The sequence below is a fragment of the Novosphingobium taihuense genome (assembly GCF_007830315.1).
In the GTDB taxonomy this organism is placed as follows: Bacteria; Pseudomonadota; Alphaproteobacteria; order Sphingomonadales; family Sphingomonadaceae; genus Novosphingobium; species Novosphingobium taihuense.
The window spans coordinates 109,879-167,549 of sequence record NZ_VLKJ01000007.1; the positions used below are offsets into that span (position 1 = coordinate 109,879).

The following is a 57,671-nucleotide window of genomic DNA, read 5'->3' on the forward strand; positions in this document are numbered from 1 at the left end:
ACGGCAACCACGTCGAAACGCTCGACGTCTGGTGGTTCATGAACCACTACGAGACGTACTGCCGCGAAAACGGCATCGCGATCAACCCCGCCCTCTATCTCTGACGGGGCGGGCGTGAGCGGGGAGAAGGCAGCGGTCCCGAAGCTCCCTGCGGAGCCACGGGGGAGCTATCTGCGCAATGCGTGGTATGTTGCCAGTTGGGCGGATCATCTTGGCAGTGAACCGCAACAGCGCACCTTTCTCGAAGAACCCGTCGCGCTGTTCCGCGATGCGGATGGTGTAGCTCAGGCCGTATCGGGGCGCTGCCCGCACCGCTTTGCACCACTGGGGCACGGGACTGTTGTGGAAGGAGCATTGATGTGCCCCTACCACGGCTTGCGCTTCGATGGCGCAGGACGCTGCGTCCACAACCCGCACCCCGGTGGACAGCTCCCTGACGCGCAATTGCGGGTCTACCCCCTCGTTGAACGGCACGCCTTGCTGTGGATTTGGATGGGCGATCCCGCAAAGGCCGATCCCGCGCTCATTCCGGATTTCTCCTGGCTGTCAGACCCGAAGTGGGAAGCCGTGCGGGGCAGCACCGTGGCAGAAGGGCACTACGAACTCTATAGCGACAACATCCTCGACCTCAGCCACGCCAACTTCGTCCACCCTGCGCTGGTTGCCGGAGCCTTTACGGAAGGCGAACGCAAGTTCTGGCAGGATGGCGAGAACGTTTTCGCCGAATACATCAGGCTCGATGATTACCTTTCGGTCGGCATTTCGGCCGTGATGGGTACCGAAGGGAGCAAGCAGGATTTCTACGGCCTCGTGCAATGGCACGCACCCGCAGTGCTCTATTTCGATTTCCGAGCCGGCAATCCCGGCACGCCGCGCGAGCAATGCACGCTGCTGCCCTCGCTTCACGCCTTCACACCCGAAACTTTGGATACAACCCATTACTTCTGGGCCACGGCGCGCGATTACAAGCTGGGCGATGCAGAGTTCACCGCAGCCATGCGCGGCGCGCTCGAGTTCGCATTCGAACAGGAAGACATGCCGATCATTCGCGACAGCCATCGGCTGATGCGCGGCGAGGACTTCTGGTCGCTTCGACCGCTCATTTTGGGCGGCGATGGCGGCGGCGTCCGCGCACGGCGCATGCTCAAGCGGCTGATCGATCGCGAACAACAAACAGAACAAGAGGATGCAGATGGGAACGCTCGACAGGTTTGACATCAAGGGACGCAGCGCACTCGTCACCGGGGCTGCCTCGGGCATCGGGCTGGCCTATGCCGAAACCATGGCCGAAGCCGGAGCCGCAGTCTCGCTGACCGATATTGATGCCGAAGGCGCAGAACGAGAAGCCTCTCGCTTGAGTGCATTGGGCTACGAAGTGCGTGCCGCCCGGCTCGACGTGTCAGACTGGGACGATGTCGTTGCTGCCTTCGATGCCCACGATGCGGCCTATGGTGGCCTTGACATCTGCTTTGCGAATGCCGGCATCGATACCGGAGCGGGCTTCTGGAACCCTGCCGGCCACCGCAACCCTGACGGTCAGGTCGATACCTACGACCACAAGCGTTGGGATCGCTCGATCCAGATCAACCTCAACGGCGTGTTTTACACCGTGAGCAATGCCGTGCGCATCATGAAGAAGGACGGTCGCGCCAATGGCCGCGCCGGCGGTTCAATCATCACCACCGCCTCGAATGCCGGTCTGGTCACCGAACCCATCGTCGGGTTGCCCTACATGCCTGCCAAGGCCGGAGTGCTCCACATGGTCCGCGCACTTGGCCTCGAACTCGCCGAATTCCGCATCCGCATAAACGCGATAGCGCCGGGGCCATTCGTAACCAACATCGGCGGTGGCTGGCTGAAGAAGGACCCGGTGGCTCGCGCGGCATGGGATGCCATCGTGCCACTCGGCTCGGTCGCCGAAACCGAACAACTCAAGCCACTTGCCCTTCTGCTCGCCTCCGACGCTTCGGACTACATGACCGGCAGCCACGTCGTGATCGATGGCGGCATGATGCTCGGCAAGTACAACTAGGGACGACTGCCATGCGCGCCGCCGTGATGCAGGGCCTGCACAAACCGCTGGCCGTCGAGACAATCCCGGACCCGACGCCGGGTGAGGGTGATGTCGTCGTCAAGGTCGGACGCTGCGGCATCTGCGGCTCGGACCTGCACATGACCGAAGATCCGGCTTACGGCCAAGGTGCAGGCTCGGTCCTCGGTCACGAGTTTGCGGGCGAGGTCGTCGCGCTCGGCAAGGGAGTCGATGGGCTACGGACCGGTGACCTCGTCTCTGTAATTCCCCTGCAAAGCTGCGGCCAGTGCCAATCATGCCGAACCGGCGAAGTGCAATGGTGCGAAAGGTTCGGGCTGCAGGGCGGCGGCTATGCCGAGTTCGCCCTGACCAAACCAAACCAGTGCGTCCGCCTGCCCAAGAGCGCAAGCCTTGCGGACGGCGCCATCGTGGAGCCGCTCGCAGTTGCCCTGCACGGCGTCGCGCTTAGCCGGATGAAGATCGGCGACAAGGTGCTGATTCTTGGCGCGGGTCCGATCGGCCTTGCGGTAGCGTTCTGGGCACGGCGCTTCGGAGCGGGCAGGGTGGTCGTGCAGGATCTTGCGGAATGGCAGTATGACCGCGCCCTTCAGATGGGCGCGCACGATTTCGTGGTAGAGCCTGCCGATCCCGTCGGCAGCTCCGAGCGCGCTCTAGGCGGCTCGGCGGACGTTGTGTTCGAATGTGTCGGCGTGCCCGGTCTTATCGCCCAAGCCGTCGATCAGGTCCGCAATGACGGTACGATCGTCTTGCTCGGCCTGTGTACTCGGCCCGATACCTTCAACAGCTTCGCCATGCTGTCAAAGCAGGTAAAGCTGGTCACGTCTGCGTTCTTCACGCGGCAAGAATACGAGGCCGCTCTCGACGCTCTCGATCGCGGCGCTGTTGAGCCTCGCATGCTCGTAACCGACACCATTTCGCTCGATGCGACACCCGATGTATTCGAAAGCCTGCGCAAGCGGACCCATCAGTGCAAGGTGCTGATAAGTCCGGGTGAATGAAGGCACCAGTTAGCGGGAGCGGCACGATGGCGATTGATTCCTTCGCAGGGCGCGTGACGAGCGGCGCGTCAGGCATCGGGTTGGGCATCGTCAGGGCCTTGGCGCGGCGAGATGCTTTTGTGGTCATGGCCGATATACGTGCCGATCCTATCTCCAGCGCGCTGAGGACGTTGGCGTCATGACCTCACGCTGAGCGCTTGGCAATTCGGTGACGATGCCGTCTGTCGTGGCAGAGGTCTTGGCCGTAGCAAAAGCTGTTGCGGTTGACGTCAATGATGCTGTTGTCGCGCTCGACCCGTTTGCATCACTTGAGCCACAGCCGAACAGTAGTGACTTCCATCTGCATATCCGATCAGGGGGGGCAACGTCCCGGCCTTGAACGGTCAAAAAAGTCGAAGATCAAGGGCGTGTCATGCGGCGTCGCGATGCGCCTCGGCCTAGCTGCCCGTTTACGAGTGTTTCCTGTTTCACTGCGGAGCGTCTCCGCCAATCAAGCAAGGATAATTGCGCCATCCTTCTGGATGCCTGTGCAACCTTCATGATCGTGTGACGAATGCACTGTCATCATTCGGATATTCCTCACCGTTCAATGCATCACTCTCCCATTGAATTCATGCGAAGGGGTGTGGATCGGTTCAGGCATCCTCATATGCAATCGATTGTTGTCATGGGGGTGAACCTATGGCATGAGCAGTCAAGGGCTCGCGAAGGCCCATGGGAGAGCCGCAAGTGGAAACAGCTACGAAGTTGAGGCCGCATCTGCCGTTGGCGCGGATACTGGAAATGAACCTTGGCTTCCTCGGGCTTCAGTTCAGCTTCGGTCTGCAGCAGGGAAACATGGGGCCGATCTACAGCTATCTCGGCGCGGATGAATCCCAGTTGCCGATGCTCCAGCTTGCCGGGCCCATTACCGGACTGCTCGTTCAGCCGATAATCGGCGCGATGAGCGATCGTACCGACAGCAAATGGGGCCGCCGGACGCCATACTTTCTGATCGGCGCGGTGCTTTGTGCGTTCGGTCTGTTCTTCATGCCCTTGTCCAGCTCGATCCTTATGGCCATGTCGCTGCTGTGGATCCTGGATGCCGGCAACAACATCACGATGGAGCCTTACCGCGCCTACGTTTCGGATCGCCTGAACCCGGACCAGCGGCAGGCAGGCTTCCTCTCGCAGAGCGCCTTCACCGGTCTCGCCCAGATGTTGGCGTTCCTCACACCTTCGCTTCTGGTCGGCCTTGGCATGAATCAGGATTGGGTGGACAGTCACGGCATTCCCTACACCGTGCGCATCGTCTTCATGGTCGGTGCCGTGCTTTCGCTCAGCACCATCCTCTGGTCCGTCCTTCGGGTTAGAGAACTTCCTCTGACCGACGAAGAGCGCGCCCATATCAAGGCGCAACCGAAGGGCGCATGGGCAACCTTGAGCGAAATCGGCAAGGCTATTGCCGATATGCCCGTAGCCATGCGCAAGCTTGGTTTGATGAGCCTGTTCCAGTGGGTCGGCATGTCGGGCTACTGGACTTATGCGGTCTACTCGATCAGCCGCACTGTCTATGGCACGGCAGACGTTCACAGCAGTGCCTTCCACTCAGCTGTCCTCACCAACGGCGAGGTTGCGGCTTTCTACAATGCCATCTCCTTCGTGACAGCTTTCGCCATGGTGCCGGTGGTCAAGCGTATCGGACCGGGGCCGCTCCATGCCTTGTGTCTGTTCGCAGGGGGCGTGGGCATGTTTGTCCTGCCGAACGTAACCGACAAGGCGCTGCTGTTCCTGCCGGCAATCGGCATCGGCCTCGCCTGGGGTAGCATCATGGGCAACCCCTATGCCATCCTCACCAATTCCATCCCGCCCCAGCGCACCGGCGTCTACATGGGCATCTTCAACATGATGATCGTCATACCGATGCTCATCTTCGCGGTGGTCATGAGCAGGCTCGATCTCGGCTTCGTGTCCTTGGGCTTCGATGCCTACAAGCTCGTCCTCGGCGGTGATCCGCGCAACATGCTGATGTTCTGCGGTGCCTCGCTCGTGCTCGCCGGTTTCTCGGTGCTGTGGGTGCGTGAGGGGCGAGTGAATGCGATGCCGCACGCGGTTCTGGCGGCTTGATGGGCTCGACGATTGCCTTGAATGCTGGCGCAGGCACGCTGGTCTGGGAGCTGCGCGACGCGGCTCTCCCAGTGTGGCGGCATTTCGGTGCTACTGTATCCACAGAGGGCCTGCCCGAGCTTGCCACCACGCGTGCGCCTGCCTCGTATTCGCTTGATGATGACGTACCGCTTTCTGTCGCCCCGGTCTCGGGTCTTGGATGGTTCGGCCCGGAGGTGCTCCGCCTTGGCCGCAATGGTTCCGCATTAACCATCGCCTTCCCTGGATCGGCTGTAACCGAGGCAGCAGCCAGTATAACCTTCCGTTCGACCGACCCGATTGCAGGGGTGGAACTCGAACAAGTGTTTGAAGCGGTTGGCGCGGCATACGTTTGCCGAAGCAGCGTACGCAACGTCGGCACGACCGCCTTTTCCGTGGACTGGCTGGCAAGCGCACTCCTGCCAATTACCGGGTTGGCACGGGAAGTCGTCTCCTGGCGCGGCCGCCACAACGCCGAACTCCTTGAATGTCGAGAATCTATGCCGCAACAGGCCTGGGTCCGCGAAGTGCGTCGCGGCATTTCCGGTCATGGCGGCCCAGGCGGCCTGTTAATCCTCGACGAGGGCGCAACCTTCCACGCGGGGCAAGTCCGCGCTCTGCAGCTTGCATGGACCGGCGACAACCGCATCTCGGTGGATCGCGACGACGAGGGCTTCTGGACGCTTTGCGCAGGTGCTGTGCTGCAACCGGGCGAAGTTGTTTTGCAACCCGGTGAAAGCTGGAATGCACCAAACGCGATCGTCGCGGTGTCGCATACGGGTCGCAATGGTGCTGCCGCTGCATTCCACGATGCCGTCCGCGCACGCCTGCGCTGGCCCGGCGGTGCGATGAGGCCGCGGCCCGTGCACCTGAACTCCTGGGAAGCCTGCTACTTCGATCACGATGAGGAGCGGATCGTTGCCCTTGCCGAGGCGGCAGCCTCGGTCGGCGTTGAACGCTTCATCCTCGACGATGGCTGGTTCCGCAATCGCGATGATGACACTGCGGGGCTTGGTGACTGGACGACTGATCCGCGCAAGTATCCCAAGGGCCTCAAGCCCTTGGCCGATCGCGTCAACGCTCTCGGCATGGAGTTTGGGCTCTGGGTTGAACCGGAAATGGTCAATCCAGACAGCGATCTCTACCGCACTCATCCCGATTGGGCGCTGTCCGTGCCGGGACAGGACCGCCCTACTGCACGCAATCAGCTCGTGCTCGATTTGCGCCGGGAAGACGTCCGAGAATATCTGTTCGGTTGCCTTGATGCGCTGCTGACCGAGCTTCCGATCACCTATCTCAAGTGGGACCACAATCGCGATCTTGCGCCTGCCGGAGGTGCCTCTCAGGTGCGGGGAGTCTACGATCTGCTCGCGAGAGTTCGCCGTTCGCACCCGAGAGTTGAGGTAGAGTCCTGTGCCGGCGGCGGCGGACGCAATGACGCTGGAATGGCTGAATTTTGCCACCGCTACTGGACCAGTGACAACATCGATGCGGCCAGTCGCATCGGCATACAACGCGGATTTCTCTCGTTTTTACCGCCTGAAGTGATGGGCTCACACATCGCTGCGAGCCCCGCGCACGCAACCGGCCGCCGGCATTCGCTCGCTTTTCGCGCCGCCATGGCAATGACCGGGCACCTGGGCGTCGAAATGGATCCGCGGACACTTACAGAAGATGAGCGCTCAGAGCTCGCAGACTGGATTGCCTTTTACAAACAATGGCGTGGACTGCTTCATGCAGGTAATGTCTGGCTGGGTGATGGTAGTGATGGCCTGCGCTGGCAGGCACAGGGTCGCGCGGACGAAATGCTCCTCTTCGTGATCCGCGCAGATCCGCCTGCCGATCGCCGCCCTCAGCCTCTACCGCTGCCTTTCTGCGGAAATACAGGCACCTGGCTTGTGAGCCTTCTGCGCATTGCTGGAGGCGAGGGCGGTCACGCCGCGCACAGCACGCAGCTATTCGAAGCTATGAAGTCAGTTTCTCAGCCATTTCCGGCCGATTGGCTTGCATCGTCAGGCCTGCCGCTACCACCCGACAAGGCCGAGACCGTCACCATTTTTCATCTGCGCAAGCGCACCTGACCATGAAATCCGGAAAGCCCCTGATGTCCGACATTTCTTCGCCGTTTCAATCGATTGCTTCATTCGGTGCGACCCGCTGGGAGCCGAGCGGTTACGGCGACAACCCGCGCATTCCTATTATCGGCAAGGATGACGTCGTACGCCTTTTCGATCACCTCGACCTCTGGGACTGCTGGCCATTGGCCCACGAGGATGGCCGCACGGTCGAGCATATGGGCCGCAACTGGTGGTTTTTCCTGTCTTCGCCCGTCTTTGCAGATCCGATCGAGCGGCACGGCCACGCACGCATCAGATTGATCTCGTATGGAGCCGACGGATGGTGCGATCATGGCAATGCCTTCGCAGATGGCTTCACGCCCGGGAGCCGGGAATGGGCTGGCTGCGCAGTGTTGATGGACGACGGCCTGACGGTGCAGCATTTCTTCACGGTCGCCGGGCGCAGGGGGGAGGATGCTCTGAGCTTCGAGCAGCGCATTTTCGTCAGTGAAGGACGCCTTGGTGACGCAGGCCCGGGCGAATGGCAAAGTCCGCGCGAGATCATCGTGGCTGACGGTATCCGCTATGTGCATGATCGTCAGGACACGGGTGCGCCAGGTCTGATCAAGGGGTTCCGCGATCCCGCATGGTTGCGTGATCCGGCAACGGGCAAGGCTCACCTGCTCTTCACTGGCAGTGCTGCCTGGTCGGACGATGCCTTCAACGGCAATATCGGCATTGCCACGCTGCATGACGGCGCATGGCGACTGGGCGATCCACTGGTTGAAGCGATCGGCGTCAACAACGAACTGGAGCGTCCGCATATCGTCGTTCGCGAAGGCTACTATTACCTGTTCTGGTCAACCCAGACGCATACATTTGCACCCGAAGCCGCTGCCGGTCCCAATGGTCTTTACGGCATGGTTGCAGACCTGATCGACGGGCCTTGGCGGCCACTTAACGGAAGCGGGTTGGTTGCCGCTAACCCAGATGCTGAACCCAAGCAATCTTACAGCTGGTGGGTGACGGGCGAGGCCGAAGTCTGGAGCTTTGTCGACTATTGGGGCATGAAGGGGCGCACTGCAGCCGATCATCCCGAATTGCTGCGCAGCAATTTCGGCGGAACGCCAGCGCCGCGCTTTCGGCTGAACTTCGATGGCGACCGGGTGACTGTCGCAATCTGATTTCATCAGAACCGGTCAGGCACTTTCGCGCTGAATCAGCTCGGGTTGCATGATCGTGGAGGCAGCATCCTCGCCAGCAATCCGGCGGCGCAGAGTGTCGACCATAGCGCGGGCGCCTGCAGCGATGTCCTGGCGTACGGTCGTCAACTGCGGCACCATCCTTGTGGCAAGCGGCAAGTCGTCAAACCCTGTAACGGCAACCTGTTCGGGCACGGCGATGCCGCGCTCGTGCAGCAGGCGGATAGTGGTCATTGCGATAATGTCCGATGCGCAGACGATGCCGTCGATCTGACCATCGAGGTCCTGAAGATGACTGGCGATCTGGTTGGCCATCTCGTCGCTGGCGAGATGAGTCGGAAAGGAACGCAGGGTGGCGTCAGGCGCGGCGGACAAGGCCTGCTGGGCGCCTAGCAAGCGTTCGGCGATTTCCGGACCGTTTGTATCGCCGAAGAAAGCGAGACGCTTCGCGCCGCGTGCAAGTAGGCGCCTAGCCGCGAGTGCTCCACCCGCAGCATTGTCGACGCCTACAGTGCACTGGATCTGACCTTCACGATGGCTACCCCAAACGACAAGGGGTCGGTAATGCTGCGCAACACGTTCGATCACATCGAACTGGTTGGATTGGCCGATGACGAGGGCGCCATCGAGCATTCCTGAATCGACGATGCGATCGAGCCACTCGTCATCGCCGGGAATCACGCGCGATAGCATGAGGTCGTGCCCGCTCTCGGTGAGTTCGTCTGCCAGATAGCCGAACAGCGTCATGAAGAATGGATCTGAAATATGCTGGCGTCGTTCGTGGCCCAGGGGAATCACCACGCCGATGACGCCGGTCTGTTGCGTGCGAAGGCGGCGCGCCATCTGGTTTGGCCTGAAGCCATGCTCGCGGGCGAGTGCCTGTATGCGCTCGCGCGTTTCCTTGTTGACGAGAGACTTGTCCGCCAGCGCGCGGGAAACTGTCCCGGCCGAGACGCCCGCGATACGGGCCAGTTCGGCGATATTCCTGATCTTGCCCGGTTTTTTTACGTCGTCCATGAAAACTGGATATCCTGCGCAAGCGCTCCTGTGCGCCGATATGCGCAACGCCCCTCTGTCTTTTGATGCGACTCTACCGATATGACTGTCAATCGTTTAGCTGCGCGTTTTGTAAGGGCAAAGGGGGAGGATGTTGCACGAACGACACTATCGGATGATTTGTTGCAATCGATTGCGATTGTCGTTGCAAACGATTGTTGTCGAGTCTATCGAGACAATGACTGATTCCTGCAGCCGCTGCAGGAGCTTCTTGGTGGGAGGAAATATGAAGGTTACACCCATTTTTTCGTGCGCGTCCGTTGTTGCGCTTTCCAGCGCATTGCTGGCGATGCCCGCGATCGCGCAGGATGCCGCTCAGGCTGAAGCCGCTCCGGAAGCGGTTGGCCTCGATTCCATCGTTGTGACCGCTTCGGGCCGTGACAAGACGCAGTTGAACAGCGCCGTCTCGGTCAGCTCGATCTCGTCTGAAACGATCCAGGCAATCCGCCCGACTTCGGAAGCCGAGGTTTTTCGCGCGATCCCCGGTATCCAGGTTGCTGGTACCGCAGGGCCTGGTGGTAACTCCAACATCGCCGTCCGCGGTCTTCCGGTCGCAACCGGTGGTTCGCCGTTCGTGCAGATCCAGGAAGATGGCCTGCCGACTGTCCTGTTTGGCGACATCCAGTTCGGCAACAACGACTACTGGACCCGCTTCGACGGTTCGGTCCAGAACATCGAAGGCGTTCGCGGCGGTTCCGCCGGCACCTTTGCCTCGCAGGCTCCGGGCGCCGTCATCAACTACATCAGTCACACCGGCAAGCAGGAAGGCGGCTTCGTCTCGATCAATCGCGGCCTCGGCTACGACGAGACCCGCGCCGACTTCCGCTATGGTGGCCCGATCAACGACACGATGTACTTCCACATCGGCGGTTACGTGAAGAACGGCCGTGGTCCGCTTCATGCCGACTACACGGTTTCAGACTCCTTCCAGATCAAGGGTAATCTGACCAAGGAGTTCAACGAAGGTCGCGGCTACTTCCGCCTGCTGTTCAAGGTGGCCGATACGCAGGAGCCGAATTATACCGGTGCGCCCGCGCTTGCCACGATCACCGGCAAGAAGGTTTCGAACATCCGTCCCTATCCTGGCTTTGACGGTCGAGATTCCTCGAACTACTCGATCTACAATCAGGACTTCCTGATCTACAACCGCGAGGGCAACCTCGAGCGCGTGAAGATGGACGGTATCACTACCAAGGCGCAGTCCTTCGGTGGCCAGTTCCACTACGAGTTCGACGGTGGCTTCACCGTCGACAACAACATGCGGTACACCAGCATGAGCGGTGCTTTCGCTTCGCCGTTCCTGAACACCGGTCTTACGTCTTCGGTCCTCGGCTCGACCGTTAACGGCAGCACAGTCGCTGCGATCCGCTACGCGAGTGGCCCCAAGGCCGGTCAACTTTTCACTGATCGCTACCTCGACAACAACGTCAATGTGCGCACCAACATCCGCGACATCGGCAGCTTTGCCAACGACCTGACGTTGGCCGGCAAGTTCGACGTTGCCTCGGGCAAGCTGACTACTCGCGCCGGTCTGTTCTACATGAACCAGAAGATCGCGATGGACTGGCACGTCAACAAGTCGCTGCGCGAACTGAACGGCGACAACCCCTCGCAGCTCGACCTGTTCGATAGCGCAGGTAACAAGCTGACGCAGGCAGGCACCTCGGGCTACAACAACAACTGGGGCAACTGCTGCGCTCGGGACTACGACCTGTCGTATGCCAACACCGCGCCGTATGTTGCACTTGATTTCGATCACGACCAGTTCGGACTCGACGGCTCGGTTCGCTTCGAGCGCATCAAATCGACCGGTTATGCAATCGGGGGTGGAAACGAGTTCCCGATCGACAGCAATGGGGTGACCATTCCGGCCATCACGTCGAACGGTACTCGCGAGAACCTCAACTACACCCGCAGCTACACGTCGTGGACCGTGGGCGGTCTGTTCAAGGTCACGCCGAACGTCACGATCTTCGCCCGCACTTCGCGCGGTGGCCGCTTCAACAGCGACCGTCAGACGTTGGGCGGCAAGATCCGCAACGACGGTGCCCTGTGCCGCGCCAGCGACATCGGAAGCAACGGATGCACGGCCGACGGTGTGACGCCTTCGGTGGACTTCGTTACCCAGCACGAACTCGGTATCAAGAGCCGCGGCGATCTGTTTGGTGGCCAGTTCACCATGGAAATGACGCTCCTCAAGGGCAAGTTCAAGCAGTCGACCTACGAGCTCTCGGCAACGCGTTGCCCAGGCGGTGCCGGCGGCTGCGTGATCGACGCCAAGTTCAAGTCGACCGGTGCGGAGTTCTTCGCGACCTATCGCAACGGCGGCTTCAGCTTCGTCGGCAACGCCACCTACTCGAAGGCCAAGCGTCAGTCGGCAGGGGCAACGAGCTACACCCGTTCGCCCAACCTGCCTGACCTGATCTACACCGCTTCGGCGAACTACGACTTCGGTGATCTCGTGACAGTCGGCCTTGCCATGACCGGCCAGACCAGCGCGATAGACGATGGCGGCTTTGAGTATCCGGGCAAAGCGATCTTCAACCCGTCGATCCGCGTCTATCCGATGAAGGACCTCGAAGTGGGTCTCCAGGTCTACAACGTGTTCGACACGTTCGACCTTCGTGGCAATGGCGGCATCGCGGATGCATCGGTCAATCCGACCGTCATCGGTGGCGCTCCGGCGCTGGGCCGCACGGTTTCGGCCTCGGTTCGCTACAACTTCTGATGCTGGCGGGAGGGGACCAGACGCCCCTCTCGACAAATCGGGTCGCATGAGGGAGGGGCGGGGCGCTGGTGCGTTCCGCCCTTCCGTTCCAATGTCGCCGCAAGAGCGATAGAAGAGAAGGGACGCCAACGAGAGGCACGACTGAATGAGCAACATCTCATGATTGATTCTGGCCTGATGATCCGCTCCGTCGCCGTGATTGGCGGAGGCACCGCAGGCTGGATGACAGCCGCGGCGCTGGCGCAAGCGTTACGCCACAATTGTAGCATCACGCTCGTCGAGTCGGACGAGATCGGAACTGTCGGCGTTGGCGAAGCTACGATCCCGCCGATCCGTACCTTCAACGAAACTCTGCAGATCGACGAACGCGAATTTGTCCGCAAGACCAAGGGCTCATTCAAGCTTGGTATCGAATTCGTCGACTGGGGAAGTCTCGGCAACAGCTACTTCCATCCGTTCGGCCCGCATGGCCGGGCCTTCGACATCGTCAACCTGCATCATTACTGGTTGCGCGCGCGAGAATCTGGGGAGACCGCGCCGCTCGACGAGCATTCAATGGCCTGGGCGCTGGCGAAAGAGAACCGCTTTGCGCCGCCCATGCCGGATCAGCGCAATGTGCTCTCGACCTACGATTACGCCTATCATTTCGACGCCGGGCTCTATGCCCGGTTCCTGCGCGAATACTCTGAGGCGAAGGGTGTCACGCGCGTGGAAGGCAAGGTTGCCAGCGTGGAACAGGATGCCGAGTCCGGTTTCGTTACGGGCGTTACGCTTGAGGATGGCCGCAAGGTAGAGGCGGAGCTTTTTGTCGATTGCTCGGGCTTCCGGGGGCTGCTGATCGAGGGTGCGCTCAAAGCGGGATACAAGGACTGGACCCATTGGTTGCCGTGCGACCGGGCGATGGCTGTCCCGTGCAAGAACGTGGGGCCGCTGACGCCCTACACACGATCTACTGCGCGCGAAGCCGGATGGCAGTGGCGCATTCCGCTGCAGCACCGCACTGGCAACGGATATGTGTTCTGCAGCCACTTCCTGTCGGAGGATCAGGCTGCGGAGAAGCTGCTTTCGCGCCTCGATGGCAAGGCTCTCGCCGATCCGCGTCCGCTGCGTTTCGTGACCGGGCGACGTAAGTCGTTCTGGGAGAAGAACGTCATTGCCATCGGGCTGTCCAGCGGATTTATGGAGCCGCTGGAGTCCACCTCGATCCACCTGATACAAGCCGGGATATCCAAGCTCCTTGCACTGTTCCCGGATCGCACTTTCGATCCGCTGGTGATCGAGGAATACAACCGCATCGCGATCAATGAGTACGAGCGCATCAGGGACTTCCTGATCCTCCACTACAAGCTGACCGAGCGCGATGATTCCGAGCTGTGGCGGTACTGTGCAGCCATGGACATTCCCGACACGCTCCACACCAAGATCGAGCACTTCCGGCGATACGGGCGTCTCGTGCAGCGTGATGCCGATCTTTTCGGTGCGCCTTCGTGGCTGGCCGTGCACATTGGCCAGGGCAACATCCCCGAGCGCACCGATCCACTCGCCGACTATCGCGGCATCGATGGGCGGGAATGGCTCGCCAAGTTGCGCGGGGCAATGCACCACGCGGCGCTTCAGCAACCGACACACGAGCAATTCATTGGGGCCAATTGCGCTGCATGAGCGACCCACAGGACCTGTTCCGGCGCGCTATTGCTGCACGAGAGGTTCAGGACCTGGGCGGTGCGCTGAATGCAATCCTGATGGCCGCAAAGGCCGCGCCGAACGACCCGAATGTAGCCCTTGGACTTGCGCAGATTTCGTTCGAAGCCGGGCTGGATGCTGCGGACCTCTATGGGCGTGCCGCGCAGCTTCAACCACAGCGGATCGACCTGCAGCGTAGCCGCGCCACAGCACTCGCTGCTGAAGGGCGGCAGAGCGAAGGCGAAGCCCTGCTCGAAGACGGGCTTTTCAAGAATCCGGGCTGGATCGACGGTCATCGTTGTCTTAGCGGAATGCGGGCGACGGGCGGAGACACAAACTTCGCACGCAGCTTTTCTGCAGCGGTTGCCCGCGATCCGGAGAACTTCAGCCTTCGCATGGCGTGGTTCCATGTCCTTGCCATGGCGAAGTTATGGGACGAGGCGAGGGCGGTTATTGCCGATGCGGAGCAGTGCCTCGGCGAACGACAGGCGTCTTTGCTTGGCAAGCTCTTCATTGCCAGCGAAAGCGGCGAGGCGGCGCATGATCCAGCGTTGTTCGATGCAGTCGAACATGTTTCGGATGTGGGGCTGGATATCGCGAGGGTCCGGCACTTCCTGCGCGGCGGGCAGATTGAACGCGCGCGCGATGTCTGCCTGCGGCACTTGGGCAAACCTGCGATGCGCGCATTCTGGTCCTATCTGTCGCTCGCCTGGCGTCTGCTTGGAGACAGGCAGGTCGAATGGCTCAATGCTGGAATGCGGGACGTTCGCAGCTTTGACCTCGACTTCACACCTTCGGAACTGCGGGAGCTGGCCACAACGTTGCGCCGGCTACATACCATGCAGCAGCCATGGCACGAACAGTCCGTGCGGGGCGGTACGCAGACTGAACGGCCGCTGTTGCTGCGGATCGATCCGGTGATCGCCGGAGCGCGGCAACGCATCGAGAATGCTGTGCAGCATTACATAGCCGGACTTCCGCAAAACGATCCGGCGCATCCCTTGCTGGCAGCACCGCGTGGGCGCTTTCTATTTGCGGGGAGTTGGTCTGTCAGGTTGCGACCGGGCGGTTTCCACGCGATGCACACGCATCCAATGGGTTGGATCAGTTCGGCACTCTACGTGACCGTCCCTGAAGGTGCGGATCTCGGACCAGAGCCTGCCGGGCACCTCCAGTTCGGCTCGCCCCCGCCGGAATTGAACCTGCAACTCAATCCCTACGGCGCGATCGAGCCCAAGCCGGGGCGACTTGCATTGTTCCCATCAACGATGTGGCACGGCACAGTACCATTCGCCGATGGCGAACGCATGACCATCGCCTTCGACGTAATACCTACCGCACCGCAATTCAGCTGAAAGCCTTAAATGCGCCCCTGCTATCACTATGCCCCCACAGCCAACTGGCTGAGCGATCCCAATGGCCTCGTCTGGCTGGATGGCGAATGGCACATGTTCTACCAGTACAATCCTTTTGGCGAGGAATGGGGGCACATGTCGTGGGGGCACGCTGTCTCTCCCGACCTCGCACATTGGCAGGAGCTTCCGGTTGCACTTGCGGAAGCTGACCAGACGATGATCTTCTCGGGTTCAGCAGTCATCGACCACAACGGCACCGCGGGGTTCGGCGTGAATGCGATGGTCGCGGTTTATACTGGTGCACGCACCGACCGACTGCACCAGTTTCAGTGCCTCGCATCAAGCACTGATCGCGGCCGCAACTTCGTGAAGTTTGCTGGCAATCCCGTGCTTGATCGGCAGATGGCCGACTTCCGTGATCCGAGCGTGTTCTGGCACGAGCCAAGTGGTCAGTGGATCATGGTCGTTGTCCTCTCGGACGAGAACCGCGCATTGCTCTACGGCTCGCCCGACCTCACGCACTGGACCGAACTTTCCGAGATTTCGCGGGACGGTGCGCCTGGCCATTTGTGGGAATGCCCGTTTCTTGTCGAACTCTCCATCGACGGCACAAGAGATACGCGTTGGCTGTTCAAAGTCGACGTGCTGTCCGGAGCCCCAGGATCTGGCGCGCTCTATCGCATCGGCCAATTTGACGGCATGGGCTTCAAACCTGAAAGCGGATGGCTCGTGGCTGATCACGGTGACGAGTTCTATGCGGCCATCGGGTGGCCCGAGCCGCGCGACGCGAAGGGCCGTCCGACCTGGATCGGGTGGATGGGCAATCACGCCGTCCAGAAGCACTTGCCCTTGCAAGGCTGGCGCGGAGCCATGAGCCTTCCTCGCCGACTTTCACTGAGAAAGGAGGCAGGCGAATTGCGTCTCGTGCAGGAGATCGAACCTTCCTGTGCGATACGGTTCACGCCGCCCGAGAGCCCGATTACGATGGGGGAGGGGTGCCGCCCGCTTCCTGCTGGCTCGCTGCTCGAGCTATCGGGAGCGGAACGCTGGCAGTTTACATTGACCGACGACTTTGGCCGCAACCTCGCAGGCACGCTCGAAAATGGCCGGTTGACCGTGACCCGCACCGATCCCGTCACGCCACAATTGAACCGCACGAGCGCTATGCGCGTCGCCATAGATGCACCGGTCCGGATATGGCTCGACACTGGCAGTATCGAGGTCATCGCTTCGAACGGAGCGGATAGCCTTACCTTGCAGCATCGCCTCGCCGGCGAGGCTTGGGCCTTGCGCGGCGAAGGCGTGTTGTCTGTCCGCTACTTCGACGCCAACGCCTGACGTCCGAGCTCGATGGCGCCGGTGATCCCGGCGTCGTCGCCAAGGCCTGGGGTTACGATGTAGCTTTCAAGTCCGGCGTCAAGGCGCGGGTGCTGAACGTAGCCATTGAGCTTGGCAGCGGTTGCCCGCCGCACGGCCTCGATCAGCCCGGGTGCCTTCATGACGCCGCCGCCGAATATCAGGCGGTCGGGCATGTGCAGCAAAACCAGGGTGCTGGCCAGATGCGCGATGTAGTCCGCAACTATGGCAACTTCGTCGGATCCAAGTTGGTCAAGGCTCCGGCCCCAGCGCCGTTCGATTGCGGGGCCGCAGGCAAGACCCTCTATGCAGTCGCCGTGGTAGGGGCAGATACCAACGAAGGGATCGCGGGTAGGATTGCGGGGTGGCACGATGTGGCCGCTCTCGAAATGCGAAATGCCCATAAGCGAGCATCCCTCGCGCACTACGCCCGTTCCCACGCCGGTGCCGATCGTCGTATAGGCAAGGGTACGGCACCCCTGTCCGGCCCCTGCCATCCATTCCCCGATTGCCGCACCGTTCACGTCTGTATCGACCTTGATCGGGGCTCCGAAGGCAGAGAGTGCATCATGGAATCGCGCGCCTGACCAACCGGCCTTGGGCGTGGTGGTGAACATACCGTAAGTGTTTGACGCCGAATCGATGTCGATTGGACCGAAGCTGGCAACGCCGAATGCGGCTATAGGGCCGTGCTTTGTGCTCGCCTCATCGAAGAAGGTCCGCATCGCTGGCCATGTTTCGACTGGAGTGTTCGTCGGCATGCGCGTGCGGGCAAGAATTTCGCCCTCGTGCGTGGCGAGTGCCAGCACGAACTTGGTGCCGCCAGCTTCGACTGCGCCGATCAGACCGTTTTTGCTCATTCGCCCGAAGCCCTCGTGTTTTCCTTGACCAGCATCATTGCTGCAGCCGCCATCGCCATCATCAATGCCGCCACCAGCATCGTCCAGCGCGGCTCGCCAGGGAAGAAGCTGCGCATCACGCCACCCATCAGCGTTGCCACGACCAGTTGCGGGATCACGATGAAGAAGTTGAAGATGCCGATATATATCCCGAATTTGCGCGGCGGCAGCACGCGTGTCAGGATCACGTAGGGCATCGACAGGACCGAAGCCCACGCTATGCCCATGCCAACCATCGGCAGCAGCAGCAAGTCTGGATCGCGGACCAATAGAAGCCCGATGAAGCCCGATGCCCCGCACAAAAGCCCGACGGCATGGGTCGCCGCATTGCCGATGCGCCGGGCGAGCAGAGGAAGCAGGAACGCGGCAAGAGCGGCCACGCCGTTGTAGAACGCGAACATCACGCCGACCCAATCTGCGCCTTCATTGAACGCGGCGCTGGATGTGTCGGTTGCCCCAAACGCTTGCGCGGTCACTACCGGTGTCGTGTAGATCCACACGATGAAGAAGCCGATCCAGGTAAAGAACTGCGCAAACGCCAGCTGACGCATCTGCACCGGCATCTGTGCCAGATCGCTGACGATATGCGCCAGCGCTCCCTTCGCCGAAGTCGCCCGCACGCCGATCTGCATCAGGCCGAATACAGCAAGCCCCGAACCCAGAACATATAGCTGCTTGTCGAGGCCTAGCGAGGCAACCAGCGCCAGCAGCACTACGCCAGCAATAACCCAGAAGGGGCCGATTCGAGGATAGACTAGTGGCTCATGCTGCGCAGCATCGGCCTGAACCGTCGAGCCATTGAAAGCTGCCATTTCCTCGGGCGAATACTCGCGGACGCGCAAGACGGTCCAGCCAACGCTCAATACCATGGCCGCTGCTCCGAGATAGAAGCTGTAGCGAACAGATGGCGGGATCACACCTTCCGACGCGACATTGGCAATGCCGAGCCAGTTGAACAGGGCAGGCGCAAGGCTCCCCAGAACCGCGCCCGCACCGATGAAGCAGGTCTGGAAGGCAAAGGCCTGCGCGCGCTGGTCGTCTGGCGTCATGTCGCCGGCAAAGGCGCGGAACGGTTCCATCGCTACGTTGAGCGAAGCGTCGAGCATCCACAAGAATGCTGCGGCCAGAAGCAACATACCAGTGTTGGGCAGCCCAATCAGCGCGAGCGCCGCCAGCACGGCGCCCGCCAGAAAATAGGGGCGTCGACGACCAAGCCGTCCCCATGTCCGGTCCGAATGATACCCGATCAGGGGTTGAATGATCAGCCCGGTCACAGGCCCTGCGATCCACAGGAAGGCCAGATCATCAATCTCGCTCCCCAGCGACTGGAAGATGCGGCTGACATTGGCGTTCTGCAGGGCGAATGCGATCTGGATGCCGAAATATCCAAAGCTCACGTTCCACAAGCCCCAGAATCCCTGCCGAGGTTTCTGACTTGCCACCCGCGCTAGTTGTGCTGTCATCGGCTCTCCGTGATCGCAGTCGAGGCTGCGGGGCAGGGCCGTCTTACGCGGCCTTCGGGCTGGTTCTTGCGCGCCGAAGTCGCAGAATACCGGGCTTGCTGCAATCGATGCGCATACGAATACCAAACAAATGCTTGATGAGAATCAGCCGCCGCTGCTAGCCCGCACAACCAATCTTGCGGGCAAGACGCGCGGGTTGGGTGGGCGCCCCTCGACCTGCGCGAGTACGCTTTCAACGAGGACCTCACCGGCCAGACGGATGTCCTGCATCAAAGTTGTCAGCGGTGGAGACGTGAAGGCGGCAGCCGGAATATCGTCGAAACCCACGACCGCAACATCGCCCGGCACGGAAAGCCCTGCCTCGGCCAAGGCGCGCATTGCTCCGATGGCAATCAGATCGCTTGCCGCGAAGACGGCATCAAACGGTGCGCCTTTGGCCAGCAACTCTCGCGCTGCCCGGTACCCCACTTCTTCCGACGAGACCGCGTCGACGACGAGCGAGCGGTCTGCGGAAAGACCAGCGGTCGAGATCGCCTTGACAAGCCCCGCATAGCGCTGCTCGAATTCTGGATAATGTGAATCCGCCTGACCCAAGAACGCGATTTTTTTGCGCCCTCGCGCAAGCAGATGCTCACCAGCCAGTCTTCCGGCGCCAAAATTGTCCGAACCGACCGTCGCACCGATGGTCCCCTGATCAACTGACCCCCAGCGCACGAAATGCGTGCCTGATTTGATCAGCTGTCGCAGGCGTGGCTCGTAGGCGGTGTAATCGCCGTATCCAAGCAGGATCAGCCCGTCGGCGCGATGGCTGTCCTGATAGCGCTTGTGCCAGTCATCATCGAGTTTCTGGAACGAGATCAGCAAGTCCAGTCCGCGATTTGCGCAATGGCGGGTGATCGAACCCAACATTGCGAGAAAGAACGGATTGATATTGGATTCGTCGGGAGTGGGATCCTCGAAGAACAGCAGTGCAAGGGTGTTGGACCGTTGCGAGCGAAGCGATGAGGCGTTCTTGTCGACGGTATAGTTGAGTTGCCGGGCAATCGCTTCGATCTTCTGTCGCGTTGCCAGACTGACAGACTTGCTCCCGCGAAGCGCGCGACTGACCGTGGGCTGGGATACGCCTGCCAGATACGCAATGTCGAAACTGGTTGGTTTGTTGGATGGCTTTCGCCCCATATCCCCGTCTCTCCCACCGCCTGGTGTGGTCCCCTGGTCGGTCCGGTGCGACTGTATGCGTGAAGTGCCGCTCATGCAATGGCAGCGACAGCCGGGGTGCTTATGGCTCTGAAAAATATAGGAATGGCGGGATTTTAGCGCCTCTGGGAGTAGTGACGAAAAAGCATCATCTGAAACCATTCAACGCATAGTATACGTATGCCATATTCGCCAATCTTCAGTGCCCGTTTAAACCGAACTGGTGCGGAAGGCCGGGATCAGCGGCACCGCCCGATCAGATCACGTTTCAATCGATCAAGGTTCAGGGCCGGTAAGGTCCGGCTTGGGGGAGTGAGTTTCAACATGGCATTTCGCACATTATCCGCCGCCGCGGGCGTTTCGCTCGCCGCCATCACGGTTGCGCTCGCCGCGACCCCGGCAATGGCGCAGGAAGACGCACAGGATCAGGCGCAAGCCACCGATGCCGCTCCCGAAGGTCAGGAGCAGGCCATTGTCGTGACCGGCTTCCGCGCTGCTCTTGCAACCGCAGTCAACGTCAAGAAGTCGTCGCCGGTCATTGTGGAATCGGTTTCTGCAGAAGACATCGGCCGTCTGCCCGATGCCTCGATCGGTGAATCGATCGCCCGTCTTCCGGGCCTCACCACGCAGCGCTTGTTTGGCCGAGCCAACTCGATTGCCATTCGCGGGTCGAGCGCAGACCTGTCCTCGACCACGTTGAACGGCCGTCCGCAGACTTCCACGGGCGAGCAGCGCAACGTAGAATTTGACCAGTTCCCGTCGGAAATCGTCAGCCGCGTTGACGTCTACAAGACGCCACAGGCAAATCTCGTCCATCAGGGCCTCGTCGGCACGGTCGACATCAAGACGATCCGTCCGCTCGAATTCGGCAAGAGCCTGCTCTCGTTCGGCGGTCGCGGGACTTATGCCGACCTCGGCAAGGTCAACAAGGACAGCAACGAGTTCGGTTACCGCGCCACGGCAACGTACGTCGGCCAGTTCATGGAAGACCGTCTCGGTGTCGCGCTTTCGGCGGCCTACACCGACGAGCCTTATCAGGCGCAGGAATTCGAAGCCTGGGGCTATGCCGATGGCCCGAACAACACCAAGATCATCGGTGGCATGAAGCCGTTCGGCGTTTCGACGCAGCTCAAGCGCCTTGGCATCCAGGGTACGGTACAGTTCAAGCCGGTCGACGAACTGACCCTCACGGTTGACGGCTTCTACGGCAACTTCAAGGACAAGCAGATCAAGCGCGGCATCGAGTTCCCGCTTGCCTGGAGCGGTGCGCAACTTTCGCCGACCGGAATCGAGACCAACGGCAACCTGATCTCCAAGGGCACCTTCTCCGGCGTCGAGGCTGTGGTGAACAACCATGGCTACGAGCGCAACTCCGACATCTTTTCCGGCGGCTTCAATGCGGCCTGGGTTGGTGAAGATGGTTGGTCCGCCTCGTTCGATTTCGGCTACTCGAAGACTGACCGCAACGAACTCAGCCTCGAAACCAACGCCGGAACCGGCCCCGGTGCAGGCGTCGGCGCGAGCGACACCCTGACTTTTGTCAGCGGGCCGACCGGCACGAGCTTCACCAGCCACGTGCTCGATTACGGCAACTACAACACAATCCTGCTGACCGACCCGCTCGGCTGGGGTGGTGGCGCGCCCAAGGGCTCACAGGAAGGCTACTACAACGACCGCATCATCGACGACGAGATCAAGAGCTTCCAGCTTGAAGTCGGTAAGGAGCTTGAGGGCAGCTTCTTGTCGAAGATCACGGTTGGCTCGGCCTATGTCGATCGTACCAAGGCCAAAACTCCGGTCGAGTACTTCCTGAACCTCGCCGGTGGCGCGAGGTCGCTGGTCGTGCCCGAGAAGTACCGTACCGGCGCAACCGATCTATCCTTCATCGGCGCTGGCCCGATCATCGGCTACAATCCGTTCAAGATGGTTGAGGACGGCGTCTATGTGAAGACGCTCAATGCTTCGAAGGACGTTCCCGCCAAGGCCTACGCGGTTACCGAGCGCGTAATGTCGATCTACCTGAAGGGCGATCTCAAGGCGACGTTCGGCGACGTCGAGATGGACGGCAACATCGGCGTCCTTGCCCAGAACACCGAGCAGAAGTCGCGTGGTTTCGTGAACCTCGCCTCGGCCTCGCTGGTGCCAACCGTTCGCGGCGCGATGTACTGGGATGTGCTGCCGAGCCTCAACCTCAACTTCCGCATCCCGGGTGACTGGGTTGTGCGCTTCGCTGCGGCGCGTGAAATCCAGCGTCCGCGCTTCGAGGACATGAAGGTCAGCCTCGATTATAGCTACAACGTCAATAGCGGCGTGATCACCGGCAACGGAGGCAATCCGCAACTTCGTCCTTACCGCGCCTGGGCAGCAGACCTGAACATCGAGAAGTACTTCGGCCGCAAGGGCTACATCGGGGTGCAGATGTTCTACAAGAAGCTGGACAACTACATCTACAAGGACGTCGTCCCCTACGACTACACCGGTCTGCCGATCGTTGCCCCGGTTCCGATCACCAACTTCGTTGGTACGATCAATACCGCGGTCAATGGGTCTGGGGGCAAGCTCTATGGTGTGGAATTCGCCGGCACATTGCCATTCGAAGTCATCACCCCGGCGCTCGAAGGATTTGGCTTCACCGGTGGCCTTGGTTACACCAAAACTTCGATCAAGCCGGGGCCGAACGCCAATTCGATGGACCTGCCCGACTATTCGCGCTGGGTGGCATCGGGGACGCTGTTCTTCGAGAAGGCCGGCTTCAACGCCCGCGTCTCGGCCCGTCATCGTTCGTCGTTCCAGGGTATTTTCGTCGGCTTCGGTGGCGAGCGTGAACTGCGCCGCGCGCTGAAGGAAACCATCGTTGACGCGCAGATCGGTTATGACTTCAAGGAAAGCAGCCCGCTCAATGGCCTGTCGCTCTTCCTGCAGGGCCAGAACCTGACCGACGAGCCCTTCGTCTCGGTCGATAACGGTGCGCCGCTTCAGATCCGCAACTACCAGACCTATGGCCGCCGCTTCATGGCCGGCTTCAACTACAAGTTCTGATCCCTCTGGAGGGGGCGAACTCATCCCGCCCCCTCCACCCCGGTGAGATCGGAAACGTTGTAATAATGTGCCCGCAGAAGGCACTTTAAAGAGGATCGGCTGCGGGAGAATGTGCATGTCAGGATTGGATCAGCGCAGGATCGTCATCGCGGGAGGTGGCACGGCAGGCTGGATGACCGCGGCGGCACTCGCGCGGGTTGCAGCACCGCACTGGCAGATCACACTCGTGGAATCCGAGGAAATCGGAACAGTCGGTGTGGGCGAGGCGACAATTCCCATGATCCGCCTGTTCAACCAGACACTCGGCATCGATGAGGCGCAATTCCTGCGCGAAACGCACGGCACATGGAAGCTCGGCATTGCCTTCGAAGGCTGGGGTGCTTTCACGGACCGTTACATCCACGGCTTCGGCCTGACTGGGCGCAGCCTTGGTGTGCTCCCATTCCATCACTACTGGCTTCGCGGACGCGCAGAGGGCTTTGCCGGTCCGCTTGGCGAATACGTGCTTAATGCCGTTGCCTGCGATGCCAGCAAGTTTGCACACATCGATCGGCCACAGGGAAGTGCGCTGCCGCCGATGCCCTATGCCTACCATTTCGATGCTTCGCTATACGCCGCGTTCCTGCGGCGTTTCGCCGAGGCGCGTGGTGTCGTTCGGATCGAGGGACGCATCGTCGGCTTTGACCGTGATGCGCTGAATGGTGATCTTTCCGCTCTGCGGCTGGATCGTGGCGAGGTGATCGAGGGGGATATCTTTGTCGACTGCTCGGGTTTTCGCAGCCTGTTACTAGGGCAGGAAATGGGTGTCGACTATGTCGACTGGAGCCACTGGCTCAAGTGTGACCGGGCGGTGGCCGTACCCTGTGCGCGGGTCGAACCGTTGGTGCCTTACACCCGTTCCATCGCGCAACCGGCGGGCTGGTGCTGGCGCATTCCGTTGCAGCATCGCACAGGCAATGGCCACGTTTTCTGCTCCGACACGATGAGCGAGGACGAGGCTACGGCCCGTCTCATCGGCCGCCTTGATGGCGAGGGGCTGGCCGAACCGCGCACCATCCGGTTCAAGGCGGGGCGGCGAGCAAAGTTCTGGGAGCGGAACGTCGTGGCGATCGGCCTCTCTTCTGGTTTCATTGAGCCGCTGGAATCGACATCGATCCATCTGATCCAGACCGCAATCAGCCGAGTCATCGACTTTCTGCCCAATGGACCGGTGCAGGACGCTGATCGCGATGCCTATAACCGTTTGGCAACATTCGAAATCGAGCGCATCCGTGACTTCGTGATCCTGCACTATGTGGCCAATGGCAGGCATGGTGAGCCCTTCTGGGACTCTCTGAGGCAAATGAAGGTAAACGGGCAACTCCCAAAGGCATTGGGGGAGCGTATGGCCATGTTCAGGGCAACAGGGCGCATCGTGCGCGAGCATGACGAACTGTTCGATGTACCCGGTTGGGTCCAGGTGATGATCGGGCAGGGCGTTCTGCCCGAGCGCTGGCACCCGCTCGCCGATCAGGTCGCTCCCGGGAGCTTGAAAGCCTTCCTCGATACTGTACGCGGTGCTTACGAAAAGGACGTTGCCCGAATGCCAACTCACGCCGAATATGTAGCCCATGTTTGCAGGCAGGTTCCGGCACATGCGTAGGCTTGCAGCTTTTTCCCTCTTTTCGCTCGTTGTCGCACAGCCTGCGGGCGCAGATGTGCCACTGGCTGAAGTGCGGGCGCGCCCAGCTGCTGGTGAGACGATCTATTTCCTGCTTCCCGACCGTTTCGAGAATGGCGAAAGGGCCAATGATCTTGGGGGATTGAAGGGTGATCGCTACAAGACCGGCTTCGATCCGTCAGCCAAGGGTTTCTATCACGGTGGTGACCTCAAGGGGCTGACCGCGCGGCTCGATTACCTGCAAGGGTTGGGCGCGACAGCAATATGGGTGGCGCCGGTGTTCCGGAACAAGCCGGTCCAAGGCGGGCCTGGCCTCGAGAGCGCGGGCTACCACGGCTATTGGGTGACCGACTTCACGCGCGTCGACCCGCATTTTGGAACGAATGCCGAGTTCAAGGCTCTGGTCGATGCGGCCCATGCGCGAGGCATGAAGGTTTACATGGACATCATCGCCAACCACACCGCCGACGTGATTCAGTACAAGGGGGAGCAGTACACCTACCGCGACAAGGCAAATTGGCCCTATTCGCGCAAGGGTGGTCTCAGCGGCAAGCCAATCAACCAAGGCTTTGCGGGAGACGAGGACTCCAGCACCGCGAACTTTGCAAAGCTCACCGATCCCGGTGCAGCCTATGAACCCTTCGTGCCTCGTGCCGAAGCACATGTTAAGGTGCCCGACTGGCTCAACGTCCCGATCTATTATCACAACCGTGGCGACAGCACGTTTCGCGGCGAGAACAGCCGCTTCGGTGACTTTGCCGGGCTCGACGACCTCTTCACTGAGCATCCGCGGGTGCGGGCCGGCATGATCGAGATCTATGCCGACTGGATCAAGCAGTTCGGGATCGACGGCTTTCGCATCGACACTGCCAAGCATGTCGACCCCGGGTTCTGGCAAGCATTCATTCCCGCCATGCTCGATACTGCAAAGCAAGCGGGGATACCCAACTTCACCATCTTTGGTGAAGTGGCGCACGAGGGTCCCGATCCGGGGACTATCGCTCGCTACACCCGACGCGACGGCTATCCCGCAGTGCTGGACTTCGCCTTCCAGGGCGCTGTTCGTGCAGTGCTGGGGCAGGGGAAGGGAACAGAAGTCCTCGCCGACACCTTCGATGGCGACGTGCTTTACCAAGGCGGTGAGGAAGCCGCGCTGGCCATGCCGACGTTCCTAGGCAATCACGACATGGGGCGGTTCTCCACGCTGATCCGCAAGGATCTGCCGGGTATTGGCGATGAGGAGTTGCTCAAGCGCGTCGAACTCGCCCACGTCATGCTACTCACCCTGCGCGGATCGCCGGTCATCTACTACGGCGACGAGCAGGGCTTCGTCGGCGATGGCAACGATCAGGACGCGCGCGAGGACATGTTCGCAAGCAAAGTCGCGACCTACAACGACAATCGCCTGCTTGGATCCAGGTCGACGACCGCTGTCGCCAACTTCGACCCTGGCCATCCGTTCTATCGCCTGGTTTCCACGCTTACGAAGCTTCGCAGGGATCACCCGGCGCTGGCACGTGGCAAGCAGGTCACGCGGACGTATTCGGACGGCCCCGGATTGTTTTCCGTCTCCCGCTTCGATCCAGTTAGCGGTAGCGAGTATTTCATTGCCTTCAACACCTCGGACAAGCCGATCGCTCAGCAAAGCGTGATCGGGTCGTCTGCAACAAGCCTCGAAAGCCTTTACGGCCGCTGTCCTGCGCAGGTTTCTGCGCCCGGCAGCGTCACCGTAGAACTTCCCGCGTTCGGCAGCATGGTCTGCCGCCTTGCTCCCTCCCCGGAAATCCCTGTTCGATGAAGACTTCAGAAGCCGTTCTTGCCAGTCCCAAGCCGCAGGTTGACGCGCCGTGGTGGCGTGGTGCCGCGATCTATCAGATCTATCCGCGCAGCTATTGCGATTCCAATGGCGATGGCATTGGCGATCTGCCCGGTATCACTTCACGCCTCGAGCACGTAGCGAGGCTGGGCGTCGATGCCATCTGGGTGTCGCCGTTCTTCACATCGCCAATGCGCGACTTCGGCTACGACGTGGCCGACTATTGCGATGTCGATCCGATTTTCGGCAATCTTACCGATTTTGATGCGATGGTGAAGCGAGCCCACGAACTGGGGCTCAAGGTCACGATCGACCAAGTCTATGCGCACACATCCGACTTGCATCCGTGGTTCGAAGAGAGCCGTCAGGACAAGGTGAATGGCAAGTCCGACTGGTATGTCTGGGCCGACCCCAAGACCGATGGCTCACCGCCATCCAACTGGCAGTCGGTTTTTGGTGGCCCAGCATGGACCTGGGATGCGCGGCGCCGGCAGTATTACCTGCACAACTTCCTTTCCAGCCAGCCACAGATGAATGCGCACAATCCGGAGGTGCAGGAAGCGCTGTTGGGCGTGATGCGGTTCTGGCTCGACCGCGGTGTGGACGGGTTCCGCCTCGACGCCCTGAACTTCCTGATGCACGACCCGACGCTGCGGGACAATCCACCGGCACCGGACGACGGCCGTCGCAAGACGCGCCCGTTCGATTACCAACTCAAGATCTACAATCAGTCGCACCCGGACATCATCAAGTTCATTCAGCGCGTTCGAAGCCTGTGTAACGAGTATGGCGCGGTGTTCACCGTGGCCGAAGTCGGCGGCGATCTGGCCGAGGCGGAGATGAAAGCCTTCACCGCTGGTGAACATCATCTCAACAGCGCCTACGGCTTCGACTTCCTTTACGCCGACAAGCTCACGCCGAAGTTCGTCGAGCAGGCCGTTGCCAAGTGGCCTGATACGCCAGGGATAGGTTGGCCGAGTTGGGCATTCGAGAACCACGATGCGCCGCGCGCACTTTCACGCTGGTGCCTACCTGAAGAGCGCGAGGCCTTTGCAAAGCTCAAGGCCATGCTGTTTGCTTCGCTGCGCGGTAACATCATCGTCTATCAGGGCGAGGAACTGGGCCTGACGCAAGTGGATATCCCGTTCGAGCAACTGCAGGACCCGGAAGCGATTGCCAACTGGCCGCTGACGCTGTCCCGCGATGGCGCTCGCACGCCGATGCCCTGGATGGTGCAATCCGGCGAGGGCGGGTTTACTTCGGGGGCGCCATGGCTGCCAGTGGGTGAAGAGAACCTTTCGCGCGCGGTTGACCGACAGGAGGCCGATCAGTCCTCGCTGCTGAACCTTACTACACAACTGCTGCGCCTGCGCCGCGAACACGCTGCGCTGCGCCTTGGCTCGTTCGAAGTGCTCCATGCAGACGAATGCCTACTTGCCATTCGGCGCGTTTCAGGAGAGCAATCGATTGCAGGAATGTTCAACCTGTCGTCCGTCCCCGTGGTCTGGCCGCAAGGGCTGGTAGGGGATGGAAGTGAAATCGCGTCGGTAAACGGCGCCGCCGTAGGACAGCTTCCGCCATTTGGCGCGCTACTGATCGAAGAGAGGATCTGATGCGTAATCTTCTGAACCTTGCAGCGCCGCTGGCGCTGAGCCTTTCGTGCGCCCTCGCTTCGCCTGCTATGGCCGAGACGGTTACTGCTTCTTCGCCCGACGGCTCACTGGTCCTGTCAGTCACGACGGACAATGACGGGCATCCGCTCTACAGTCTGACACGCAAGGGCAAGCTGCTGCTTGGCTCTTCGATGCTGGGCTTCATCACCAGTGACGGTCCGACAATGCAGCGCGGACAGAAGATTATCGGCAGCGAGACGTCGTCGGGCAAGGAGACATGGGAGCAGCCTTGGGGTGAGCGCCGGTATGTCAGCGACAACCACAACGAGCTTCTGGTGAGGTTCGAGCAGGTACCCGACTGGGGTGGCCGCCGAATGAACGTGCGCTTTCGCCTGTTCAACGACGGCTTCGGCTTCCGCTATGAAATGCCCGAGCAGCCCGCGATGAAGGTGATGAAGATCGCCGATGAGCTGACCGAGTTCAACGTTGCGCAAAACGGAACGGCCTGGTGGATTCCCGGCGGTGAGTGGAACCGGTATGAGCAGGTCTACCAGAAGACACCGGTCGACGGTGTTTCGACTGCGCATACACCGATCACGATGAAGCTTGATGACGGCACGCACCTTTCTTTCCATGAAGCAGCCCTGGTCGATTACTCGGGCATGTGGCTGAAGCGCCAGACCGGCACGTCGTTCCGCGCGACGCTTGCCCCGTCGCCGAACGGCCCGAAGGTGACGCGTTCGCTGCCGTTCAGCACGCCTTGGCGCACAATGCGCGTCGCAGACAGTGCAAAGGGCATCGTCGAGAACGATCTCGAACTAAACCTCAACGAGCCAAACAAGATCGGTGACGTCTCATATTTCAAGCCGATGAAGTACATCGGTATCTGGTGGGGCATGATCCGTGGCGACTGGAGCTGGGCCGAAGGCCCGCAGCATGGTGCGACGACCACGAGGACCAAGCAGTACATCGACTTTGCCGCCAAGCACGGCTTCGGCGGAGTGCTTGTGGAAGGCTGGGACAAGGGTTGGAATGGAACCTGGTTCGGCAGCGGCAAGGACTTCTCCTACACCCAGGCAACGCCTGACTTCGATCTTGAGGCGGTTACGAGGTACGGCGCAAAAAAGGGCGTGATGCTCATCGGCCACCACGAAACCGGTGGCAATATCGCGAACTACGAAGCGCAACTCGATGACGCGATGAAGCTCTACGACAAGCTGGGCGTTCGCGCGGTGAAAACCGGCTACGTGGCTGATGCGGGGGGTATTCTTGCCCCCGGCGATGCTCCGGGCCGCTACCGAATGGAGTACCACGACGGGCAACGTCAGGTGCAGCATCACCTAAAGGTGGTGGAGACGGCAGCGAAGTATCGCATTGCGATCAACGCGCACGAGCCGGTGAAGGATACCGGCCTGCGCCGCACCTATCCTAACTGGATCGACCGTGAGGGGGCACGGGGCATGGAATACAATGCCTGGGGCCAGTTTGCGAATGGTCCGGACCACGAGCCAACGCTGGTATATACCCGTATGCTCTCTGGCCCGATGGATTTTACGCCCGGCATCCTCAGCCTTGAAGGTGCCAACAAAGTGCCGCTTGCCTCGACACTCGCCAAGCAGCTCGGCCTCTACCTTGCGATCTATTCGCCCATCCAGATGGCGGCGGATTTCATTGAAAGCCTTGAGGCGCATCCGAAAGAACTGGCGTTCATCAAGCAGGTGCCGGCCGACTGGTCAGAGAGCCACCTAATTGCCGGCGAAGTGGGCGACTACGCGATCTTCGCGCGCAAAGATCGAAACAGTCAGGACTGGTATGTCGGCGGCGTCAACGATGCCACTGCAAGGGATGTTTCGCTCAGCCTCAATTTTCTTGAGGAGGGCAAGACCTACACTGCCACGATCTGGAAGGACGGCGAGGGCGCGACATATGAAACCGATGCCCGCCATCGCATTTCCTACGCCACGCTCAAGGTGAGGAAGGGCGATGCCCTTCCCGTGTGGCTGGCGCCGGGCGGCGGGCTTGCTGTGCGGCTTCATCCCGGGAAGTAGCGAAATAAGTCTGTGAGAAGATTGCAGTCGGCGATGGTGCAGTGCAAACCATCGTCGGCTGCTTTTGTACGCATAGCTATCCTGCATACATATGCGTGCTGAACTGGTCTGTTTAAGGGGCTAGGGCCATTGTGCGAGGCACGGGCCCGGGCTGGTTCCAGCCCCCCGCAACGCCAACGGGAGAATTGTGTCGATGATCGAAACCAGCTGCTCGGCCTTGCTGCTGTTCGGTGCGACCGGGGACCTTTCGCGGCGCATGTTGCTGCCCTCGCTTTATGCTCTCCACGAAGACGGGCTGATCCGTCCGGACTTGCGCATTGTCGGCACTGCGCGGTCGGAGCACGACGATGCGGAGTTCCGCGAGTTTGCGTGCGCCGCCCTGGCCGAATTTCTGCCTGAAGACCGTCGTGACGAGGAAAAGCTGGCAAGCTTCCTCGATCGTTTGGAGTACCAGACGCTCGATGCGTCCAATGTCGATGGCTTCGGTGCGCTGGCAGAAAAGCTGGGCGATACCTCATGCGGGTTGTCGATCTTTCTTTCGACCGCGCCATTCCTGTTCGAACCGACGATCGAAGGCCTGAAGCGGGCAGGGCTGGCCCATGCCAACGTGCGCATCGGCCTTGAAAAGCCGTTGGGCAACGATCTCGCCTCGTCCAACCGGATCAACGATGCGGTAGCCGCAGCCTTTGCCGAGGAACAGATCTTCCGGATCGACCATTACCTTGGCAAGGAAACGGTTCAAAACCTGATGGCACTGCGCTTTGCCAACATGATGTTCGAGCCGTTGTGGAACGCAGGCGGCATCGACCATGTGCAGATCACCGTCAGCGAGACCGTCGGCCTCGAAGGCCGCAAGGGCTTCTATGATGACACCGGCGCCGTGCGAGACATGGTGCAAAATCACATACTCCAGTTGCTGGCATTGACCGCGATGGAACCACCTGCGAACCTCGACGCAACGTCCATCCGCGATGAAAAGGTCAAGGTTCTGCGGGCGCTGCGGCCGGTAAAGGCCGAGGAAATGGTTCGCGGCCAGTACCGAACCGGCGCCGTCAAGGGGGCTTCGGTGGCGGGCTACCAAGAAGACCTTGGCGAGGTTTCGGACACAGAGACTTTCGTCGCAATCAAGGCTCACGTCGATAATTGGCGCTGGACCGGGGTGCCGTTCTACCTGCGCACCGGCAAGCGTCTGGCCGAGCGGCGCAGCGAGATTGTGGTCGAGTTCAAGCAGGTTCCGCACAACGTCTTTGCCGAGCGCGGTGGGCGCATACGTGCAAACCGTCTCGTCATCCGTCTCCAGCCCGAAGAATACGTGCGGCTGCAGGTCATGGCCAAGGAGCCGGGTCTCGATCGCGGTGGCATCGTGCTGCGGGAGGTCAACCTTGATCTTTCGCTGACCACGGCTTTTGCCAAGGCGCGCCGTCGGATCGCCTATGAACGCTTGCTGCTTGACCTGATCGAGGGCGAGCAGACCCTGTTCGTTCGCCGAGACGAGGTGGAAGCGCAATGGAAATGGGTCGATGCCATCCGCAAGGTCTGGTCGGACACGGACATGGAGGCCAAGCCTTATGCTGCAGGGTCATGGGGCCCCAACGCTGGTATTGCCCTGACCGAACGTGACGGAAGAAGCTGGAATGACTGACCGCGTACCCGCTAGCGTCCGATGGGCACAACCCGGCGACGCGGCGGCCGTTGCCGATCACATCGCTCGCGTGGTTTCGACGCCTGGAACCAAGCGAATGGCCTTCACCGGAGGATCCACGCCGATCAAGGTGCTTGCTCTGCTCAAGGATCGTCCGCTGGATTGGTCTACAGTTACGATCGCGCTCACCGATGATCGGCGGGTGAGCGATGATCACGCAGCAAGCAATTTCGGGAAGATTCACACGGCACTGGGTAGTTCTGGCGCTCGGTTTGAGCGTCTTGTCGAGGGCAAAAACGTGCAGCCCTTTGATCTTGTCTGGCTCGGCATGGGCGAGGATGGTCATGTGGCTTCGCTGTTCCCAGAAATGAAGTCGCACGTGCGGCCGGGACCGGCTGTAATCGCGACAACTCCGATCCCGCTGCCGCCCGAAGCACCTTTCGATCGGCTCACCCTGAACGAGAAGGCGTTGAAGGCGACGAAAGAGATCATACTCGTCGTTACTGGAAGCTCGAAGAAGGCGCTGCTCGAACATGCCTTGGCCGATGACGATCGCTACCCCGTGACCGATTTCCTGCGCGGCTATGGTCCGCCTGTTACCATCTATTGGAGCGAATGATGCCCTTGAACCCGATAGTCGAGCGCGTCACCCAACGCATCATCACGCGTTCGCGGATGACGCGCGCTGCGTATCTCGACCTGATCGAACGCTCGCGCAATCAGGGCTTGAACCGGCCGCAGCTTTCGTGCGGCAATCTCGCGCATGGTTTTGCGGCATCGGGTGAGGACAAGCCGCTGATCAAGGGCGGCAAGGCGATGAACATCGGCATCGTCACCGCTTACAACGACATGCTCTCGGCGCACCAGCCCTACGGCCGCTACCCTGAGCAGATCAAGATATTCGCCCGTGAGATGGGTGCTACAGCACAGGTCGCAGGCGGCGTTCCGGCAATGTGCGATGGCGTCACGCAGGGCCAGGATTCCATGGAACTGTCGCTGTTCAGCCGCGACAACATCGCCATGGCAACGGTCGTCGGCCTCAGCCATGCGATGTTCGAAGGCGCGCTGCTTCTGGGCATCTGCGACAAGATTGTGCCGGGCCTGCTTATCGGGTCCCTGCGCTTTGGCCACCTGCCGACGATCCTCGTACCCGCCGGGCCGATGCCGAGCGGCCTTCCGAACAAGGAAAAGGTGCGCATCCGCCAACTCTATGCCGAAGGCAAGGTCGGGCGTGACGAACTGCTGGAAAGCGAAAGCGCCAGCTATCATTCGCCCGGCACCTGCACATTCTATGGTACTGCGAACTCGAACCAGATGATGATGGAGATGATGGGCCTGCACATGCCGGGCTCCAGCTTCGTCCAGCCTGGCCTGAAGCTGCGTCAGGAACTGACCCGCGCCGCAGTCCATCGTGTTACCCAGATAGGATGGAACGGTGACGACTACCGCCCGCTGGGCCTGTGCGTAGATGAAAAGGCGATCGTCAATGCCATCGCCGGGCTGCTGGCAACCGGCGGATCCACCAACCACGTAATCCACTTGCCAGCCATTGCCCGAGCAGCCGGCATTCTGATCGACTGGGACGACATGGACGAATTGAGCCGCGCCGTGCCACTCATCGCCAGTGTCTATCCAAACGGCGCAGGCGATGTGAATGCTTTTGCAGCTGCGGGCGGCATGCCCTATGTAATTCGTGAACTGATCGGCGCAGGGCTGGCTCATGCGGATATCATGACTGTCTACGGCAGGTCACTCGCAGAAGGAGCGCTTGAACCTGTGATGGACGGCGACATGCTGAAATGGACGCCGGCACCGCAGGCGTCGCTTGACGAAAGCCTGTTGCGCCCGGTTTCCGCACCCTTCCAGCGGGAGGGCGGGTTTCGCCTGCTCAAGGGCAATCTTGGCCGGGGTACGATCAAGGTTAGCGCGGTCGATCCATCGCGCTGGACGATCGAGGCACCGTGCCGGGTTTTCAGCGATCAGAACGATGCTTTGGCCGCGTTCAAGGCTGGCGAGCTGGAACGCGACGTCATAGTCGTCGTGCGGTTCCAAGGGCCGGCTGCAAATGGCATGCCCGAATTACACAAGCTGACGCCACCTCTGGGCGTGCTGCAGGATCGCGGTTTCAAGGTGGCGCTAGTGACCGATGGCCGAATGTCGGGCGCCTCGGGCAAGGTCCCTGCGGCAATCCACGTTTCGCCAGAAGCCAAGACGGGCGGACCACTCGCCAAGCTGCGCGATGGCGACATGGTCCGGGTCTGTGCCAATACGGGCGAACTGACTGCGCTCGTCCCCGCCGATGAGTGGAGCGCGCGCGAAGAGGCAATGGCACCGCCCGCGGGTCTTGGCGTAGGACGCGAATTGTTCGCGCTGCTGAGGTTGCATTCTGATGAGGCGGAGCGGGGTGGCTCGGCAATGCTTGCAGCTGCAGGGCTCTGACAAGCGCGAAATTATACCGAGGGGGAAGAGGATGCAGGTAGTTGCCGTCGATATTGGCGGGACCCATGCGCGTTTCGCGATTGCTGAAGTTGCTGGTGGGCGGGTGCTGACTCTTGGCGAGGCGGTAACGCTAAAAACCGCAGAACACGGTTCCTTCCAGCTTGCGTGGGAGGACTTCGGTCGTTCGATCGGTAAGCCCTTGCCAACTGCTGCAGCTATTGCGGTTGCAGGTCCGGTCGGTGGCGAGATCATCAAGTTCACCAACAATCCGTGGATCATCCGTCCTGCGCTGATCCCCGAGAAGCTTGGAGCCGACCGTTATGTCGTCGTCAACGATTTCGCCGCCGTGGCACACGCCGTGGCGCAGGCTGACGGCAGCCACTTTCTGCACCTTTCGGGGCCAGAGACCGACCTGCCCGAGACTGGGGTAATCAGCGTTGTCGGTCCTGGCACCGGGCTTGGTGTGGCGCAGCTTTGGCGTGATGGTGCAAGCTATCGGGTTCAGCCGACCGAAGGCGGACATATCGACTTCGCTCCGCTCGACACAATCGAAGACGCGATTCTTGCAAGGTTGCGCAAGAGACATCGTCGTGTCTCGGTAGAGCGGGTTGTGGCAGGTCCCGGAATCGTCGACATCTACGAAGCTCTCGCCTTGCTTGAGGGGCGTCCCTTTACGCCGCGTACCGATCGGGAATTGTGGGAACTGGGCACCTCGGGCGAGGACAGCCTTGCCGCTGCCGCTGTCGATCGCTTCTGCTTGTCGCTCGGAAGCGTGGCGGGTGATCTAGCATTGGCGCATGGTTCAACCGGGGTGGTCATGGCGGGCGGGTTGGGTCTGCGGATCAAGGATACGTTGGTTCGTTCCGGCTTTGCGGATCGCTTTCGCGCGAAAGGCCGCTTTGAAGGCCTGATGGCCGCGGTCCCGGTCAAGCTGATCACACATCCTCAGCCCGGACTGTTCGGCGCAGCGGCAGCGTATGCCCAAGCACATTCGGACTGATCATTATGCGGATACGCTGTTCGGCAAAGGCGGCCTAACTCCTGATTGTGGTAAGCGAGACGCAACCCTTTAACCGAGCAATTAATTTGGTGGATTTGTTCTGCCGAATCAGTATTGCTCCGGCCTAAAGCTGGATTCGCGGATGCCGAAGGAGAAGGTGCCCACATGGATTATGAAACCATTCGCGTCGAACGTATCGGCGATGTCCTTAAGATCGTGCTCAACCGGCCAGAAAGGCTTAATGCCTGTCCGCCGAATATGGCAAACGAGATCGGAGAGGCGTTGAATGATCTTGATGGCGCGCGGGCAGTCCTGATTACCGGGGAAGGCCGGGCTTTCTGTTCGGGCGCTGATCTCGCAGCACGCGGAGACCGTTCGATTTCCGGAGGACGCGCGGCGTATTCATCGTTGATGACAGCTTACAATCCACTCATGCTGAGTCTGTCGCGACTCGCGGTGCCTGTGGTGACAGCCGTGAACGGGCCCGCCGCCGGTATCGGCTGCTCTATTGCGCTTGCTGGAGACTTCGTCGTTGCCGGGCGTAGCGCGTACTTTTTACAAGCGTTCGTCAATATCGGGCTGGTGCCCGACGGCGGTTCTTCTTGGATGCTGGCACGCCTCGTCGGCAAGGCCCGGGCTACCGAGATGATGATGCTGGGCGAGAAGATTGGTGCGGAGAAGGCCGAAAGCTGGGGAATGATCTACAAGGTCGTCGATGACTCGGCGCTGCAGGATGAAGCTCTGGCGTTGGCCACGCGCCTCGCAGCAGGTCCATCGGTCTCGCTCGGTACGATGCGCCAAAATATTGCCCGCGCTTTGGAGGTCGATCTTGCAACCGCATTGCAGATTGAGGCGGAAGGTCAATGGAAGGCTGGCGACAGTGAAGATGCGGCGGAAGGTGGGCTCGCGTTCCTCGAAAAGCGCAAGCCTGTTTTCAAAGGTAGGTAAGCTCTTGTATTAATGGGCAGTGATCCCACCTCTGGTGTGATGACCGCCTCTACCATCTGGACCATCGGCTATGAACAGGCGACTGTCGCTTCGGTCATGAATGCCTTGCGCGACGCGGGGGTAGAAGTTCTGGCCGATGTCAGGGCATTGCCCCTGTCGCGCCGTCCCGGTTTCTCTAAGACTACCTTGGCCGCAAATGCGCGCGAGGCGGGAATAGAGTATGTGCATTTCAAGGCGCTTGGGACGCCAACTGAAGGCCGGGCGGCAGCCCGGCGCAATGATCAATCTAAGCTTGAGCGCATCTACGAGGGTCAACTAGAATTGCCCGAGGCAATTGTCGCAGGAGCGATGCTGGCAGATTTGGCTGGTGAGAAGCGGGTGGCTCTGCTGTGTTACGAGCGGCAAGCGCACGGTTGCCATCGGACGCTGCTACGCCGGGCGATGCTTCCGGACTTTTCAGTTGTGGACCTCTTACCGGCTTAGCGGCTGAGTTCTTCGTCGAGAAAAGCTGCGACGTCAGCGAGGTCGACATTCTTGGCCAGAAATGTCTGGCCGATCCCGCGCATCAGCAGGAAGGGCAGGGTGCCTGCGTCCATCTTCTTGTCATGAAGCATGTGATCGGCAAGCCGGCGACCGTTGCAATCCAGGCCTAGGTCAATCAGCTTTGAAGGCAGGCCGACGGCTGCGAGGTGAGCGACGACGCGCTGCGCATCCTGGCTCGTCATCAAGCCCTGACGCGCCGAAAAGCGCGCAGCCAGTGCCATGCCCAGCGCGACGCCTTCGCCGTGCAGTAGCCGGTCAGAAAAACCGGTCTCAGCCTCGAGCGCGTGGCCGAAAGTGTGGCCGAGATTGAGTAGCGCTCGGATTCCGGCGGTCTCTTTCTCGTCGGCGGCGACGATCCGTGCCTTCGCCGCAACGCTGCTGGCAATAGCAAGTTCGCGTGCTTCGCTGTCACCCGCAAGAAGTCTGGCTCCATTCGCTTCGCACCATTCGAAGAACGGAGCATTGTCTATCAGCCCATACTTCACGACTTCGGCATACCCGGCACGAGTGTCGCGCGGGGGAAGCGTGTCGAGGGCGAGCGGGTCGGCAAGCACCAGCGAGGGTTGGTGGAATGCGCCAACGAGGTTCTTGCCCGCTGGCGTGTTGATGGCGGTCTTGCCACCGACGCTGGAATCGACTTGGGCAAGCAGCGTGGTCGGGATCTGGATGAAGCCGCAGCCGCGCTTTACCATCGAAGCAGCAAAGCCGGTGAGATCGCCGATCACTCCGCCGCCCAAGGCCACGACGTTATCCTTTCGCTCGATCTCTCGCGCAAGCATCCAATCAACCACGCTGGCGAGGTGCTCCCAGCTCTTGGTCCCCTCGCCGGCGGGAAGTACGAGCCATTCGGTGCGGAGACCGACCTTGGCGAACGAGGCGGTAACGGCATCCCGCCAACTGGCAGCCACGTTTTCGTCAGTGACGATAGCGACGTGATCCTTGCGGATGAAGGGACGACAATTCTCACCCGCGCGGCTGATAAGCCCGGCTTCGATCCGCACTTCATAAGGGGCGTCAGCGATGGAGACGGGGATTACAGCCATTTGTCGATTGCCTTGAGAATTTTGTCCGCCGTCACATGGTGAGGCTGTGCCCCGCTGGTGATGTGGATGGGGGCCTGCGAGTAGAACGGTTCGCGTTCGGACTTGAGGCGGGATAAAATGTCGCGCGGGTTACCGGTCTTGAGCAGCGGACGATTATCCTTGCGTCCTACCCGCTCGACCAATGTATCGACGTCACTGTCGAGCCATATGGCAATGCCCTTTTCCAGGATCAGTGCGCGGGTGGCGGGATCGCAGAAAGCACCACCTCCAGTGGACAGGACCTTGCGATCTGTGTGCTTGCCCGTGCCCATGAGCCTGACGATAACCCGGCGCTCACCATCGCGGAAATAAGGCTCGCCATAAGTCGAGAAGATCTCCGGAATCGGCATGTGCGCCGCGCGTTCGATCTCTTCGTCAGCGTCAAGAAAAGGCAGGTGGAGCATGGCTGCGAGCTTGCGTCCCACCGTCGTTTTGCCAACACCCATCATGCCGACGAGCACCAGTGGACGCTCTATCCGCCGCGCGATACGGCTGATTTCGGACGAGCTGAGCGGGTGCGCGTCATGTTCCATTGCCGCGCCGCCTATACTTGCGCTAGTGCCCGTTGCAAGTATCGCCTGCATAGTCGCTAACCGGGTGTCTGAATGAAGAAGATCGTCGTGGCTGCGGGAATCGTGGTGGCCGCAGTTCTGGCAGTGGCATGGATCAAGGGTGGAACGCAGCCGATGCAGTGGATCGAACAGCCGGTAACCAGTCCGCAAGGTCCGGTCTTGGGCGGAGACGTGCAGTGAAGGGTGCGATGAAGAGCCGCGCACTGCTGGTTGCCGGGATAGGCGCACTGGCCTCCCTGTCGGGTTCGCTTCTGGCCCAGGAATCGCTGTTGCCGCCTGGTTTCGACAATCCTCCGACCCAACCGCGACCTTCGCAGTCTCGGCAAGCAGCGCCAGCACCAACCCGAACTTCGGTCCCTGCTGCGTCGGCCCGTCCAACTGCTGCGCAATCTTCTGTTCCCAGCGCGACTGCATCGCCGGTCGTCCAGCCACTTCCGGTGGCTGATAGCGCTCCTGTTCCCAGTGGTGGGATCAGCGATCAGGCTTTGCTTGATTCACTGGATCCCGCGTTGCTGGCAAAATTGATCGATTCTGCGCGGCCCAAATCGGACATTCCACCGGCAGGCCAGCGTAGCCTCGATGTGGTGGGCGTTATCGATCAGCGCGACGGGGGCTTTCCTGCCGTGTCGACGCACTACCTTAATGGGCAATTCGTCGAAGGCATCGTTACGAAGATGCGCGGTCGGTTTGTGTCACGCTGGGGTCATATCCTTGCCCGTCGCGCGCTTGCCAGCCGCCTAGCTACGCCGGTTGGCATGAACGGGGCGGATTGGGCTGCGATGCGCGCGCAACTGCTGTTGCGAATGGGGGAGGCGGATGCGGCGCGCGCAATGGTCCAGTCGGTGGATAGCGGCAACTTCACCCGCAGCCTTGAAGACGCCGCGATGGCCAGCTTCGTGGCATCTGCCGATCCAGTTGGACTGTGCCCGATCACGGCGCTGACTGCAGCCGGTCGTGCCGGTTGGGACTGGGACCTTGCTCGTGCAATCTGTTCGTCGTTCAGCGACGAAGGCTCCACCTCAATGGCCCAGCTCGACAAGGCTTTGCGTCGGGGTAACGGAGCGAAGATCGACATCCTGCTCGCGCAGAAGTTTGCCGGAGCCGCGACGAACGCCCGACGAGCGGTGAAGATCGAATGGGAAGATGTGGATGCGCTGACGCCGTGGAGCATCGGCATGTCGTTTGCGACCGGATTGGAGCCGCCTGAGAATCTTCGTGGCAAGGCTGGTGCCTCGTACGCATTGCTAGCAGCGCGCGCGCCTATGCTGCCACTTGCTTCGCGCGCTGCTTCGGCCGACGTAGCAGGAGCGCGCGGCGTATTGTCGAGCATGGCGATGATCGATCTCTACAGCCAGCTTTACACGCAGCGCGATGGAGACGGTGGTGATAATGCAGCAGATGAATGGACCCGACGGGCCGAAACGCTACGTTCAGCCTACGTCGCCGCCGCTGAAGATGACAGGCTCGAGGCAATCAGGGCCCTGTGGGGCGAAGGAAGCGACCCGGACAAGGCCTATGCGGGCCTCGTTCTGACCTCGCATGCTGCAGCCCGGATACTACCGAGTGAGGCCCTTTCTGACAGCGCAGCCCCGCTGATCTCCTCGATGCTCACGGCAGGGCTGGATCGCAATGCGCTGAAATGGGCCCCATTCTGTCCTGTGGGTAGCGAAGCTTGGGGCCTCATGGTTTTGGCTAATCCGGGCAGGGCCACCCGGGTCGGCAGCGAGGGCCTGAATGCCTTTGCCGACAATGACGATTCGGATGAATCGATTCGCTCACGCTTCCTGCTTGCAGGAATGATGGGTCTGGAACGCGTTGATCCCGCCGCGGGGCGTGATTTCGCTGGCAAGCTGGATGTGGACTTCAACCGGCAAACCCGCTGGACCCGTGCGATCGATTCTGCCGCAGCGTCGCACAATCAGGGCCTCGTTGCTTTGCTGGCAGCATTCGGGATGCAGGGGGATCGTTGGGATCGGATGACACCGCTTCATCTTTACCACATCGTTTCCGCATTGCATCGCGTCGGGCTCGACGCGGAAGCGCGGATGATTGCGGCAGAAGCCGTAGCTCGCGTCTGATGTGGTGAAGTCCAAGCCGGAACCGGCGGTCGAGAGCTTCTTGGCGATGCTTGCTGCTCAACGTGGAGCCGCTGCCAACACGCTAGCTGCATACCGCCGTGATCTTGCTGGAGCTGCAGAACAAATCGGTGCTTTGGCGGCAGCCTCTCGCGAAGATATCGGCCGATTGTCCGCAGCTTGGGCCGAGCTTGCGCCATCGTCACTGGCGCGCAAAGCGTCAGCTTTGCGGCAGTTCTACGGATTTCTTGTCGACGAAGGCCTACGCAGTGATGATCCTTCGCCAGCCTTGCCGAGGCCGAGGGCTCGTCGGCCACTTCCAAGGCTGCTCGGGCACGAGGAGATAGCCGCACTTTTCTTCACTGCGGAGGAAGACGCAAGGTCGGGCACGCCGGAAGGCCTACGCATGCTTGCACTTCTCGAGCTGCTCTACGGCTCGGGTCTGCGGGCCACCGAACTGGTGTCGCTGCCCCTGAACGCGGTACCTCGTGATGCTCCGTTCCTCACCATCTCCGGCAAGGGCGGTACTCAGCGCATGGTGCCCGTCTCCGCCTGGGCAACGCGTGCTCTGACCGACTGGCTCGGGGCAAGAGAGAGGGGCGGTCGCTTTGTCTTTCCCTCGCCCCGTGGTGGACATCTTTCGAGAGTGCGACTGTTCCAGCTCCTGCGTGATCTGGCGCTTCGTGCCGGGCTCGATCCAGAAAAGGTTAGTCCCCACGTGCTGAGGCACGCCTTTGCGACGCACCTGCTCGAAGGCGGCGCCGATCTGCGAGTACTGCAAACTCTGCTAGGGCACGCGGACATTGCCACGACCCAGATCTATACGCACGTCGATGCAGCGCGCCTCGTGACGCTGGTCAACCAGCGTCATCCGCTTGCCCGGAGTTGACCGCAACGGTTCTCGCGCCTAGCGGAAAACCCATGATCTCCTATCTTGAGTTCGAAAAGCCGGTCGCCGCGCTGGAAGCCCGCATCGCCGAACTGCGCGAGACCGCGCAAGGTGGCGACATCGATATTTCGTCCGAAATACGTCGGCTGGAAAACAAGTCGGCTGAGCTGCTTGCCAGCACGTATCGGGCACTGACGCCGTGGCAGAAGACGCAAGTTGCCCGCCATCCCGCACGTCCGCACTTCAAGGATTACGTGGAGAAGATCTTCACGGATTTCATGCCCTTGGGCGGCGATCGTCTTTATGGCGAGGATCAGGCCATTGTTGGGGGCTTCGCCAAGCTCGACGGCAGGCGTGTCATGCTAATCGGCCATGAGAAGGGCAACGACACCCAGAGCCGCATCCGCCACAACTTCGGCATGGGCAAGCCTGAGGGATATCGCAAGGCGATCCGTCTTATGGAGATGGCCAGCCGATTCGGGCTTCCGGTCGTGACACTTGTAGATACCTCAGGCGCATTTCCGGGCGTCGAGGCCGAAGAGCGCGGGCAGGCTGAAGCTATCGCGCGTTCGACAGAAGCGTGTCTCGCGTTAGGCGTGCCCATGGTCGCAAGCATTGTTGGCGAAGGCGGTTCGGGAGGCGCGGTTGCGCTAGCCAGCGCCGAGCGCGTTCTCATGTTCGAGCATGCCGTCTACTCGGTGATTTCGCCCGAAGGTTGCGCTTCAATCCTTTGGCGCACTTCTGAGAAAGCCGCTGACGCTGCCGAGGCCATGAAAGTAACCGCGCAGGACTTGCTTGGCCTTGGCGTGATCGACCGCATCGTGCGAGAACCTGTCGGCGGTGCCCATCGTGACCCCGCTGCCGCTTGTGCAGCGTTGGGCAAGGCAATCACCGAAGAACTCGACGCACTTGCCGGGAAGCCTGCGGACGATCTCCGAAATCTCCGGGCAGAACGTTTTCTGCGTATCGGAGCCTAAGAACTGCGCACCGTCTGGTGCTCGGGAACCGGATTTGCGACAAGACAGTTTGACTGGTCGAATATCTGATCAGTCCTTCTTTTGTGTGCGATCGGCAAGATCGCAACGATGATCGCAGTTACGGGGAGACTCCGATGCCTATTGTCCGCCGCTCACGCGCCACATTCCTGACCATCTCGGTCCTTTCGCTCTCAGCTCTGCCTGCCTGCGTAAGCCAGACCGGCAGTCCGGCCAGTGCACAAGGTGCTGTCCAAGCAATCAGTGCTGCCGACAAAAAGCAGGGCGCTGAGGCGCATCCTCAACTGCTGCAGGAGTTCGGCGGCGCCCTCAGCGGGGCTCAGGCTACATATGTTGAATCAGTGGGCAAGACGATTGCGACGCAGTCTGGCCTGAGCAACGCGCGTGGAGACTTTACCGTCACTCTGCTGAACTCGCCTGTCAACAACGCTTTCGCCATTCCCGGGGGATACGTCTACGTCACTCGTCAACTTGCAGCCCTGATGAACAACGAAGCCGAGCTGGCTGGCGTTCTTGGGCATGAAGTCGGCCACGTCGCTGCACGGCATGCGGCAAAGCGTCAAAGTGCTGCGACTCGCAATTCCCTACTCGGCGCTCTCGGTACGATCCTGTCCGGCGCGCTCCTCGGCAATGGCGCCTTGGGGCAGATCGGCCAGCAGATATTCTCGACCGGCAGTCAATTGCTCACACTGAAGTATTCGCGCGGTCAGGAAACCGAAGCTGACAACCTCGGGATTACCTATCTTCAGAGGGCCGGATACGATCCGCGAGCGATGTCTTCGGTATTGCAGAGCCTTGCGAACCAGAATGCTCTCGACGCGAGCGTCAAGGGCACTTCGAATCAAGTGCCCGAATGGGCCAGTACGCACCCGGATCCGGCTTCACGCGTGCGAGCGGCACTGGCACGAGCCGGTTCTACGGCGGGCAGGACGAATCGGGACACATTCCTCGCCGGGATAAACGGGCTTACTTATGGAGATGACCCTGCGCAGGGGATCGTTGACGGTTCGAAGTTCACCCATCCGGTTCTGCGTCTCGCATTTCAGGCACCAAACGGCTTTTACCTGGTGAACGGAACGCGCGCGGTCTCGATCTCGGGGCAAAGCGGGAAGGGCGAATTCGCCAGCGCAAGCTACAGTGGAAATCTTGAAGGTTATGTTCGGTCAGTGTTCGCCGGACTATCCAGCCAGCAACAACTCGCGCCGACAACCATCGAGCGCACCACCGTAAACGGCATTCCGGCTGTTTACGGCGCAGCCCGCGCGAACAGCGGCAATGGCCAAGTTGACATTGTGGTGTTTGCTTACGAATTCGGTCCGCAGCAAGCCTATCATTTCGCCACGATCAGTCAGGCAGGACAGGCAGCGCAATTCGATTCAATGTTCCGATCGATTCGCCGGATCAATGCTACCGAAGCGTCCGCGGTGAAGCCGCGCCGACTTTCGGTGGTATCTGTAAAATCTGGCGACACCCTCGTATCGCTTTCGAAGCGGATGGCGTTTACTGACAAGCCGCTTGAGCGCTTCCTTGTCCTCAATGGTTTGAATTCATCAAGCAGGCTGACGCCGGGCCAAAAGATCAAACTGGTGGTCTACTGATCAGGAAAACTCTGCAGACAGCGACATGATGGCCTTACGAAAAGGGCACCCCTTTTGGGGGTGCCCTTCCGTTCATCAATGGATTGGCGCCTCTTGGGACGCCTCACGCTATCAGAGCGCGTTGTCCATTTCGTCCGAAACGCCGTTAAAGGTGTTGCCGAGCGAACCACCCAGCGAGGTCATTGCGCCGATGGCGGCGACAGCGACGAGAGCGGCAATCAGGCCGTATTCGATTGCGGTGGCGCCTTCGTTGTTGGCGAGCAGGTCACGGAAAAGCTTCATGTTCGGTCTCCTAGAGTAAGTCTTCATTTCCCGTCCCGCCCCAATTTTGTCCCCGGAGCGAGCATTCGCATTGTTACGTACCAAAAGCTAAGAAGCCGTTAATTGCCGCCGACCTTCTCGTCGGTGTTGTTATTGACCTCCACGTACATGTTGTACACGGAAGCCGAGAACGACTTCATGCCGAAAACCATTGCCATGCCGATGCAAGCAACCAGCAAACCATATTCGATGGCAGTGGCACCGCGGTCATTGCGCATGATGTTACGAAGAAGGGTCTTCATGGTCATTCCCAAGACTGCGGTGACGACATTTTTACGGTGGCTTCCCTAAGAAAGAGTTGATGGTTCGCGCAGACATGGAAAATTCATCGACAGTGCGGATCGTGGTGGCCCTCGCGCTGCTTCATCCTTCAGGGCAGGTGCTCATGCAGCATCGCCCAAGAAACAAGGCGCATGGCGGGCTTTGGGAGTTCCCTGGAGGCAAGGTTGAACCTCACGAGACCTGCGAATCAGCGATTGTAAGGGAAATCGACGAGGAACTCGGAGTCGTCATAGAAGCTGCGGACCTGTTCCCTGTTTCCTTTGCGACTGAAGCACTTGTGGATAACGGGCAGTCCATCCTTCTCCTGCTTTACGGTACGCGCAACTGGCAGGGTGTAGCGCAGGCAATGGAGGCAGGCTCCGAAGTCCGATGGACTGGCCCCGACGAGTTACTGCAGTTGCCGATGCCTCCCTTGGACGTGCCTTTGGCGCGTGCTGTCATTCCTTTGCTTGAAGGGCTTGCCAAAGCCACAACAGCCCCCTAAAGGCGCGTCTCCCAAGCACCCGTAGCTCAGCTGGATAGAGCATCAGACTACGAATCTGAGGGTCGGACGTTCGAATCGTTCCGGGTGCGCCACCTTCTTCGAAGGTGATTCGGGAATGGAATGCTTGATGTAGCGTTCCGCAGATGTTGGTGAGCACCCGTAGCTCAGCTGGATAGAGCATCAGACTACGAATCTGAGGGTCGGACGTTCGAATCGTTCCGGGTGCGCCAACATGAAACCTAGCAAATGGCTCGCGTTCGGCGGGCCTTTTTCATTTCCAGCGACAGAGATCCTTGCTGCAGGAGCGAGGCGATAACCCATGTGGTTCCCGACAATCGCATAGGTATCCACAAAAGGTTCGCGGACGCCGATCTGCGTTGCGAACCTGTGGCGCTCGGGTATAGGCTCACGCTGCGTTCCGACCCTACGGAACCCGAGGCTGCCAGAAAAGGAAACCCAGACTTGGCAAAGTCCCCGAGGCCCCGTGCCAATACTCCTGCCGCCAAACCCGCAGCAAAGCGCGCTGCGCGTCCCACTGCAACTGCAAGCGGATCGGCAGAACCGATCATTGCATCGTCTGTTGCGGATGAGGCAGCTTTCGCGCTGCGTAGCCTCCAGCAGGCCCACGCCAACAATAAACGCTATGATGCGAGCGATGAGGAATTGCTCAAATTCTACGAGCAGATGGTTCTCATCCGCCGGTTCGAGGAAAAGGCTGGCCAACTTTACGGTCTCGGCCTCATCGGCGGATTCTGTCACCTCTACATCGGTCAGGAGGCTGTTGCGGTCGGGTTGCAGTCGGCACTCAAGGAGGGGCACGACAGCGTCATTACCGGCTACCGCGATCACGGCCACATGCTTGCCTATGGCATCGATCCGAAGGTCATCATGGCAGAACTCACCGGCCGTGGCGCGGGTATCTCGCGCGGCAAGGGCGGTTCGATGCATATGTTCAGCACCGAACACAAGTTCTACGGCGGACATGGCATCGTTGGCGCTCAGGTGCCGCTTGGGGCAGGGCTCGCCTTTGCGCACAAATATCGCAATGATGGCGGCGTGTGCATGGCCTACTTCGGTGATGGCGCTTCAAACCAGGGCCAGGTCTACGAGACCTTCAATATGGCAGCGCTTTGGAAGCTGCCGATCATCTTCGTGGTCGAGAACAATGGCTATGCCATGGGCACTGCGGTCAAGCGCGGGTCTGCCGAGACGCACTTCTACCGTCGAGGCACGGCGTTCCGCATTCCGGGGATGGACGTGAACGGCATGGACGTTCTTGAGGTCCGCCAGGCCGCCGAAGTCGCGCTCGAGTACGTGCGCGCCGGCAACGGTCCCGTGCTGATGGAGCTCAAGACCTATCGCTATCGCGGCCACTCCATGTCCGATCCTGCAAAGTATCGCAGCCGTGAAGAAGTGCAGGAAATGCGCGACAATCACGATCCGATCGAGGGTGCGAAGGCCGAACTTCTGAAGCGCGGCGTCACCGAGGAGAAGATCAAGGAGATCGACAAGCGCATTCGCCAGGTTGTCGCCGAATCGGCCGACTTCGCCGAGACATCGCCCGAGCCCGATGTGGCCGAGCTTTATACCGACGTGCTGGTGGAGACTTATTGAGATGGCCATCGAACTGAAGATGCCCGCACTCTCCCCGACAATGGAGGAGGGCACCCTTGCCAAGTGGCTGGTGAAGGCTGGCGACGAAGTGAAGTCCGGCGATATCCTCGCCGAGATCGAGACCGACAAGGCGACGATGGAATTCGAAGCCATCGACGAAGGCACGATCGGCGAAATCCTCGTGGCCGAAGGCACCGAGGGCGTGAAGGTCGGCACCGTGATCGCCACGATCAAGGGCGACGATGATTCGGCTACACCGGCACCAGCCGCTGCCCCGGCGGTAGAACAGAAGGCAGCGGAAAGCGGTGCGCCCGCGGTGCAGGATGCCAAGGCCAAGGCCGCCGCGGCCATCGCCCCCAAGAGCGATGCCAAGCCTGCGGCCGATCCCGAGCTTCCTGCTGGCACGACCATGGTTCCGACCACGGTCCGCGAAGCGCTGCGCGACGCAATGGCCGAGGAAATGCGCACAGACGACCGCGTCTTCGTGATGGGCGAGGAAGTTGCCGAATATCAGGGCGCCTACAAGGTTACGCAGGGCCTGCTTGAGGAATTCGGGCCGCAGCGCGTGATCGATACGCCGATCACCGAATACGGTTTCGCCGGGATCGGCGCGGGCGCGGCCATGGGTGGCCTTCGCCCGGTGATCGAGTTCATGACCTTCAACTTTGCCATGCAGGCGATCGACCACATCATCAACTCGGCTGCCAAAACCAACTACATGTCCGGTGGCCAGATGCGTTGCCCGATCGTGTTTCGCGGTCCGAACGGCGCGGCCAGCCGCGTCGGCGCCCAGCATTCGCAGAACTATGGTCCGTGGTATGCCAGCGTGCCCGGCCTCGTGGTCATCGCGCCCTATGACAGCGCAGATGCCAAGGGCCTGTTGCGTGCTGCGATCCGCAGCGAAGATCCGGTCGTGTTCCTCGAGAACGAACTGGTCTATGGCCGCACCTTCGATGTTCCGAAGCTTGACGATTTCGTCCTTCCGATCGGCAAGGCGCGCATCGTTCGCCCTGGCAACGACGTCACCATCGTATCGTACTCAATTGGCGTCGGCTTTGCACTGGAGGCGGCGGAGACACTCGCAGCAGAAGGCATTGATGCCGAAGTGATCGACCTTCGCACGCTGCGCCCGCTCGACAAGGAAACGGTCCTCGCATCGCTTGCCAAGACCAATCGTCTGGTCGTTGCCGAAGAAGGCTTCCCGGTATGCTCGATCGCGTCTGAAATCATCTCGATCTGCATGGAGGAGGGCTTCGATCACCTTGATGCGCCGGTGCTTCGCGTATGCGACGAAGACGTTCCGCTGCCTTACGCTGCGAACCTCGAGAAGCTTGCACTGATCGATGCTAGCAAGATCGCCGCAACGGTCCGCAAGGTCTGCTATCGCTGATCTCTCAGGGCCGATTTTGCAAAGGGGGCGTCGGAATGTTCCGGCGCCCTACTTTGTTAGGTTGCGTAGCCGTTATAGAGGTTGCAACTCGCGATAGGATCCGGCGTCGCCGGGTCGCGCTGGTAGATCTGGGTGAGATCGCGATCATCACGAACATTGAAGGTTGCCGTAGTTCGGATGACAGCATCGGGTACGAAGCGGGCGCTTACCAAAGGCTGGTAGGCATACTCGATCTCTACGAAGATCACAGCGTCACCCGGGGCTGCACTGACCTCCTCCCCAGCCGGTCCCATCCCATCAAGTGAACCGTCAAGGCCTGCGCCTTCGGCACCATAAGACGACTGGAAGTCACGCTTGCCCTTGCAGCGTTGCCAATGAATGTACTGGGTGTCCTCGGTTCCTGGCACCACTTCAAGGCTGCTGATGATCACCCGGCCGTGCTCGAATAGGTCGAGCTTGCCGGATTGTATCTTTGCACCCACGAGAAGATCGTTGATGTCACTCTCGTAGATTTTGAGATCTTCGAGCATCGAAACGTCCCCGATGCGCGAACCGTTATCGGCAAGCTGCATGGCAAGCTGGCTTACGCGCATGTGCGTGATGGCGAGATTGCCAAGTTCAGCGCCCCACAGGCCAAGAGTGAGAACTAGAGGAGCGCCGAGGGCCATCTCTACTGCTGCCACACCGGACCGATTCTGCATTAGATCCGCGAGAATTCTCCTCAAGCGCATCATGTGCAGTTCCCCAGCTTTGCGACGCTCTTCTGCTCATCGTAGGGCTGGTTTCGCAGGATTGTGCTAGCCTTGTTGGTCACTGTCTCTGACATTCCAATCAGCGAGGCCATCGGAAACTTGCGGGTGTACGTCATGGTGACGGTGTAAAGGACGGCGTCTCGCGCTCCGCCAAGTCCCGCTGCCCCGCGGTCTCGATCCCAGGTCCCACTGCCGTTTGCGTCTTCATACGGCTCACCGGCATCGCAAGCGCCATTGCCATTGCTGTCAGTGAAGTCTTCAGGAAGGCCAACGTCGGTAAAGTTGGCATAGGCCTTTCGCGAGAACACCAAGGCGGCTTCCGGCACGACGGGGTGAATTTCAGTGGCTACCGCGCTGTCGATCGATGCAAGCGATCCAGCTGCCCCTTCGACCGTTGAACTGCGGGCTGCACGTTGCAGCGCCCCTTGAAGCATCGTGTTGGCATAGACAGAAAAGCCTATGTCAAAGAGCCCCATCAGGAGGAGCACGAGAACCGGAGAAATGAGCGCGAACTCGACTGCAGTGGCGCCGTCGCGGTCTTCCAGCAGGAAGGGAGCCTCCTTGACGGCAATCATTGCGCAAGCCTCAGGTCACCTATGGATTTGGCAATCTTGCGGAATGCGGTCTGCAATTCAGATCCTTTGCTCGCCCTGAAATAATGCCCTTCACCGGCGCACTGGGTCATCATCGGGTTGAGATCGGTGCCGAACGCCACAAACCACACTGTCACGTTCTTCTTCTTCACTTCCTCGCAGACAAACGAGAAGCGTTTCTCGATCGTCTCTGTCAGCGTCATCGGGGACGAAGGGGACCACCTACGCTGGGAAATAGGTTCGACACCGTAGGAACTGTAGCTGATATCAAGAGAGGATGTTTGGCCATCGGTCAGGAAGATCAGATGCCGGCTTGTCCGTTGCTTGGCTGAAACATCGGCGTTTTCGCTGGCGAAAAGGCCTGTGGGTGAAAGCAGTCGAGCGGCCCAGATCATCCCGATATCGTGATAAGTGCTGCCAGCAGCCATCAGACTGTCGATATAACCATCGTAGTCGGACTGCGACCAGACTTGCAATTTTCGCGCAGCGGCAGGACAAGCGGCAAATCCTGCCGTGCCAGGAGAGATGAATTCACTGTTGGTCGTCACTTCGGCAGTAGTAAAGCTGCCCGTCCCGTTCCAGAGACGTGCCCGCTCATAGATGATCGCGGGATACATCGGCCGCCATTGCGTATCCGGATCGCCAACCGAAGGCACGCGATCGATGTCGAGGTCCAGCGCCTGGTCCAGATCTACATTGTCGTAATCGCCAATTTCGTACGTCGAGCGCTCCTCGATGCAGCCGTTCGACGTGGTGCGCCAATCGCTCGTGTCGCGCACGACATCCTTGTAAAGCCACGAACTCCCGCCCGCGAGGGATGGCTCTGTGATGTATCTGTAGGTGTCTACATAGTTGGCAAACGTGGTAGTGGAGAGCGTGCAGGTCGTGCCCGAAAGAGTGACCGAGTAGGTATTGCCGTTGCGTGTACGATTGTAGGTGTATGTCGTTCGGGTGCCGTCGGGATTCCTAACCGCCTCTGTTGCAGTTGAAACAAGTGCAGTCGAAGACGTCAGCGTATTGGCCGGGCGGTTGCAAGTGTAACCGCCCGCGCCATCGGGCGTCGCCGCGAGTGTCGAATTGGTCGTGTAGTAGGTTCCAGAAACCGGGGAAACCGCACTGTAATAGCCGTACAATCCGCCAGAAGAACTGGTGCCCACAAGCGTCCGCGAAGGATAGCTCCATTGGGGTACTACCCAATCGTCCCTGAGCAGCGCACCGACGTTTACATTGGTGGAGTAGGGCACGAACCCATAGCGGATACGGCTTTGTGGTTGCCGGGTCGCTTCCATTGTAGCGTAAAAGTCCTTCACGACGGACTTCAGCACTGAAATCTTGGGGGCCGTGTCGTCAGGATTGTTCTCCGCCATCGACCCGGTGACATCCAGCGCCATCATGATGTCAGTATTGGGAATGCTTAGTTCGGCACGGCAGTTCACCGAGATGTCGATCTGTTCCTTGCCGAAGAACTGCATGATCTCAGTCGGCAGTATCACCGAAGCAGTTCCGCCTACGGACTGGTCTTCTTCGAGCGTCATCTCGAAGCTGCGATCTACCGAGTTGTAGATGCCGTCCGCAAAATTTGCGTTGAAGAAGCGGTTGCCTTTGGTGACAACGGCGGCGCCGTCAACGTCGGGATCGAAGTTGGTGATCGCACCAAGCTCCTTTCGAGCACCGAGAACGCCCGCGTCGCAGGCTTGCTGCAGGCGGGATTCTACCAAATACGCGCGCCCCATGTCGATGCTCGAGCCCACCAGCGCAAGCAGTGGCACGACCGAAAAGGCAAGGATCATCAGCGCGTTGCCAGACGTATCCTTCGCCAATGCACAGAGACAGGTCGCAACCGCGCGCACGCGAGCCAACCGCGAGTTTTTGGCATGAGCAAGGCGTGAATCTGGCGACATGGACCAGGCTATAAGTGAAAACCCCTAATATTAAGGAAAACACTTATCGTAAAAATAGACATAATTTTTCTAAGTGCGTTAGTCTTGAAGGGATATTATATTGAAAATTCAGCAACAAATGCAAAACGAGTTTGCAATGGACTATAATTATGTCGCTTTTACTAATATGAGTGGCTGCCGGTATGTTATGGGAAACTCATCTACGCCAATAAATGAGAGTACGGTCGGGATGCTGTAAGTGATCGTGACCGACTTCTCGATCGTGTCTGCGACACGTGGTGTCGCAACGCTCGTAACGCTTAGGGCAAGTCTGGAACTCTCTAGATTGTATGGGTTCTTGATTGAAATAGAGCGCAGATAGAATCGGATTTGGTCGTTGGACAGTTCATTACCGGTTTGATAGTTTACGACAGCATACCGCATAACGTCCGACCCGATCGAACGCATCGCATTGTAGTTCTGCATGCCGATGCCGATTTGAAATACGCCAAGCATGAGTGCCATGACTGTAGGCGCAAGCAAGGCAAATTCCGTAATAACCGAACCGTCTGTGTGGCGCAGGAGTTTCCGCGACACGAGGGCAATCCTGCCAATCTTCATGCCTTGGTCCTCTGCCCATAGAGAATGTAGCGGTTCAGGCGCAGCGCAATCGCTGATCCAACTCCGAACTCTGTCCAGATCGGTACGTAGTTGTCTCGCAGAGTGACTTGGACGTACCGCGAAACATTGTCTCCCGATGCGCAAGTACTTTCCAGTACAACGTATTCCGCTGAGGAGTTGCAACGAAAGGCTGCAGTTACGGTGATTTGTTCTGTGGCCAGTCCCGTCGTAGTTGCGACGACGCTCTTGAGAGTCGTGAGTTCGTCGGTCGTATCGGGATCGGTCGCAAGTGCGATCGACTCTGCAACGGTCATTGCACTCTGCAATTCACTCTGACGCGCAACCAGGCTGCTGACTTGGTAGGCACCAAGACTCAACAGCACCATCAGCGGTGTGATGATAGCCGTTTCCACGGCCATCGCACCATTGCGGTCCTTCAGCAGGCCAATTGGGAGCAGACGCACCGCCATCACACCACCAACTTCACCTTGCTGACTTCTGTCGCAACAACCGTATCCTCGTTGGCGCCGGGTGGACAGAAAGTGGTCATGTTGGCCGTGCCCGAGATAGTGATGGTGTTTGCGGCGATCATCAGACACTGGCTGGTCACCTTGGCCGTCCCGGTGAAGTCGATGCCGCTGTTGGGCAGATAAATCGTCCCATTCAACACCGTTGACGCATCGCCATTGATTTTGCTCCGGTCCGTCCCGGTGGAATGCCGGTCTTCGAACACGAGCATTCCCGCCAGTGCATTTGCTTCAGTCGTAGAGATGCCTCGGCTCACAAGTTCTGATGCCTGAATGGCCGTCAGGTTGATGTTGGAGCCGCCATTGATCTTGATGTAGGCGCCGTTTTTCAGCACGAACATCACGCCACTACCGACCACTGCGTACTGGCCACTGATTTCCACGCCACCGCCGTCGATCACGTAGACACCAGGAGCAAAGGTGGTCGCGCAGGAGACCTTTATCCCTCCGGTATAAGTACCAGGTTGCACGGATGCCAGGTCTGCGGTGGTGTTCTTGCTGATGTTGGAAATCGTCGTGGCCACAACGGTTTCCATTTTCTCCCAAACGATATTGTTGCCTGAACCGTTGTTCGTCTGGGTCCACGTTGTGGTTGTGGTGTAAGTGGTTCCCGCTACGGTCGTATTGTCTACGATGACATAGGTCTCGTTGCCGGTCGTCGTGTAATCCTTCTTCGCGTTCTTGTTCCCAGTCACCTGCTCGGTCGCGGTCTGCCACGTTGCTCCCTTCCAGTAGGTATAGGTAACCGTGGTTTGCTTGCTGCGATCTGCGCGGGTCGTCGTAGTACCTTTCACACAGTAATAGCTACGGGCGACTTGGCTTTCGGCAGGATTGGGTGGGGAAAGATTGGCATAAGGGTCAAACAGACCCTCAAGATAGTCATGTACCTCGTCGTCGGTGTGAAGGTTGAACCAATCATCGATGCCGCCGCGCGAGAGTACCCAACCAGCGTCGATATCTGGATTTCCGTCGACCACAATTGACGATTCCGAAGTTGAAAGAGCAGCAATACCGCACTTTGCCTTCAGCACGGAACTGCCGCCGATAGTCACGGCACCACTTTCATCTTCATCAAGTGCCAGCAGGCAGGAAGTGAACGACGCTCCAGACGTATACGCAGCCTGCGCGGATGCAGTTACCGTGGTGCCCTTGCCCGTCAGGAAGCTTGAGAACGGCAGAGTATCCTGCACCGAAGCTCTGACAGAGACACTGTTGTCACTTCCCCCCGCAAAATTGGTAAGTGTCACCGTGGGCGGGCCAACGGTGATGTCCGACACAGTCGATATGTTTGCGTTGAATTCCTGCAACGCGCGGGCCGAGTAATTGGCTCTTGTAGCGCTCTGTGTACGTGCCCATGCGCCGGCAATCGCCGCTTGGTCCACCGCGAACTGCAATTCACGTTTCCACATGTACCACTGCGCCGTATCGACCGCGAGACCGGCACCACCGATAAACGCCGGCATGCCGATCGCGACTAACAGCGTCGCATTACCACTGGTGTGACGGGCTAGGCGCTTGAAGAAGTCGCCCAACCTGACCAAAGATCGAAATGCTGTAAGCATCCTGCTAACGTCTTTTCACCTTGCCAGTGGCAACCGAAGCCTGATCGGCGCGACTCGTTCATTAGTTCGTCGTGGTAAGTTCATCTTGAAGCCATCTGGTTGACGGGCCGTTAAAGATTAGGGGAATGATACGGGTGTCACGGTAATGCACGGTCAACCATCGGAATCCGCAGAAATGCTTGATCCCGCGCAGCGACTGGCGCTGGTCTACGCTCCAAAGTCAGCGCAAGCGGCTTGGCTGGCCCTGTTCCTGTTTGAGAGGCGACTGGCCGAAATAGCGCGGCCCGGTCGTGAACCTTTAATGATTCAGCTAAGACTTTCATGGTGGCGTGATCGCCTTGGTGAGCCTTCGTCCGCATGGCCTGTCAGCGAACCAGTCCTCGCAAATCTGAAAGCATGGAACGAGCAGCATCGCGAACTTGCTTGCCTGGTCGATGGCTGGGAGGCACTTGTGGTTGGGGAAGACGGCGGCGCTGAGCTTGCCAAGGCCCGTGAGGAGGCGCTTGTAACACTTGCGCTTCTTCTCAGGGTCGATGATCTCGAGTCGGTGAGGCAAGCTGCACGCCAGTACATTGATCCGTCGATTGCTTCAGGGGCACCTGCCACCTTGCCACGATCGATGCGACCGCTTTCGGTATTGCGCACTATGGCTCAGCGGGAAGCACTCGGGGGCAAGCCAACGCCATTGCGAGATCTTGGCAGGGTAATGTGGGCCGGGCTGTTGGGTCGCTGACTTTCTGCCAAACTGGAATCATCTCCGGCTGCTCCTGCCCCCGAGCCCAGCTAAGCCTGTGCCGCGGAGGCGGTGGTCATGGTGCGTGCTTTGCTTGGCGGTCTGGCGGCACTGATGCTCGTCGCTGCGGGAGTTTTCTGGTGGCAGGGCAGGGCTCAGTCCATATCGGGTGAAGCGCCGCCTGCGCTGCCTCTCCAGGACGCCTCCATTGCCGAACCGGAGGAGTTGCCGAGTGCTGATGTCGAAGGCCTGATGGGGGCCGAACCGCCGGAGGCAACGGTTGTCGGCAAGGAAACCCGGAGGTTCAATCTTGTCGACAAGGACCGTGACAACCGCATCAGCCGCACCGAGATGTTGAGCCAACGGGCCAAGGCCTTCCGCAAGCTCGACAAGGATGGAAACAATCTGCTGACGTTCGAGGAGTGGGCGTTCGCCACGGTCGACAAGTTCAAGGTCGCAGATAGCAATGGCGACCTTTTCCTGACGCGTCAGGAGTTTGCAACCACTCGCCCGAAGGACAAACCTAAGCCGAAGCTGACGTGCTCGTGCAAATGAGCGTCTGCTCGGTCAAGGTCAGGCGAGCGTGCTGACCCACCCAGATATCTCTGCCTTGGCTCGCTCGGTATATGCTTCCTTGCGTGCTTTCTTCTTCACGTCGTGCAGAGGTGGGAAGAGGCCGAAGTTTACGTTCATCGGCTGATAATTCTCGGCCTCGGCATCGCCGGTAATATGTGCCAGTAGCGCTCCCAGCGCGGTCGTGCGCGGCGGGGGTGACCATTCGCGTCCAGCGACTTGCGCCGCTGTCATAAGCCCGGCCAGCATGCCCACCGACCCGCTTTCGACATAGCCCTCGCATCCGGTGATCTGGCCGGCAAAACGAATATGCGGAGCGGACTTCAGGCGAAGCTGGCGATCGAGCAGTGTGGGTGAATTGAGGAACGTGTTGCGATGCAGGCCGCCTAGGCGCGCGAATTCGGCGTTCTCAAGGCCTGGGATCGTGCGGAAAACCCGAACCTGCTCGGCATGCTTCAATTTCGTCTGGAAGCCTACCATGTTCCAAAGCGTCCCCAGCTTGTTATCCTGCCGCAGTTGGACCACGGCGTACGGCCAACGTCCGTTAGGGTGTTCGTCCGTCGCCCAGTGCGGATTATCGAGGCCAACCGGCTTCATCGGCCCGAACCGTAACGTTTCAACGCCGCGAGCAGCCATGACCTCCACCGGCATGCAGCCGTCGAAGTACGGCGTGTCTGCTTCCCACTCCTTGAACTCGGTCTTCTCGCCCGCCAGCAGTTCCTCGCGGAAGGCCAAGTACTGCTCCTTGTTCATCGGGCAGTTGATGTAGTCCCGTCCGTCGCCACCCATGGCCAGCGAGGCTTCCGCCCCCTTGTCCCAGCGCGAGGCCATCCAGGCGACGTCCATGTTGATCGAGTCCCGGTAGACGATCGGCGCGATCGCGTCGAAGAAGGCGAGGCTGTCGGCACCGGTTGCAGATCCGATGCTGTTCGCCAGTGTCGGCGCGGTGAGGGGGCCAGTGGCAACAATGGTGAGCCCCTCGCTGGGCAGGGCATCCACGCGCTCCCGGACTAGCTCAAGCGTTGGCTGAGCGCGCAAGGCAGCCTCGACCTCTGCGGAAAAAACATCGCGATCCACCGCGAGAGCAGATCCGGCAGGGACACGTGCCTTGGCAGCCGCTGCCATCAGCAGACTGTCGCACTGACGCATTTCGTAGTGCAGCAGGCCCACGGCGTTCTTCTCGTCGTCGTCCGAGCGGAAGGAATTTGAGCAGACGAGTTCGGCCAGGCCGTCGCTGTTGTGTGCCGCAGTCGTATCACCACCTCCACGCATTTCCGAGAGACGAACGCGAATGCCGCGGCGGGCCAGTTGCCATGCTGCTTCGCTGCCGGCCATGCCGCCGCCGATTATGTGTACCTGATGGGTCATGACGCAGCCCTTGGCATTGCCGCGCCGCTGCGGCAAGACCGGCTGCAGTACAGGAGGGATGGGGACTAGTGTCAGACCGCGGGTTGATCGAGAAGCGGCCTTGGCTTGTGGCGAGCCTTGTCGCGGGAACTAGCTACTGGCTTGCGTCGAAAGGCCAGGTCCCAGGGCTCTGGCTGATCCTCTGGAAAGGCACGGGCGTTGCCTTGCTTGCAGCTTATGCCTGGGCACATCACCCTTCGCGCAATGCACACCAGATCGCGCTGGTTATGGCGCTGGGCGCGATTGGCGATGTAGTCCTGGAACTGAACTTCACCTTGGGAGCGGTGGCCTTCCTGCTAGGACATCTGGCTGCGATCTCGCTTTATCTGCGCTTTCGTAGGGACCGTCCGAACACAAGCCAGAACGTTGCGGCAATCGTAACGTTGCTGGCTGTTCCACTCATCTCGCTCGAGCTGACAGGTCAAGCTCAAGTTATGGTTTATGCGCTGAGCCTGTCCGGCATGGCCGCATCGGCATGGCTCAGCAGTTTTCCACGCTACCGCATCGGTCTCGGCGCGATGATGTTTGTCGCTTCGGACCTGCTGATTTTCGCTCGCATGGGGCCATTGGCTGGCAAACCGTTACCGGGTTTGCTGATCTGGCCGCTGTATTACTTCGGGCAGTTCCTGATCTGCACCGGCGTCATCTCGACACTCAGTGCTAGAGGAGAGTTCAACTCGCCGCCGGCAACTTGACACGTCCATCCGTGCCACGCCCCAGCGGACCGTAAGCCACGGCGGCATTCAAAGGCAAGTCTGCGTAGATGTGCGGGAACAGCTGACCGCCACGCGATGGCTCCCAT

General features: G+C 60.1%; 50 protein-coding genes and 2 tRNA genes (2 of these 52 only partly in view). 36 read left to right on the forward strand and 16 right to left on the reverse strand.

Translation table 11 applies throughout. The features are described 5' to 3' along the window. The 8 genes from IQ25_RS14530 to IQ25_RS14560 all read left to right on the forward strand — a co-directional run. A protein-coding gene (locus IQ25_RS14530) for a 2,4'-dihydroxyacetophenone dioxygenase family protein (protein WP_144907001.1) crosses the window boundary here: on the forward strand, positions 1-104 show its 3' end. It extends 430 nt beyond the left edge of the window; the window shows 104 of its 534 coding nt (coding positions 431-534); its start codon lies beyond the left edge, outside the window; it ends in the stop codon at positions 102-104. A gap of 10 nt (positions 105-114) precedes the next feature. Continuing rightward, the gene (locus IQ25_RS14535; protein ID WP_158637754.1) at positions 115-1,215 is read left to right on the forward strand and encodes an aromatic ring-hydroxylating dioxygenase subunit alpha; all 1,101 of its coding nucleotides are present in this window, start codon (positions 115-117) and stop codon (positions 1,213-1,215) included. Beyond that, positions 1,193-2,032: an SDR family NAD(P)-dependent oxidoreductase gene (locus IQ25_RS14540; protein ID WP_144907003.1), complete on the forward strand. Its 840-nt coding sequence runs from the start codon at positions 1,193-1,195 to the stop codon at positions 2,030-2,032. The genes IQ25_RS14535 and IQ25_RS14540 overlap by 23 nt, the downstream gene beginning before the upstream one ends. An 11-nt stretch (positions 2,033-2,043) precedes the next feature. Beyond that, a complete protein-coding gene (locus tag IQ25_RS14545) occupies positions 2,044-3,051 on the forward strand; it encodes a zinc-binding dehydrogenase (RefSeq protein WP_144907004.1) in 1,008 nt (335 codons plus the stop codon). Positions 3,052-3,077: 26 nt separating this feature from the next. Beyond that, complete coding sequence (locus tag IQ25_RS21045) at positions 3,078-3,233, forward strand: hypothetical protein (RefSeq protein WP_158637755.1); 156 nt, start codon at positions 3,078-3,080, stop codon at positions 3,231-3,233. A gap of 601 nt (positions 3,234-3,834) precedes the next feature. Beyond that, positions 3,835-5,157, forward strand: a complete 1,323-nt coding sequence (locus IQ25_RS14550) for an MFS transporter (RefSeq protein WP_144907005.1) — start codon at positions 3,835-3,837, stop codon at positions 5,155-5,157. After that, positions 5,157-7,256 carry an alpha-galactosidase gene (locus IQ25_RS14555; RefSeq protein WP_144907006.1) on the forward strand — a complete coding sequence of 700 codons (2,100 nt, stop codon included), beginning with the start codon at positions 5,157-5,159 and terminating at the stop codon, positions 7,254-7,256. The genes IQ25_RS14550 and IQ25_RS14555 overlap by 1 nt, the downstream gene beginning before the upstream one ends. Before the next feature lie 23 nt (positions 7,257-7,279). Then, positions 7,280-8,416 (forward strand): glycoside hydrolase family 68 protein, encoded by a 1,137-nt coding sequence (locus tag IQ25_RS14560; protein WP_144907007.1) that lies wholly within the window; start codon positions 7,280-7,282, stop codon positions 8,414-8,416. Positions 8,417-8,431: 15 nt separating this feature from the next. Here the strand turns inward: IQ25_RS14560 and IQ25_RS14565 are convergent, their stop codons facing one another. Then, on the reverse strand, positions 8,432-9,451 hold the full coding sequence (locus IQ25_RS14565) for a LacI family DNA-binding transcriptional regulator (RefSeq protein ID WP_144907008.1): 1,020 nt from the start codon (positions 9,449-9,451) through the stop codon (positions 8,432-8,434). Positions 9,452-9,716: 265 nt separating this feature from the next. Between IQ25_RS14565 and IQ25_RS14570 the strand changes: the two genes are divergently transcribed. The 4 genes from IQ25_RS14570 to IQ25_RS14585 all read left to right on the forward strand — a co-directional run bounded on the left by IQ25_RS14570 (position 9,717) and on the right by IQ25_RS14585 (position 16,594). Continuing rightward, positions 9,717-12,218 carry a TonB-dependent receptor domain-containing protein gene (locus IQ25_RS14570; protein ID WP_144907009.1) on the forward strand — a complete coding sequence of 834 codons (2,502 nt, stop codon included), beginning with the start codon at positions 9,717-9,719 and terminating at the stop codon, positions 12,216-12,218. Between the two features lie 159 nt (positions 12,219-12,377). Further along, complete coding sequence (locus IQ25_RS14575; RefSeq protein WP_144907010.1) at positions 12,378-13,880, forward strand: tryptophan halogenase family protein; 1,503 nt, start codon at positions 12,378-12,380, stop codon at positions 13,878-13,880. Then, positions 13,877-15,256, forward strand: a complete 1,380-nt coding sequence (locus tag IQ25_RS14580) for a 2OG-Fe(II) oxygenase family protein (protein WP_158637756.1) — start codon at positions 13,877-13,879, stop codon at positions 15,254-15,256. The genes IQ25_RS14575 and IQ25_RS14580 overlap by 4 nt, the downstream gene beginning before the upstream one ends. 9 nt (positions 15,257-15,265) lie before the next feature. After that, positions 15,266-16,594: a glycoside hydrolase family 32 protein gene (locus tag IQ25_RS14585; protein WP_144907012.1), complete on the forward strand. Its 1,329-nt coding sequence runs from the start codon at positions 15,266-15,268 to the stop codon at positions 16,592-16,594. Here IQ25_RS14585 and IQ25_RS14590 read toward each other — a convergent pair. The 3 genes from IQ25_RS14590 to IQ25_RS14600 all read right to left on the reverse strand — a co-directional run bounded on the left by IQ25_RS14590 (position 16,573) and on the right by IQ25_RS14600 (position 20,153). Next, entirely contained in the window at positions 16,573-17,472 is a 900-nt protein-coding gene (locus IQ25_RS14590) for an ROK family protein (protein ID WP_144907013.1), read from the reverse strand. The genes IQ25_RS14585 and IQ25_RS14590 overlap by 22 nt on opposite strands. Next, positions 17,469-18,974 carry an MFS transporter gene (locus tag IQ25_RS14595; protein ID WP_144907014.1) on the reverse strand — a complete coding sequence of 502 codons (1,506 nt, stop codon included), beginning with the start codon at positions 18,972-18,974 and terminating at the stop codon, positions 17,469-17,471. Before IQ25_RS14595 ends, IQ25_RS14590 begins: the two co-directional genes overlap by 4 nt. 144 nt (positions 18,975-19,118) lie before the next feature. Next, positions 19,119-20,153: a LacI family DNA-binding transcriptional regulator gene (locus IQ25_RS14600; RefSeq protein WP_144907116.1), complete on the reverse strand. Its 1,035-nt coding sequence runs from the start codon at positions 20,151-20,153 to the stop codon at positions 19,119-19,121. 342 nt (positions 20,154-20,495) lie between these two features. Here IQ25_RS14600 and IQ25_RS14605 point away from each other — a divergent pair, with 342 nt between their 5' ends. From IQ25_RS14605 to IQ25_RS14655, 11 genes are all read left to right on the forward strand, one after another. After that, positions 20,496-23,210 carry a TonB-dependent receptor gene (locus IQ25_RS14605; RefSeq protein WP_144907015.1) on the forward strand — a complete coding sequence of 905 codons (2,715 nt, stop codon included), beginning with the start codon at positions 20,496-20,498 and terminating at the stop codon, positions 23,208-23,210. A gap of 115 nt (positions 23,211-23,325) precedes the next feature. Then, positions 23,326-24,852, forward strand: coding sequence for a tryptophan halogenase family protein (locus IQ25_RS14610; RefSeq protein ID WP_144907016.1), 1,527 nt, complete (start codon positions 23,326-23,328; stop codon positions 24,850-24,852). Then, positions 24,845-26,668 (forward strand): alpha-amylase family glycosyl hydrolase, encoded by a 1,824-nt coding sequence (locus tag IQ25_RS14615; protein ID WP_144907017.1) that lies wholly within the window; start codon positions 24,845-24,847, stop codon positions 26,666-26,668. The genes IQ25_RS14610 and IQ25_RS14615 overlap by 8 nt, the downstream gene beginning before the upstream one ends. Further along, a complete protein-coding gene (locus IQ25_RS14620; protein WP_144907018.1) occupies positions 26,665-28,299 on the forward strand; it encodes an alpha-amylase family glycosyl hydrolase in 1,635 nt (544 codons plus the stop codon). The genes IQ25_RS14615 and IQ25_RS14620 overlap by 4 nt, the downstream gene beginning before the upstream one ends. Next, positions 28,299-30,347, forward strand: a complete 2,049-nt coding sequence (locus IQ25_RS14625; RefSeq protein WP_144907019.1) for a glycoside hydrolase family 97 protein — start codon at positions 28,299-28,301, stop codon at positions 30,345-30,347. Before IQ25_RS14620 ends, IQ25_RS14625 begins: the two co-directional genes overlap by 1 nt. A 193-nt stretch (positions 30,348-30,540) precedes the next feature. After that, entirely contained in the window at positions 30,541-31,989 is a 1,449-nt protein-coding gene (zwf, locus tag IQ25_RS14630) for a glucose-6-phosphate dehydrogenase (protein ID WP_144907020.1), read from the forward strand. Continuing rightward, a complete protein-coding gene (locus IQ25_RS14635) occupies positions 31,982-32,608 on the forward strand; it encodes a 6-phosphogluconolactonase (RefSeq protein ID WP_144907021.1) in 627 nt (208 codons plus the stop codon). Before zwf ends, IQ25_RS14635 begins: the two co-directional genes overlap by 8 nt. Beyond that, positions 32,608-34,428, forward strand: coding sequence for a phosphogluconate dehydratase (edd, locus tag IQ25_RS14640; protein WP_220094549.1), 1,821 nt, complete (start codon positions 32,608-32,610; stop codon positions 34,426-34,428). Before IQ25_RS14635 ends, edd begins: the two co-directional genes overlap by 1 nt. A 31-nt stretch (positions 34,429-34,459) precedes the next feature. Further along, positions 34,460-35,428 carry a glucokinase gene (locus tag IQ25_RS14645; protein ID WP_144907023.1) on the forward strand — a complete coding sequence of 323 codons (969 nt, stop codon included), beginning with the start codon at positions 34,460-34,462 and terminating at the stop codon, positions 35,426-35,428. Positions 35,429-35,593: 165 nt separating this feature from the next. Beyond that, a complete protein-coding gene (locus IQ25_RS14650; RefSeq protein WP_144907024.1) occupies positions 35,594-36,376 on the forward strand; it encodes an enoyl-CoA hydratase-related protein in 783 nt (260 codons plus the stop codon). Positions 36,377-36,415: 39 nt separating this feature from the next. After that, the gene (locus IQ25_RS14655) at positions 36,416-36,859 is read left to right on the forward strand and encodes a DUF488 domain-containing protein (RefSeq protein WP_144907025.1); all 444 of its coding nucleotides are present in this window, start codon (positions 36,416-36,418) and stop codon (positions 36,857-36,859) included. On the opposite strand, the gene aroB is transcribed toward IQ25_RS14655, so the two are convergent. Both aroB and IQ25_RS14665 read right to left on the reverse strand, forming a co-directional pair. Then, complete coding sequence (aroB, locus tag IQ25_RS14660; RefSeq protein WP_144907026.1) at positions 36,856-37,962, reverse strand: 3-dehydroquinate synthase; 1,107 nt, start codon at positions 37,960-37,962, stop codon at positions 36,856-36,858. The two genes, IQ25_RS14655 and aroB, sit on opposite strands and share 4 nt — an antisense overlap. Beyond that, positions 37,953-38,534, reverse strand: a complete 582-nt coding sequence (locus IQ25_RS14665) for a shikimate kinase (protein ID WP_144907027.1) — start codon at positions 38,532-38,534, stop codon at positions 37,953-37,955. Before IQ25_RS14665 ends, aroB begins: the two co-directional genes overlap by 10 nt. A 72-nt stretch (positions 38,535-38,606) precedes the next feature. On the opposite strand from IQ25_RS14665, the gene IQ25_RS21185 reads away from it, so the two are divergent. The 5 genes from IQ25_RS21185 (at position 38,607) to IQ25_RS14685 (ending at position 44,130) form a co-directional block, all read left to right on the forward strand. Continuing rightward, entirely contained in the window at positions 38,607-38,753 is a 147-nt protein-coding gene (locus tag IQ25_RS21185) for a hypothetical protein (protein WP_181447256.1), read from the forward strand. A 329-nt stretch (positions 38,754-39,082) separates the two neighbouring features. Next, entirely contained in the window at positions 39,083-40,651 is a 1,569-nt protein-coding gene (locus IQ25_RS14670; protein ID WP_258537044.1) for a hypothetical protein, read from the forward strand. Positions 40,652-40,655: 4 nt separating this feature from the next. Continuing rightward, the gene (locus IQ25_RS14675) at positions 40,656-41,537 is read left to right on the forward strand and encodes a tyrosine recombinase (RefSeq protein ID WP_407070600.1); all 882 of its coding nucleotides are present in this window, start codon (positions 40,656-40,658) and stop codon (positions 41,535-41,537) included. Between the two features lie 32 nt (positions 41,538-41,569). Continuing rightward, positions 41,570-42,514, forward strand: a complete 945-nt coding sequence (locus tag IQ25_RS14680; RefSeq protein WP_144907030.1) for an acetyl-CoA carboxylase carboxyltransferase subunit alpha — start codon at positions 41,570-41,572, stop codon at positions 42,512-42,514. Between the two features lie 134 nt (positions 42,515-42,648). Then, on the forward strand, positions 42,649-44,130 hold the full coding sequence (locus tag IQ25_RS14685) for a M48 family metalloprotease (protein ID WP_144907031.1): 1,482 nt from the start codon (positions 42,649-42,651) through the stop codon (positions 44,128-44,130). Between the two features lie 111 nt (positions 44,131-44,241). On the opposite strand, the gene IQ25_RS14690 is transcribed toward IQ25_RS14685, so the two are convergent. Both IQ25_RS14690 and IQ25_RS14695 read right to left on the reverse strand, forming a co-directional pair. Beyond that, positions 44,242-44,412, reverse strand: coding sequence for a Flp family type IVb pilin (locus IQ25_RS14690; RefSeq protein WP_144907032.1), 171 nt, complete (start codon positions 44,410-44,412; stop codon positions 44,242-44,244). Positions 44,413-44,510: 98 nt separating this feature from the next. Next, positions 44,511-44,693 carry a Flp family type IVb pilin gene (locus IQ25_RS14695; protein ID WP_158637757.1) on the reverse strand — a complete coding sequence of 61 codons (183 nt, stop codon included), beginning with the start codon at positions 44,691-44,693 and terminating at the stop codon, positions 44,511-44,513. Positions 44,694-44,752: 59 nt separating this feature from the next. Here IQ25_RS14695 and IQ25_RS14700 point away from each other — a divergent pair, with 59 nt between their 5' ends. From IQ25_RS14700 to IQ25_RS14720, 5 genes are all read left to right on the forward strand, one after another. Next, positions 44,753-45,217, forward strand: coding sequence for a (deoxy)nucleoside triphosphate pyrophosphohydrolase (locus IQ25_RS14700; RefSeq protein ID WP_246415570.1), 465 nt, complete (start codon positions 44,753-44,755; stop codon positions 45,215-45,217). 15 nt (positions 45,218-45,232) lie between these two features. After that, positions 45,233-45,309: transfer RNA gene (locus IQ25_RS14705), tRNA-Arg, on the forward strand. 61 nt (positions 45,310-45,370) lie between these two features. Next, a tRNA-Arg gene (locus IQ25_RS14710) sits at positions 45,371-45,447 on the forward strand. 232 nt (positions 45,448-45,679) lie between these two features. Next, entirely contained in the window at positions 45,680-46,831 is a 1,152-nt protein-coding gene (gene pdhA, locus IQ25_RS14715; RefSeq protein WP_144907034.1) for a pyruvate dehydrogenase (acetyl-transferring) E1 component subunit alpha, read from the forward strand. A gap of 1 nt (position 46,832) precedes the next feature. Next, complete coding sequence (locus IQ25_RS14720; RefSeq protein ID WP_144907035.1) at positions 46,833-48,221, forward strand: pyruvate dehydrogenase complex E1 component subunit beta; 1,389 nt, start codon at positions 46,833-46,835, stop codon at positions 48,219-48,221. Positions 48,222-48,277: 56 nt separating this feature from the next. Here IQ25_RS14720 and IQ25_RS14725 read toward each other — a convergent pair whose 3' ends face one another. The 6 genes from IQ25_RS14725 to IQ25_RS14750 all read right to left on the reverse strand — a co-directional run bounded on the left by IQ25_RS14725 (position 48,278) and on the right by IQ25_RS14750 (position 54,156). Then, entirely contained in the window at positions 48,278-48,955 is a 678-nt protein-coding gene (locus tag IQ25_RS14725; protein WP_144907036.1) for a TadE/TadG family type IV pilus assembly protein, read from the reverse strand. Beyond that, positions 48,952-49,548, reverse strand: a complete 597-nt coding sequence (locus IQ25_RS14730) for a TadE/TadG family type IV pilus assembly protein (RefSeq protein ID WP_144907037.1) — start codon at positions 49,546-49,548, stop codon at positions 48,952-48,954. Before IQ25_RS14730 ends, IQ25_RS14725 begins: the two co-directional genes overlap by 4 nt. Then, the gene (locus IQ25_RS14735; protein ID WP_144907038.1) at positions 49,545-51,467 is read right to left on the reverse strand and encodes a Tad domain-containing protein; all 1,923 of its coding nucleotides are present in this window, start codon (positions 51,465-51,467) and stop codon (positions 49,545-49,547) included. Before IQ25_RS14735 ends, IQ25_RS14730 begins: the two co-directional genes overlap by 4 nt. Positions 51,468-51,614: 147 nt before the next feature. Beyond that, positions 51,615-52,067 carry a TadE/TadG family type IV pilus assembly protein gene (locus IQ25_RS14740; protein WP_144907039.1) on the reverse strand — a complete coding sequence of 151 codons (453 nt, stop codon included), beginning with the start codon at positions 52,065-52,067 and terminating at the stop codon, positions 51,615-51,617. Next, on the reverse strand, positions 52,064-52,537 hold the full coding sequence (locus IQ25_RS14745) for a TadE/TadG family type IV pilus assembly protein (protein WP_144907040.1): 474 nt from the start codon (positions 52,535-52,537) through the stop codon (positions 52,064-52,066). Before IQ25_RS14745 ends, IQ25_RS14740 begins: the two co-directional genes overlap by 4 nt. Continuing rightward, complete coding sequence (locus tag IQ25_RS14750) at positions 52,537-54,156, reverse strand: TadE/TadG family type IV pilus assembly protein (protein WP_144907041.1); 1,620 nt, start codon at positions 54,154-54,156, stop codon at positions 52,537-52,539. The genes IQ25_RS14745 and IQ25_RS14750 overlap by 1 nt, the downstream gene beginning before the upstream one ends. Before the next feature lie 175 nt (positions 54,157-54,331). Here IQ25_RS14750 and IQ25_RS14755 point away from each other — a divergent pair, with 175 nt between their 5' ends. Together IQ25_RS14755 and IQ25_RS14760 are read left to right on the forward strand one after the other, a co-directional pair. Then, on the forward strand, positions 54,332-54,889 hold the full coding sequence (locus IQ25_RS14755; protein ID WP_144907042.1) for a hypothetical protein: 558 nt from the start codon (positions 54,332-54,334) through the stop codon (positions 54,887-54,889). 78 nt (positions 54,890-54,967) lie between these two features. Then, a complete protein-coding gene (locus tag IQ25_RS14760; RefSeq protein WP_144907043.1) occupies positions 54,968-55,444 on the forward strand; it encodes an EF-hand domain-containing protein in 477 nt (158 codons plus the stop codon). An 18-nt stretch (positions 55,445-55,462) separates the two neighbouring features. On the opposite strand, the gene trmFO is transcribed toward IQ25_RS14760, so the two are convergent. After that, the gene (gene trmFO, locus IQ25_RS14765) at positions 55,463-56,830 is read right to left on the reverse strand and encodes a methylenetetrahydrofolate--tRNA-(uracil(54)-C(5))-methyltransferase (FADH(2)-oxidizing) TrmFO (protein ID WP_144907044.1); all 1,368 of its coding nucleotides are present in this window, start codon (positions 56,828-56,830) and stop codon (positions 55,463-55,465) included. A gap of 83 nt (positions 56,831-56,913) precedes the next feature. Here trmFO and IQ25_RS14770 point away from each other — a divergent pair, with 83 nt between their 5' ends. After that, positions 56,914-57,564 carry a lysoplasmalogenase gene (locus IQ25_RS14770; RefSeq protein WP_221236650.1) on the forward strand — a complete coding sequence of 217 codons (651 nt, stop codon included), beginning with the start codon at positions 56,914-56,916 and terminating at the stop codon, positions 57,562-57,564. Here IQ25_RS14770 and IQ25_RS14775 read toward each other — a convergent pair. Continuing rightward, positions 57,542-57,671 carry the final stretch of a DUF952 domain-containing protein gene (locus IQ25_RS14775; RefSeq protein WP_144907046.1) on the reverse strand. The gene runs 224 nt beyond the window's last position, so 130 of the gene's 354 nt are visible here — the last part of the coding sequence; the start codon falls outside the window, past its right edge — the gene reads right to left on this strand; its stop codon occupies positions 57,542-57,544. The two genes, IQ25_RS14770 and IQ25_RS14775, sit on opposite strands and share 23 nt — an antisense overlap.

Bases quoted from the DNA above. Each gene is read 5' to 3' on its own strand.
- IQ25_RS14760 (WP_144907043.1), top strand. From the start codon at position 54,968: ATGGTGCGTGCTTTGCTTGGCGGTCTGGCGGCACTGATGCTCGTCGCT.
- edd (WP_220094549.1), top strand. From the start codon at position 32,608: ATGCCCTTGAACCCGATAGTCGAGCGCGTCACCCAACGCATCATCACG.
- IQ25_RS14605 (WP_144907015.1), top strand. From the start codon at position 20,496: ATGGCATTTCGCACATTATCCGCCGCCGCGGGCGTTTCGCTCGCCGCC.
- IQ25_RS14735 (WP_144907038.1), bottom strand. From the start codon at position 51,467: ATGTCGCCAGATTCACGCCTTGCTCATGCCAAAAACTCGCGGTTGGCT.
- IQ25_RS14610 (WP_144907016.1), top strand. From the start codon at position 23,326: ATGTCAGGATTGGATCAGCGCAGGATCGTCATCGCGGGAGGTGGCACG.
- IQ25_RS14600 (WP_144907116.1), bottom strand. From the start codon at position 20,153: ATGGGGCGAAAGCCATCCAACAAACCAACCAGTTTCGACATTGCGTAT.
- IQ25_RS14565 (WP_144907008.1), bottom strand. From the start codon at position 9,451: ATGGACGACGTAAAAAAACCGGGCAAGATCAGGAATATCGCCGAACTG.
- IQ25_RS14745 (WP_144907040.1), bottom strand. From the start codon at position 52,537: ATGGCGGTGCGTCTGCTCCCAATTGGCCTGCTGAAGGACCGCAATGGT.
- IQ25_RS14595 (WP_144907014.1), bottom strand. From the start codon at position 18,974: ATGACAGCACAACTAGCGCGGGTGGCAAGTCAGAAACCTCGGCAGGGA.
- IQ25_RS14570 (WP_144907009.1), top strand. From the start codon at position 9,717: ATGAAGGTTACACCCATTTTTTCGTGCGCGTCCGTTGTTGCGCTTTCC.
- IQ25_RS14680 (WP_144907030.1), top strand. From the start codon at position 41,570: ATGATCTCCTATCTTGAGTTCGAAAAGCCGGTCGCCGCGCTGGAAGCC.
- IQ25_RS14585 (WP_144907012.1), top strand. From the start codon at position 15,266: ATGCGCCCCTGCTATCACTATGCCCCCACAGCCAACTGGCTGAGCGAT.
- IQ25_RS14750 (WP_144907041.1), bottom strand. From the start codon at position 54,156: ATGCTTACAGCATTTCGATCTTTGGTCAGGTTGGGCGACTTCTTCAAG.
- IQ25_RS14720 (WP_144907035.1), top strand. From the start codon at position 46,833: ATGGCCATCGAACTGAAGATGCCCGCACTCTCCCCGACAATGGAGGAG.
- IQ25_RS14730 (WP_144907037.1), bottom strand. From the start codon at position 49,548: ATGATTGCCGTCAAGGAGGCTCCCTTCCTGCTGGAAGACCGCGACGGC.
- IQ25_RS14740 (WP_144907039.1), bottom strand. From the start codon at position 52,067: ATGAAGATTGGCAGGATTGCCCTCGTGTCGCGGAAACTCCTGCGCCAC.
- IQ25_RS14690 (WP_144907032.1), bottom strand. From the start codon at position 44,412: ATGAAGCTTTTCCGTGACCTGCTCGCCAACAACGAAGGCGCCACCGCA.
- IQ25_RS14615 (WP_144907017.1), top strand. From the start codon at position 24,845: ATGCGTAGGCTTGCAGCTTTTTCCCTCTTTTCGCTCGTTGTCGCACAG.
- IQ25_RS14725 (WP_144907036.1), bottom strand. From the start codon at position 48,955: ATGATGCGCTTGAGGAGAATTCTCGCGGATCTAATGCAGAATCGGTCC.
- IQ25_RS14555 (WP_144907006.1), top strand. From the start codon at position 5,157: ATGGGCTCGACGATTGCCTTGAATGCTGGCGCAGGCACGCTGGTCTGG.
- IQ25_RS21045 (WP_158637755.1), top strand. From the start codon at position 3,078: ATGGCGATTGATTCCTTCGCAGGGCGCGTGACGAGCGGCGCGTCAGGC.
- IQ25_RS14560 (WP_144907007.1), top strand. From the start codon at position 7,280: ATGTCCGACATTTCTTCGCCGTTTCAATCGATTGCTTCATTCGGTGCG.
- IQ25_RS14700 (WP_246415570.1), top strand. From the start codon at position 44,753: ATGGTTCGCGCAGACATGGAAAATTCATCGACAGTGCGGATCGTGGTG.
- trmFO (WP_144907044.1), bottom strand. From the start codon at position 56,830: ATGACCCATCAGGTACACATAATCGGCGGCGGCATGGCCGGCAGCGAA.
- IQ25_RS14540 (WP_144907003.1), top strand. From the start codon at position 1,193: ATGGGAACGCTCGACAGGTTTGACATCAAGGGACGCAGCGCACTCGTC.
- IQ25_RS14580 (WP_158637756.1), top strand. From the start codon at position 13,877: ATGAGCGACCCACAGGACCTGTTCCGGCGCGCTATTGCTGCACGAGAG.
- IQ25_RS14635 (WP_144907021.1), top strand. From the start codon at position 31,982: ATGACTGACCGCGTACCCGCTAGCGTCCGATGGGCACAACCCGGCGAC.
- IQ25_RS14575 (WP_144907010.1), top strand. From the start codon at position 12,378: ATGATTGATTCTGGCCTGATGATCCGCTCCGTCGCCGTGATTGGCGGA.
- IQ25_RS14545 (WP_144907004.1), top strand. From the start codon at position 2,044: ATGCGCGCCGCCGTGATGCAGGGCCTGCACAAACCGCTGGCCGTCGAG.
- IQ25_RS14625 (WP_144907019.1), top strand. From the start codon at position 28,299: ATGCGTAATCTTCTGAACCTTGCAGCGCCGCTGGCGCTGAGCCTTTCG.
- IQ25_RS14755 (WP_144907042.1), top strand. From the start codon at position 54,332: ATGCTTGATCCCGCGCAGCGACTGGCGCTGGTCTACGCTCCAAAGTCA.
- IQ25_RS14645 (WP_144907023.1), top strand. From the start codon at position 34,460: ATGCAGGTAGTTGCCGTCGATATTGGCGGGACCCATGCGCGTTTCGCG.
- IQ25_RS14665 (WP_144907027.1), bottom strand. From the start codon at position 38,534: ATGGAACATGACGCGCACCCGCTCAGCTCGTCCGAAATCAGCCGTATC.
- IQ25_RS21185 (WP_181447256.1), top strand. From the start codon at position 38,607: ATGAAGAAGATCGTCGTGGCTGCGGGAATCGTGGTGGCCGCAGTTCTG.
- aroB (WP_144907026.1), bottom strand. From the start codon at position 37,962: ATGGCTGTAATCCCCGTCTCCATCGCTGACGCCCCTTATGAAGTGCGG.
- IQ25_RS14650 (WP_144907024.1), top strand. From the start codon at position 35,594: ATGGATTATGAAACCATTCGCGTCGAACGTATCGGCGATGTCCTTAAG.
- IQ25_RS14590 (WP_144907013.1), bottom strand. From the start codon at position 17,472: ATGAGCAAAAACGGTCTGATCGGCGCAGTCGAAGCTGGCGGCACCAAG.
- IQ25_RS14685 (WP_144907031.1), top strand. From the start codon at position 42,649: ATGCCTATTGTCCGCCGCTCACGCGCCACATTCCTGACCATCTCGGTC.
- IQ25_RS14620 (WP_144907018.1), top strand. From the start codon at position 26,665: ATGAAGACTTCAGAAGCCGTTCTTGCCAGTCCCAAGCCGCAGGTTGAC.
- zwf (WP_144907020.1), top strand. From the start codon at position 30,541: ATGATCGAAACCAGCTGCTCGGCCTTGCTGCTGTTCGGTGCGACCGGG.
- IQ25_RS14550 (WP_144907005.1), top strand. From the start codon at position 3,835: ATGAACCTTGGCTTCCTCGGGCTTCAGTTCAGCTTCGGTCTGCAGCAG.
- IQ25_RS14695 (WP_158637757.1), bottom strand. From the start codon at position 44,693: ATGAAGACCCTTCTTCGTAACATCATGCGCAATGACCGCGGTGCCACT.
- IQ25_RS14655 (WP_144907025.1), top strand. From the start codon at position 36,416: ATGACCGCCTCTACCATCTGGACCATCGGCTATGAACAGGCGACTGTC.